The organism is Allobosea sp. (genome assembly GCF_017308015.1).
Classification (GTDB): domain Bacteria; phylum Pseudomonadota; class Alphaproteobacteria; order Rhizobiales; family Beijerinckiaceae; genus Allobosea.
On record NZ_JAFKFW010000037.1, the window covers coordinates 1 to 40,654 of the forward strand.

The following is a 40,654-nucleotide window of genomic DNA, read 5'->3' on the forward strand; positions in this document are numbered from 1 at the left end:
CCGCGAATTCGCGGATGCCGTAGGGATGCTCTACGAGGCCGCGGCCGTGCCCGAAATGTGGCCCGGCACGATCGCACGCCTTGCCGAAATCGCCGGCTGCGCGGGCGGGCTTCTCTTTACCCATGCCGACGGGCACACCAACTGGGTCACCTGCGAGGCCTTCGGGCCCGTTTTCCAACGTTTCATGGAAGAGGGCTGGATGGAGCGAAATGCCCGCATGGCCGGGCTGCTTGCTCATGGCGGCACCGGCTTCGTCAATGACCACGACCTGTTCAGCGACGAGGAACTGTCGCGCACGGCCCTCTACCAGGAGTTCCTGCTACCGCAGGGCTATGGCTGGGGCACGGCGACACATGTGCGCGCGGCTTCCGGCGAGAACATCGTCTTCACGCTCGAGCGCAACTACGACCAAGGTCCGGTCTCACGCCGGGAGATCGAGATTCTCGACGGTATCCGGCCACATCTGGCCCGAGCGACGGTGCTGGCCTCCAAGCTTCGGCTCCAGCGCGCTCAAGCCAGCCTTGATTCCTTCCAGGCGGCTGGCGCGCCGGCCGCCCTGATCGGGCGTGGCACGGCGGTGCTTGCGACGAACCAGCGCTTCGATGCTTTGACGGGGCAGGTCGTGGCGCGCGCGATGGGGCGTATCGCCCTCGCCGACAAGCGGGCCAACGCACAGCTTCAGGACGCTCTGGTCCAGCTCTACCAGGATACCCTGAACGACCGGCGCTCGATCGTCGTACCGCATCTGGAGGACCGCGCGGCTTTCATTCTCCATATCCTGCCGATCCGGCGGCAGGCGCAGGATGTCTTCTCCCGCTCCGAGGCCATCCTCGTGGTCACCACATCGGAACGCCCACTCAATGTCGATGCCGCGATCCTCTGCGAACTCTACGACCTGACCCGCGCCGAAGCTTCCGTCGCCAACAGTTTGCTGGGAGGATTGTCAGTCGGCGAGATCGCCGCATCCCGCGGGGTCGGCCGCGAGACGGTCCGGGGCCAGATCAAGCGCGTCCTGAGCAAGACCGGCGCGCGGTCGCAGGCTGACCTCCTGCGCCGGCTGGCGCCGCTGTCGGCTGTTCCAGCGTAAACCGCCACATCCGCCGCCGCGGATTCGAACTTCGCCCCTGACTATCGTCAGGAAGCGCGCAGCTTGCGAACGATATTCGCCGCGCGCCGGATTGCAGTGATCGCAGCGCCAGTACCGATCAGCCAGAGCGCTCCGACGAGGACCTGATTGTGGCCGCTCCAGAGCGGCTCCGCCAGCGACAGGACAGCCGCAGCCGTGATCACCGCCATGCGGTGCTGCTTGGCCATCGGCCCCGAGAAATCGGCTGGCAATCCGCAATTGCGGCCGAGCTCGCGGGTATAGGCGGTCAGCACAGCGAAGGCCGCAGCAGCCCAGCCCAGGGTCGGCACGCCCGCGCCATAGCCGGCACCGACGAGGATCAGGATATCGGCAACGCGGTCGGGAAACTCGTTCCAAAACGGCCCGTCCGGCGCCTGCTTGCCGCCTTCGATCGCGACCATCCCGTCGAACAGATTGCAGAGCAGCCGGAACTGGCAGAACAGGGCCGCGAGCAGGAGCAAGGCAACGCGGGAGCCGCCTGTAGCCGTGCCCGCCTGCCAGAAGGCGATGCCGGCAGCGGCGGCCATCACCATACTCGCCATCGAGATCTGGTTCGGCGTGACGGAGGCCGTGCTCAACTTGCGCGCGACGGCGCGAGCCCAGCCGGAATCGCGGCTGGCGAGCGGGCGGCGGTTCTCGTCCTGCGCCATGTTCAGGCCTTCCGGATGCGCCAGAGCGAATAATTGTAGAGCGCGGCGTAGCTCGTCGCGACGGTGAGCGGCACGGCGATGGTCTTCAGTATCTCGGGCGTGCCGCCGATCGTGTGCAGGATCGTCAGCAGACTCGCGGAGACGAGGCCGGCGATCACCGGCGGCGCCAGCAAGGCGGCAAGGCCAGAAAAGCGGTCGGCGAGAAATTCGATCGCGCGTTTCAGGACCAGCGTGATCATGGCCGAGATCGCGCCCTGCAGCAGGCCGGCATAAAGCGGCGCCGGCATCGGATGGGTACGGTTGGCGAAGGCCGCCCAGCTCCCCATGGCGATAAAGGCGAAGCCGATATGGACGATACTACTTCGCATCAGGCGCGCGAACGGGCCGCTCATACGGCCGACCAGCCGTAGCGGACGAGATGGAAGAAGATCGGTGCGGAGAACACGACCGAGTCGAGCCGGTCGATGAAGCCGCCATGGCCGGCGATCAGGTTGCCCCAATCCTTGACGCCGCGATCGCGCTTGATCGCGGACATGACGAGCCCTCCGAAGAAGCCCATGAGGACGATGACCAGCGCGAGGAAAGCCGCCTGAAGTGCTGAGAACGGCGTCATCCAGGACAGACCGGCACCGACTGCGGTGGCGCTCAACGCCCCGCCGACGAAGCCCTCGACCGTTTTGGAAGGCGAGAGTTTCGGCGCGATCCTGGTGCGGCCGATGAGCTTGCCCCAGACATATTGCAGGACGTCACTGATCTGCACGACGATGACGAGGAAGGCTATCAGCAGAACGTTGCGGCCCTCGTAGCCGGCGATATCGAGGCTGAGCAGCGCCGGCACATGCGAGGTGGCGAAGACGCAGATCATCATCGCCCATTGCACCTCGGCAACACGGACGAGGAAATGCTCGGTATCGCCGCGTGCCGCCGCGATGATCGGCATCAGCAGGAAGGCGTAGACCGGGATGAAGATCGAATAGAGCCCGTACCACTCGATCCAGATCAGGTAGTACTGAACCGGCAGCACAACGAAAAACGCCGCGGCCAGCGCCCAATGATCGGCCCGGCGTGTATCGGTGAGCGTGATGAATTCGCGGAGCGCCGCGAAGGAACAGAAGCCGAAGAGCAGGGTCACGCCGGTCTTGCCGCCGATCAGCGCCAAGCCCATCAGCACCACCATGACCCACCAGGCCCGGATGCGATCGTTGAGGTTCTCGACCACGGCATTGGAACCATCGGGCGAGAGCTTGCGCTGCAGGACGAAGCCGATGGTGGAGGCGACGACGAGGACGCCGAGGATGCCGGCGAGTACGGCGACCAGATCGGGATGCGGCATCGTCATGTCGCGTTCGCCTTCGGGGACAGGGCGAGCAAGGCCGCTTCGGCTCTCGCCAGGAAATCCTGCTTGGTTTCGCCCTCGGAAAGACGAAGCGGCGCGCCGAAGGTCACGGTGCAGATCAGTGGGATCGGCACGAACTCGCCCTTGGGCATGACCCGGTTGAGATTGTCGATCCAGGCCGGCACGAGCGCCACGTTCGGCCGCGCCTGGGCCAGATGGAACAGGCCGCTCTTGAACGGCAGCAGCCGCGCCTCGGTGGTGTTGCGCGTGCCCTCGGGGAAGACGATCAGCGAGGAGCCGGCATCGAGCGCCTCGGTCATCTGCGCGATCGGATCGCTGGTGCGGCTCTCGCGATCGCGGTCGATCAGGACGGCATTGAAGACGTCGCGGCCGATGAAACGGCGCAAGGCACCCTTCAGCCAGTAATCGCTCCCGGCAACCGGACGGGTCGTGAAACGCAGCCGCCGCGGCAGCACGGTCCAGATCAGGACGAAATCGCCGTGGCTGGCATGGTTGGCGAAATAGATACGCTGCTCGTCGGACGGCTCGACACCAGCCCAACGCCCGCGAACGGCCGTGATGAAGCGGGCGAAGAAGAGAATGAGCGCGCTCGCCAGACTTGCCGCCGCCCTGCGCATCCCCGTCGATCCCGCCCTCAATTCGACTTTCCTGAGGAGGTAGCGCCTGTTTCCGATCCTGTCGATATCCCCAGCAAGCCAGGGCAAGGCAGCCATTTCGGCAAAGGGACAACCTTTCCCGGACTCAATGCCCGTAGGGATCGGGTGCCGTGCCGTCCTCGGGATCGGCCTCGCGCGGGTCGAAAGCTGCCGACCATGCGCTCAATCGCTCCTTGTCGCTGCCTTCGAAAGCCGCCTGCCTGAGATATACGCGCAATGCCTGCCGCTCGAAACGGCTGCGGGGCGGCTCGAAAGTGTCGGGAGCGAACCCGGCCGCGATAGCCTGTTTGGCTTTTCGCTTAAGGGCAACCTGCGCGGGCTCGCCGAAGCGCTCGAGAAGTGTTTGGAACCCTTGGAAGGCCTCCCTGTCGAAGGCGTGCGGCCGGCCCAACCCGTCCTTGAGCGGGTGCGCCGGTACGAGATGAGCGCAGGGCACGAAGCCCTCCGGCACCGGCTCGGTCGCGGCATGGGTGCGGCCACTGCGCAGGAGTTGGGGCAGCACATGGGTATGCGGGCCTTCGGGGCTGCGGCCATCGGCCGGGGGGATGGGCTGATAGACCTCGCAGCGGCCGAAGCGGGCGAGGAAGACCCGATGCGGGCCGGCCGCGACGATCGCGCCCATGGCGCGATTGCCGGGCTCGAACAGGGAGCGCCCGGCCTCCCCCCGCAATGCCGCGATCAGGGCGGGATCGGCGGTGCGGATGCAGATATCGGCCTGAAGTGTGCCCAACCCCATGTCGAACAGGATGCCCGCCGCATCCTGCGGGCGCAGCGCCCCCGCGTCCGGGCCGAGCTCGGTCAGGACGGTGCGCCGGTTCATCGCGCAGGCCTGCTCGGGCAGGCAGAGCGCGACGCGGTGGTTCCAGCCGCTGCCGACAGCGCTTTCCGATGCATGCAGGCGAACACCGTCGAGCCGCTCGAAACCGATACCACCGCGCGCCGTCGTCACCGAAAGCCGACCGGGTTCGTCCACGATCTCGAACGGCTCGCCCGCGTCGCGCATGAATTCCGCGATGGCGCCGAAGGTGCCGAGATTCCACTGGCTGCCGGCGTCGAGCAGATGATCCCGCAGGAGGCAGAGCACCGTATCGGTTCCGGTCATGAAGTAGTCTTTTCGTTCTCGAGGGTGCGCCAGGGCAGGAGGAAGGGCTCACCGGCATGGGCACCGCGCAGGGCATGGATGCCGAAGACCTGCGCGAGCCTGGCATCGTCCAGGACTGCGGCGGGAGGACCCTCGGCTATCCCCCGACCGTGATCGAGCAGCAGGAGACGGTCGCAGAAGCGGGCGGCCAAGCTGAGATCGTGCAGCACGACGACCACGCCGGTACCTTCACGGCTGATCCGGCGCAGCAGTTGCAGCGTATCGAGCTGATGCTGCGGATCGAGCCCCGCCAGCGGCTCATCCGCGAGGAGATAGGGCGCCTCGACCGCGAGCGCTCGCGCCAGCAGCACGCGACGTCGCTCGCCGCCCGACAGTGTACCGACAGCGCGGCAGGCGAAGCCGGAGACGTCGCAGAGTGCCAATGCCCGCGCGACCGCCTGCCGGTCGGCATCGCCGGCTTCGGCGAAGGGGCGGCGATGCGGCAAGCGGCCGAGCCCGACCAGGGCCTCGACAGAGAGAGCCACCGGCGCCTCCCCGCCCTGGGCCAGAAAGGCGATGCGGCGCGCAAGCGTGGTTCGACCGAGCTCTCGTGCGGTGGCGCCTTCATAGTCGACGCTGCCACCGTCCGCCGGCTGCAGCGCCGTCAGGACACGCAACAAGGTCGTCTTGCCCGCTCCGTTGGGGCCGATCAGGCCGAGCAACTCGCTCGGCCGAACCTGGGCATCGACCTCTTGCAGGATCGGCCTGCCGCCGAGCGAAACCGTGACGCCGGAAGCCGTGATTGCCATCACACGGCCTCCCGGCGCAGACGCTGGACCAGAGCGAAGAGGAAGGGCGCGCCGATCAGCGCGGTGACCACGCCGAGCTTGAGCTCAGGTCGCACCGGCACGAGCCGGACGCCGATATCGGCCGCAAGCACCAGAATGGCGCCACCGAAACCGCTGGCGATCAGCAAGCGACCCGGTCGATGCCCGACCAGCGGGCGCAGCAGATGCGGCACGACGAGCCCGACGAAGCCGATCGCGCCGGTCACCGCGACCGCGCTGCCGACGGCCAGCGCCGCGCCGCCGATCAGGCGCGCCCTGAGCCAGCCGAGATCGAAGCCGAGGCTCGCCGCCGTATCCTCGCCGAGGCCGAGCGCATCGAGCGCCGGCGCCGTCGAGGCCAGCAAGGCCCAGCCGAGCAGCATCAACGGCAGCGCGAGGGCGACATGGTTCATGCTGCGGTCGGCCAGCGAGCCCATCAGCCAGAACACGATCTCCAGCGCCGCGTAAGGGTTGGGTGCGAGGTTGAGCGCGAGCGCGGTCGCCGCTCCCGCGAAGCTGTTGAGCGCCACGCCTGCGAGAATCAGGGTGGTCGTGCTCGCACCGCGGCCGAGCAGGATGAAGAGGATCACGGTCGCCACAAGCGCGCCCGCGATCCCGCCGAGCGGCAAGACCAACGCGAGGCTGGCGGAGAGCCCGCTATAGAAGGCGAGAACGGCCCCGAAGGCGGCGGCGCTGGAAATGCCGATCACGCCCGGCTCGGCCAACGGGTTGCGCAGCAGCCCCTGCATCGCGGCACCCGCCATGCCGAGGCTGAAACCGACAAGCACGCCGAGCAGGGCACGCGGCAGGCGCAGTTCGTAAAAGACCAGTGCCGGCAGACTTTTCTGTCCTGCGAGGAGGTCCGTCACCGCCTCGCCAAGCGGCAAGGGCGCATAGCCCACGGCCATGGAGACAATGGTGAGGGCCAAAACGGCCAGGGCGAGCAGGCCCAGCAGCGGTGCCGGCCTCATGCCGGGTGAAGCGTTCGGCGTCATCGCTTCTCATCCACGGCGCGCACCAGCAATTCGATCGCATCGAGCACGCTCGGACCGGCGCAGGTCCAGAGCCGCGACGGCAGGGCGACGAGCTTCAGGCGGTCGCCGAGCCGCTCGATCACGGGATGTTGCAGGATCTCATGCGCGAGCGACGGGGGGCCGTCCGGCGTCTCGTTCAGGATCAGGACTTCGGCACGGCCGAGCACCACGGTTTCGAGCGCGATCTGGCCATAACTCTCGACGCCAAGCTCGGCCGCGATGTTGACGAGGCCGGCGCGGGTCAGGATCTCGTCGACGAGCGAGCCCCGGCCGACCGTGAAGCCGCTGGGCCGCAGCACGATCGCCCGCAATGGTGGCTCGACCCGCCGCGCCGCCAGCGCCTGCAGGCGCTGCTCGATCCCGTCGACCAGGGCCTCGCCGCGCGCGGGCTCGCCGAGCAGCTTCGCCATCTCCCCGATCTGCGCCTTCATCTCCGCGAGGTTGCGGGGAACGCCAAATTCCCGGACGTCAACGCCGACGCGCCCGAGCAGCGACACCGTCGCGCGCGTCGTATAGGCCCCGGCGACGACGAGGTCGGGCCTGAAGCCCATCACCTCCTCGGCGAGGCCGTGATTGGCCGGGATGTGACGCGCGGCCTCGGCCATATTGGCGTTGCGCGGGTCCTGCGACAGCCAGGTCACCGAGGCGATGCGCGAAGGATCGGCCAGGCGCAGGACCAGCTCATCGGTGCACATGTTGAGCGAGACGATGCGCATCGGCCGCTCCCCCGTGGACGCAGCCGATGCCACCGCGCCCGAGAGCGCGATGGAGAGCAGGCACGCGCCGCTCAGGCGCCGCAGGACGCGGGGCAGGTTCATCCGCCGAAGGCCACCTTGATGCCGCCGAAAGCGCCGAGGCCCGGCACGAGGAAGCCGACCGGATTCTCCCAGCGCTTGTCGAAGAGGTTATCGACCCGCCCGAACACCGTCACCTTGTCGGTCGCCTTGTACTCGGCGGCGAGATTGACCAGCGTCGCCCCCTTCGCGTTCATGCGGCGCACTGAAAAGTCGCGATTGCCGTCAACCCAGGATCCGACATGGATCAACGTCGCCGACAGGCTGAGCCTGTCGATCGGCGTCCAGGTCGCGGTCACGCTCGCCTTGTGGCGCGGCCGGCGCAGCAGTTCCTGCCGCGCGATCTCGTCTTTGGCGAGGGTGAAGGTATAGTCTCCGCGGATGCGGAACTGCGGCGAGATTTCCAACGCCGCGAAGGCCTCCACGCCCCTGGTCCGCGCCTTGCCGACATTGGCGTAGGAATCGCCCTTCGCATTGGTGACGATCAGGTTGTCGATATCGTTCTGGAACCAGGTCGCGCCAACCAGCAGGCGCTTGTCGAACAGAGGCTGCTCCAGACCGACATCCCACCCGCGGCTCTGCTCGGGCTTGAGGTCCGGATTGCCGTGGAAATTGAAGCCGGGGCGATAATCGACGAACAGCTCGTTCAGGGTCGGGGCCTTGAAGCCGGTACCATAGCTCGCCTTCAGCTTGGTCTCCGTGCCCGGCAGGATCATCGCCGGCGCGACGCGCCAGGTCGTGTGCCCGCCATAGCTGTCGTCGACGTCATGGCGGATATTCGCCGCCAGGAAGTAGCGATCCTGGATATTGCCCTGGTACTCGATATAGCCTGCCTTATTGCCGTTGGAGGCGACGAGGCTCGTCGTGTCCAGCCGCTCGCGCTCGTATTGCAGACCCATGATGACGTTATGGCCCTTGGCGACCTCGAGATTGCCGCGCCAATCCAGCTTGGTACGCTCGCCGAGATACTCGGTCGGACGCCCCAGGATACCAATGATCGAAGGCGTCCGCGACGACCGGTCCTGGTTGGAATAGGAGACGCCGAAGGTGTTGACGAAACGGCCGCCGAGCGGGTCCCAGACGATCTCGCCGCGCGTAAAGGCCTGGGCATAGTTCTGGCTGGAGCGATAGGCCGTCGGGCGGCTCGGGAAGCCGGCATCATAGGCCGACAGGAACTTGCCGTCAGTATAGCGGCCGACCCAGTTGAGGCTCAGCGTATCGGAGAGCGCGACGCCGATCCGGCTGGAATAGGTATAGGAATCATAGGCGTTGGGCCGCACCCGCACGCCCCGCGGAATCAGGCCTGGCGGAACTGAATCGGTCGAGTCCGAGCGGGTATGGGCGACATTGAAGGCGTAGTTGAAGCGATCGTCGCCGCCGCTGAAGCCGACCGACTGATTGAAGGTGCCTTGCGAGCCGGCCTCGACGCGGGCCGTCACCTTCGGCGGGCCTTCGCCGCGCTTCGTGATGATCGAGATCACGCCGCCGATCGCATTGGCGCCGTAGAGGCCGCTCTGGGGTCCGCGCAGCACTTCGATGCGCTCGATATCGTCGGTCATCATCGAACCGAAATCGAAGGCGCGGTTCGGCGTCGAGGCATCGTTGGCCTCGATGCCGTCGATGAGCACCTTGACGTGGTTGGAATTGGTGCCGCGCATGAAGACCGAGGTCAGGCCGCCCGGCCCGCCGATCTGGACGATATTGAGTCCCGGCACGGCGGCGAGCGCCTGCGGCAGGGTGCGGCGCTGCTGCTGCTCGATCTCCTTCGCCGTGATCACGGTGACGGAGCTCGCGATCTCGCGCGCCGGGGTCGGCGTGCCCGTGGCGCTGACGACGATCTCGTCGAGCGCAACGGTGGCGGGTCCGTTCTGGGCAAAGGTCGGAGCAGTGGCGCCAGCAATGGCGAGACAGGAGGCGGATAGCAGCAGACGGCTGCGGCCAGCGGCCGGGAGGAAGACGTTCACGATGGAGACCTCGGGCGTTGACGTCAGTGGCACGTCACCGCGAACGCGATCTCCCATCAGCCGCGCGAGAGGCGGCGAACGGTCGAATCAGCGATCGGCGCACCCCGGCCGAACGTGTCCGCGTGTGACCACGGCTGACGGCAGGTCTCCTGGCTCGCGGGTCGGTGCCTTTCGCCGCCTTCCCAGGTCCGAGGCCCCAGTGGCGTCTGGCGAAAGGCTCGCCGCTTACAGTTGCGGGGGCAGCCACGGCATGGGGTGGCTGGCCACCCGCACCGCGTTCCCTTTTGATCCCGTGAGGGAACCGTCGCGCTCAGGCTTATGAGGAGATCGGGCCGGCGTCAAATGAAGGCTCGCCGTCCCGCTGTGCGCGAGGAAACCTGATGCCGCTTTCCGTCACGATGTAGCGCATCGGGATGTCGAAGCCGTGCGGACGAATCGTCGCCATCTCCGCCATCTCGTAGCCGACACCGATCGCGATGGTGTCTGGCGGCAGGGCCGCGAGCGTGCGGTCGAAGAAGCCGCCGCCATAGCCGAGCCGATAGCCGGAGGCATCGAAACCGACCAGGGGCGCGATCACGATCCGCGGGAAGACCGGGGCACCCGCAGCGGGCGCGGGAATGTTCCAGACCCCGCGCTCCAGCCGCTCGCCCTTGCGCCAAAGCCGGAACAAGAGCGGCTTGCCGCGCTCGACCACGACGGGCAAGGCGACGAGGCCACGGCGCTCGCGCAGATCGCGGAACCAGTCGCGCAGGTCCGGCTCGCCCCGAAACGGCCAGTATCCGCTGACGAGGATGCCAGCCGGATCGCCGATCAGCCCGTCCAGATGCCCGATGATCCGGCGCGCGAGCGCGTTCCGGGCGCGCGCAGGCATCGTCAGGCGGGCGGCGATCAAGCGCGAACGCTCCGCGCGCCGCCACTCCGTCAGGCTGGGCTCGATCTTCACCGGCACGGAAGCGAGGGAGGATGGCGCGAGGCCGGAATAAGCGGGATCGACCTCGTGCAGCAGGCAGGGCGGGGATGCATAGTCGTTCAGATCGTCATCGCCGCCGCTCATCAACTTTCGGCCTCCGTCGCCACGACGCGCCAGTCGTCCCCGGGGCCTGCGAGGCGGCGCGCAAAGGTCCAGACGTCAGAACTGCGACGCATAGCCGAGGCCCCGTGGGTCAGCAGGCCGATCGAATCCTGCGCGAATTCGAAATAGGCTCCGGTGAAGCGGATCGCGATCTCCATCTGCTCCGCCTCGATCCGGGCCTCGACGATCTCCGAGGGCTCGATCCAGGCGAAGGCGGTCTCGACCCGCTGACCGCGGATCTCGCGTATGTCGATCGCGGCGCGAAAAATCTCGAAGACCTCCGGCGAAACCAGCCCGCACAGGGTTTCGCGGTCACCCGCGTCGAAGGCCGCCACCACCGTCTCATAAGCCGCCAGCCGTTCCTGCAGAAAGGCCTCGACGGTCACTGCGCTTTCGCGCCGGAGGATGTCGTCGACCCGTCCGGCCAGAGCAGGCGGCATCAGCTTCACTCCCGTTACCGGCATTCTCTTGGCCGGCAGGGCTTCCCCCGCGGCATCGCCGGCGGCATCGGTCTTCCCGGCTTGCTCAAGCGCGCCCAGACGCTCCAGGCACCAGTAGAGATTCCAATACATGCAAGCGAGCCAGATCAGCGAGATCAGCCCTGCTCCGTCGGCATCCTGAGGCATTCCGACCTCCGTGGAACAGCGGCGACGGTTGCCCGAAAGCCGCCCGCGATCCCGGTCGACGCGCCAGATGCGGACAAACAGATCAACGGTTCCGCACGGGTCATGACGGCGCCCGGCCGTGAGACCATTGTGCCCAGTCAGAATATGCAATCAAACGAATTTAACTGGTGATTGAGCGCAGTAAAAATGCACTATCCGGGCAAGGAGACCATGCATGGATACCGAGCTCGCCCGCACCTTCCTGGAGATCGTCCGGACGCGCAGCTTCGTGCGCGCCGCCGAGCAGCTTCATGTCAGCCAGACGACCGTCAGCGCCCGCATCAGGGCGCTCGAGGATCGGCTCGGCCGGCCGCTGTTCATTCGCAACAAGAAGGGTGCGGCGCTGACGCCCGCCGGCGAGCAGTTCCTGCGCTATGCGCCGAGCTTCCTCCAGCTCTGGCAAAGAGCCCGGCATCAGGTCGCGGTGCCGCCCGGTCGGCGGGCCGTGCTGGCGATTGGCGGCGAGCTCAGCCTCTGGCATCCCTGGCTGATCGAATGGCTGCACTGGATGCGGCAGGCCGCGCCGGACGTGGCGCTGCGCGTCGAGGTCGGCGTGCCGGAAAGCCTGACCGGCCAGGTTTCGAGCGGCGCTCTCGATGTCGCGGTAATGTACCAGCCGGAATATCGGCCCGGCGCACGCGTCGAATTGCTGCTGGAGGAAAAGCTGGTCCTCGTCACGACGACGCCGCCCGGAAGTGCCGCGAACGAGCGTCAGGCCTATGTCTATGTCGATTGGGGGCATGATTTCGCGCAGCATCACGAACTCAGCTTCCCCGACGACGGCAATCCAGGCCTTTATGTCAATCTCGGCCCTCTCGCCCTGGACTACGTGCTCGCAGCCGGCGGCTCCGGCTATTTCCGCCAGCGCATCGTCGCGCCGCATATCGCTGCCGGCCGGTTGTACCCGGTGCCCGGCGCGCCGAGCTTCTTCTATCCGGTCTATGCAGTCTGCTCGGCCCAGGCCGATGACGAGCTGGTCGCTCTCGCGCTCAAGGGCCTGCGCGTCATCGCTGCCGCGGACAAGGATGAAAAGGCACCCTGAACCTCGGTACCCATCGCTCCCGGAAATGCTTTATGCTGCCGGGATCAGAAGCAGATAGGCACCCGCTCGATGCTGGCCGACACACTGCCCCCCGCGAGCGTGGGCGTCACCGTCAAACTCTACGACGATCTTTCCTCGGCCATCGTCTCCGGGGAGATCGCCCCCGGCGCCAAGCTGAGCGAGCCGGCGATCGCCCGCCGCTTCGGCGTCAGCCGCGCGCCGGTGCGCGAGGCGATCCGGCGGCTGCAGGAGCGCGGGCTCATCACCTATGTCGCCAATCAGGGCGCGCGCGTCGCCGAGCCGAGTGCAGCCGAATTCCTCGCGCTGCTCGACGTGCGCGAGGCCACCGAAGGCATGGCCGCCCGCCTCGCGGCAGAAAGCATGAGCGACGACGAGATCGCGGCGCTGGAGGCCCTGGTCACCGGGCATCGCGGCGAGATCGAGCGCAACCCGATGGGCGCCTATCTCCAGGACGAGCCCGAAGCGGATTTTCATCGACGGATCGCCAAGGGCAGCGGCAACCCGATCTTGGCCGAACTGCTCTGCGAGCAGTTCTATCCGCGGCTGCGCCTGTGCCGGCGCTTGCATTCCACCGTCCCGGGCCGCGGCCGCGAGGCCTGGCGCGAGCATATGCGGATCACCGAGGCGATCAGCCACCGCGACGGCGAACTGGCCGAGATCCTGATGCGGCGCCATATCCGTGCCGCGCGCATGGCGCTTCAGGCGGCGCTCGCCGCGAGCGAAGCCAGCAAGCCGGGCAAGCGCCGGGTCGCAACGAAGCGCTAGCCTTCTCAGCCGGCGGAAGTCGCGGGCTCGCCTTCGGCACGGTCGCGGCGGCGCAGGCGCGCGATCGCAGGCGGCACCACGAGCACCAGCGCCGCGATCGTCAGCAGCGTCGCCGCGATCGGCGTCCCGACCAGGACGCTCCAGTCGTTCTGGCTGACCGCGAGCGCGCGCCGGAGCTGGATTTCCGCCTGCGGGCCGAGGATCAGGCCGATCAGGGCCGGCGCGATCGGAAAATCATGGACGCGCGCGACATAGCCGACGAGGCCGACGCCGAACATCAGCGCCAGATCCATCCAGGAGGTCGACAGGCCCCAGACGCCGACCATCGCGAAGACGACGATGCCGCCATAGATGTAGTGCCGGGGGATCAGCAGGAGCCTGACCCAGATTCCGACCAGCGGCAGGTTGAGGATCAGCAGGATGACGTTGCCGATATAGAGCGAGGCGATCAGGCCCCAGAGCAGGTCAGGATTGGTCGCGAAGAGCAGCGGGCCGGGCTGGAGCCCGTAGTTCTGGAAGGCGGCGAGCAGCACGGCCGCAGTGGCCGTCGAGGGCAGGCCGAGCGTCAGGAGCGGCACGAGGATGCCGGCGGCAGCCGCGTTGTTGGCGGCCTCGGGCCCGGCGACGCCCTCGATCGCGCCCTGCCCGAACTCCTCGGGATGCGGGGTCAGGCGGCGCTCCAGCGCATAGGAGAGGAAGGTCGGGATTTCCGTTCCGCCAGCCGGCAGGGCGCCGATCGGAAAGCCGATCACGCTGCCCCGCAGCCAGGGTTTCCAGGATCGCTTCCAGTCCTGCTTCGTCATCCAGCTTCCGCCGGAGAGCGGATTCACGGCGGCGGGCGCGACGCTGTGCCGGCTCGCGACATAGAGCGTCTCGCCGATCGCGAAGAGCGAGACCAGCACGACCGTGAAGGAGATGCCGTCGAGCAGTTCGAGCGTGCCGAAGACCATGCGGGTCTGACCGGTCTGGGTGTCGATGCCGATCGTGCCGAGCGCCAGACCGAAGAACAGAGCGGCGAAGCCGCGCACCATCGAGCGCCCCATCACCACAGCGACCGAAGTGAAGGACAATATCATCAGCGCGAAGTAGTCCTCCGGGCCGAAGACGAAGGCGAGTTCGGCGATGGCCGGGGCGAGGAAGGTGAGCGCCAGCGTGCCGATCGTACCGGCGACGAAGGAGCCGATCGCGGCGGTCGCCAGCGCCGCGGCGCCGCGGCCGCGGCGGGCCATGCGGTTGCCTTCGAGCGCCGTCATGACCGAACCGCTCTCGCCCGGCGTGTTCAGCAGGATCGAGGTGGTCGAGCCGCCATAGAGCGCGCCGTAGAGGATGCCGGCGAACATGATGAAGGCCGAGGCCGGATTGACCTGCGCCGTCACCGGAAGAAGCAGCGCGATGGTCAGGGCCGGGCCGATGCCCGGCAGGACGCCGACCGCCGTGCCGAGCCCGCAGCCGACGAAAGCCCAGAACAGATTCATCGGCTGCAAGGCAACCGCGAACCCGCCGATCAACTGGTTCAGGATGTCCATCGTTCAACCCAATAGCGGGAAGAAGGGGCCCAGGCTGATGCCGAGGCGGGAAAAGCCGAGCCAGGCGAGGCTGGCGATCAGCGCGCCAATCCCGAGATCGAGCATGGTTCGGCGCGAGCCGAAAGCATGCGTCACCAGCGTGAAGGCGAGCATCGCGCTGAACGGAAAGCCGAGCCAGCAGATCGTCAGCAGCGGCACGCCGACACCGGCCAGCGCCATCAGGAAAGCCGGGCGCGAGAACGACGCCTCCTCCTCCTCATCCTCAGCGGAGGATGCCAATTGCCCTTTCAACGCCTGCACGATCAGCAGGAAGCCGAGCAGGACGAGGACGAGCCCGACGGCAAGCACGATCGCAGCCGGGCCGAGACCGACATAATTGGTGGTCGACGCAATCCCGCGCGCGCCGTTGAGCCAGAGCGCGCCCATGATCAGGATCGCGAGCCCCAGCCACCAGGGCCGTCGACCGCCGGCTGCGACGGAATCGTTCTTCATCGACGACATGGCCTTGCCCTGCCCTTTTCGCGACGGATCACGAGCGACGCGCCCATGCGCGCCGCCCGGCATCGACGAAGGCTATTTCAGGATGCCGACTTCCTTGAGCGCGCTGGTCCAGTTCACCTCCTCGCTCTTGAGGAAGTCGTTGAAGGCGTCGCCCGGCAGATAGGCATCCTCCCAGCCTTGCGTCTTCAGCGTCTCCTTCCACTCCTTGGTAGCGTGGAGCTTGGCGAAACGGTCGAGCCAGGTCTTCCTAGCGGCGTCGCTCATGCCGGGCGCGCCGACGAAGCCGCGCCAGTTGCCGACCTCGACCGGGATGCCGGCCTCCTTCAGCGTCGGGGCGTTGAGGCCCTCGACCCGCGTCGGGCCGGAAGTCGCGATGATGCGGATGCGGCCGGATTCGGCGAAAGCGCGGAACTCCGAGGCGCCGGAGATCGCCGCCTTGATCTTGCCGCCGCCAAGCGCGGCCAGAATCTCGCCGCCGGAGAAGGCGACGAAGTTGATCTTGCCGACGGGCGCGCCAGCATGCTTGGCGAGCAGCGCCAGCATGACATGGTCGGCGCCGCCGGCCGAGCCGCCGCCGACGGAGAGCGCGCCGGGATCGGCCTTGAGCGCGGCGATGAAGTCCTGGGGCGTCTTGATCGGCGAGTTCGCCGGCACGGCGATGGCGTTGTACTCGTTGGTCAGGCGCAGCAGCGGCGTCGTGTCCTTGAGCGAGACCGGCGTCTGGTTGGTGATGACACCGCCGACCATGATGACGCCGGTGACCAGCAGGGCGTTGTCGTCGCCCTTGGCGGTACGGACGAATTCGGCGAGGCCGATCGTGCCGGCGGCACCGCCCTTGTTGGTGAAGGAAGCCCCGTCGGTGAAGACCTTGGACTGGGCGAAGGCCGCCATGGTGTGACGCCCTGCCCCGTCCCAGCCACCACCGGGATTGGCCGGGATCATGACCTTCGCCGGCTCGGCCAGGGCCGCGCCGGTGCCGAGTCCCAGGGCCAGAACGCCGGCCATCGTCAAACTCTTCAGCATCTTTCATCTCCTCCCGTTGTCGTTATGCCGCCTGTTTCGGCTGGTCGCTTCTTGCCGCGTCATCCGCGGTTCGGGCGCCGGGTCGCTCCGGCGCCCCGCTGTCCTCATGCGCTGCGCTCGCGCTGCGGCATGCCTTCCGGCGTGATCGTCGCGACGATCGAGGCATCGAGCGCCTCGTAACCGGCGAGCCCGATCGTCTTGTAGAGCTCGGCCCGCGTCTGCATCTGGTCGACCATGGCATGGGTGCCGCCGTCGCGGGCGAGCGCCGCATAGAGCTTCTCCTGCGCCTTGTTGGCGACGCGCAGCGAAGAGACCGGCCAGATCACCATGCGATAGCCCATCGCCTCGAACTCGGAAGCCGTGAAGAAGGGCGTGCGGCCGAACTCGGTCATGTTGGCGAGCAGCGGCACACCGGGAACGCGGCGGGCGAACTCGCGGAACATCTCGGCCGTGGTCAACGCTTCCGGGAAGATCGCATCGGCGCCGGCCTCGAGATAGAGCTTGGCGCGCTCGACCGCGCCATCGATGCCCTCGCTCGCGGCGGCATCGGTGCGGGCGATCACGTAGAGATGCCGGCGGGCCTTCGCGGCAGCGGCAACCTTGGCCGCCATGTCATGGGCGTGGGCGAGCTTCTTGTCGTTGAGATGGCCGCATTTCTTCGGCAGCAGCTGGTCCTCGATATGGACGGCGCCCGCACCGGCCTCCTCGAAGACGCGCACCATATGCATGACGTTGAGCGCCTCGCCATAACCGGTATCGCCATCGACGAGCAGCGGCAGGCCAGAGGCCCGCGCGATCTGGCGGATAAAGAAGGCGACCTCATCGACGGTGATGATGCCGAGATCGGGGATGCCCATCGACGCCGTCATCGCCGCGCCCGACAGATAGAGGCCCTCGAAGCCGGCCATCCTGGCCTGAATCGCGGCCATGCCGTTATGGGCGCCGGGCAGGCGGGCGATGCCGCCGCGCTCGACCAGCGTCCGGAAACGCTGGCCGGCCGGCTCGGACGGAAGCTCAGAGGCGACGAGATAGGGCATGGGCACTCAGTTGCAGTAGAGATCGACGTAGTCGTTGACCGGCATCGCCTCGAGCCGGGCCTGATCCAGCGAGACGTCGAGGATCTGGCGCTGGCGCTTCTCGACGAAGCGGCGGCCAAGATTGGTGCGGAACTTGGCTTCCAGCAGCGGAATGCCGTCGGCCCGGCGGCGCTTGTGGCCGATCGGGTATTCGACGACGAGCTCGGGCAGCACCGTGCCGTCCTTGAGCGTCACCGTCATGCCGTTGGCGATCGAGCGCTTCTCGGGATCGTGGTAGTCCCTGGTGAAGGCCGGGTCCTCGACGCATTCGATCTTGTCGCGGAGCGCATCGATGCGCGGATCGGCGGCAACATCATCCTCGTAGTCGGCGGCGGTGAGGCGACCGAAGATGAAGGGCACGGCGACCATGTACTGGATGGTGTGGTCGCGATCGGCCGGATTATGCAGCGGGCCGCGCTTGTCGATGATGCGGATGCAGGCCTCATGCGTCCTGATCCTGATCGAGGCGATGTCGTCGCTGCTGCGGCCCATCGCCTTGAGCCGATCGTGCAGCGTCATCGCCGCTTCCACCGCAGTCTGCGAGTGGAACTCGGCCGGGTAGGAAATCTTGAACAGCACGTGCTCCATCACATAGGAGCCGTAGGGGCGCTGGAACTTGAAACTCTGGCCGCGGAACGAGGCGTCGTAGAAGCCCCAGGTCTTCGCGGTGAGCGCTGACGGATACCCCATCTCGCCGGTGCGGGCGATCAGGGCGAGCCTGACGGCGCGGCTGGTGGCATCGCCCGCCGCCCAGCTCTTGCGCGAGCCGGCATTGGGAGCGTGTCGATAGGTGCGCAACGCCTGACCGTCGACGAAGGCGAGCGAAAGCGCGTTCACGATCTCGTCGCGGTCGAGTCCGAGCATGCCGGCGACCACCGCGGTCGAGGCGACCTTGACCAGGATGACATGGTCGATGCCGACCTTATTGAAAGCGTTCTCCAGTGCGAGGCAGCCCTGGATCTCATGCGCCTTGATCATCGCGGTGAGCACATCGCGCATCGTCAATGGCGCCTTCCCGGCAGCGACGGCGGTCCGCGACAGCCAGTCGGCGACGGCAAGGATGCCGCCGAGATTGTCGGACGGATGGCCCCATTCGGCGGCGAGCCAGCAATCGTTGAAGTCGAGCCAGCGGATCATGGTGCCGAAATTCAAGGCCGCCTGGATCGGATCGAGTTGATAGGGCGTGCCCGGCACGCGAGCGCCGTTCGGCACGACCGTGCCCGGCACCACGGGGCCGAGCAGCTTGGTGCAGGCGGGATATTCGAGCGCCTCCATCCCGCAGCCCATCGTGTCGATCAGGCAGTTGCGGGCGGTTTCGTAAGCGAGCGCGCTGTCGACGCGGTAATTCAGCACGTAGTCGGCGATATCGACCAGCACACCGTCCGGAGCCGGACGCTCATTGTTGTTGGACATCGCCATTTTAGGCCGTTCCTCGCATCGATCGCTCGCCTTTTCGTGTCGACCAGCATTTATTGTCGACATAAATTGCATCCATACGGCGATTTGACAAGCAGTTCGGGGTCGTTAATCTAAAAGTTGTCGACAATCAAACCGGGAGAGCCAAGAGCCCGGGCAGGCGACGCAAGCCCGCCGCCCACAGGTGGGACCAACAAGACTTTCGGAGGAACGCCATGAGGACAACGATCGCCACCTGCTGCGCGCTGCTGCTCTCGGCAACCGTCCACGCACAGGACTTCCAGCCGCAGAACCCGGAATGCATCGCACCCGCCGCGCCCGGCGGCGGCTTCGACCTGACCTGCCGGCTCACCAGCCGCATGCTGAACGAGACGGGGCTGGTCGGCCCGTCGATCCGCACCACCAACATGCCCGGCGGCATCGGCGCCGTCGCCTATAACAATATCCAGGCGCAGCGCGCCGCCGATGCCAATGTCATCGTCGCCGTTTCGACCGGCTCCTGGGTCAATCTCGCCCAGGGCAAGTTCGGCCGCTTCAGCGAATCCGACGTGCGCTGGCTCGGCGCTATCGGCGCCGATTACGGCGTGCTTGCCGTGCGCAAGGACAGCCGCTTCAAGACCCTCGCCGATGTCGTCGAGGCCCTGAAGAAGGACCCGACCTCGGTGAAGGTCGGCGCCGGCGGCACCGTCGGCAGCCAGGACTGGATGAAGCCGGCACTGGTGCTGAAGGCGGCGGGCGTCGACCCCCGCAAGATGCGCTATCTCGCCTATGAGGGCGGCGGCGAGGCGATCGGCGCACTGCTCGGCGGCCATATCGACCTCTTCCCCGGCGATGCCTCCGAGGTGCGCGGCCAGCTCGAGGCCGGAGAAATCCGCCTGCTCGCGACGTTTTCGGACAAGCGGCTGCCCGGCGCCTTCGCACAGGTGCCGACCGCCAAGGAACAGGGCTACGACGTGCAATGGCCGATCGTGCGCGGCTTCTATACGCCGCCAAAGGCTTCCGAGGCGTCTTACACCTACTGGACGGGGGTGCTGACCAAGCTCAATGCCGATCCGCGCTGGCAGAAGGCGCGCGGCGAGCAGGGCCTGTTCGAATTCAACATGGTCGGCGCGGAATTCGACGCCTTCGCCAAGAAGCGGACGGCCGATTTCCGGACGCTGGCGGCCGAGGTTGGCCTCGCCAAGTAAGGGCTGAAGCCCTTCGCCCCAGCAGCGGGACGGGAGAAGATCATGGTCGATCGCCTGGTCGGGTTGATCTGTGCGCTGCTCGGTGCGGGCGCGATCTGGCATGCGCAGACCCTGCATGTGCCCTTCGCGGCCGATCCGGTCGGGCCGCGCGTGTTTCCGACGATCACCGGTGGCGTGCTGATCCTGGGCGGGTGCATCCTGATGCTGCGCCCGGGACCGGTCGCGATGGAATTCGGGACCTGGCCGCGTGCTCTCGCGGTACTCGTCGCCAGCCTGATCTACCCGCTGCTCCTGCTGCCGATCGGCTTCATCGCGGCCACGGCCATGCTCTGCTTCGTGGCCGCGCTGGCCTTCCACGCCCGGCCACTGCCTGCAGCCGTCTCGGCGGTCGGCACAGCCATCGTCTTCTTCGTACTGCTCGACAAGATGCTCGACCTGCCGCTGCCGCGCGGGCCTCTGGGAATCTGAGATGGACGCATTCGCTGCCCTCCTCACCGGCTTCCAGGTCGCACTGACCCCGCTCAACCTCGCTGTGGCCTTCGCCGGCGTGGCACTCGGCACCGCCATCGGCGCGTTGCCGGGCATCGGCCCGATCAATGCGGTCGCCCTGCTGCTGCCGCTCTGCTTTGCGCTGAAACTGCCGCCCGAGACGGCGCTGATCCTGCTCGCCGGGCTGTATTACGGCAGCGGCTATGGCGGCCGCATCTCCTCGATCCTGCTCAACATCCCCGGCGACCCCGGGCTGGTGATGACCACGCTCGACGGCTATCCGCTCGCCAAATCCGGACGCGGAGCAGCCGCGCTGGCGATCAGCGGCATCGGCAGCTTCGTCGGCGGCACCAGCGCCGTCATCCTGATGACTTTCCTCGCCGTGCCGCTGACAAGGCTCGCGCTCTCCTTCGGTCCGGCCGATTATGTCGCGCTGATGGTGCTCTCGTTTGCGCTGCTCGGCACGATGAGCGAGGGCAAGGCGGTGAAGACCTGGATCGCGGTGGCGCTCGGTCTCCTGCTCGCCATGGTCGGCATCGATGGCGGCACCGGCGTCGAGCGCTTCACTTTCGGTTCGCTGGAACTGCTGGGTGGCATCGACTTCACCAGCCTGACGATCGGGCTCTTCGCCGTCGCCGAGATCCTCTTCCTGGCAGAAGGCATGATCAGCGGCGTGGTCTCCCGCACCGGCAGCGGCGCCCGGCTGACCTTCCGCGAAATCATCTACTGCATCCCGGCGATGCTGCGCGCGACAGGGCTTGGCTTCTTCCTCGGTGTATTGCCCGGCACCGGTGCCTCCGTCGCTTCGGCGATGGCCTACACCGCCGAGAAACGCATCTCGGACAAGGGTACGTTCGGGAAGGGCGATATGCGAGGCCTCGCCGCGCCAGAAACTGCCGACAACGCAGCGCAGACCGGCTCGATGGTGCCGATGCTGGCGCTCGGCATTCCCGGCTCCGGCACGACCGCCGTGATGCTCGGCGCCTTCATGATGTATTCGATCACGCCCGGCCCGCTGCTGTTCACGCAGCGCCCGGAGGTCGCCTGGGGCCTGATCGCCTCGATGTATATCGGCAACCTGATGCTGCTGGTGCTCAACCTGCCGCTGGTCGGACTGTTTGCGCGACTGCTGCTGGTACCGGCCTGGATTCTCTATCCCGGCATCCTCGCCCTGTCCTATGCGGGTGTCTACGCCGTATCGAACTCCGCCTTCGAGCTGATCATCACCACCGGCATAGGTGTCCTCGCCTATATCCTGCGCAAGGTCGGCATCCCGCTGATCCCGCTGATGCTGGCCTTCGTGCTCGCCCGGCTGCTGGAAGACAATTTTCGCCGGGCGCTGTCCTTGTCGGATGGCGGCTACGAGATTCTGTTCTCGACGCCGACCAGCATCGTGCTCTGGCTGCTGGCCATCGTCGCGATCGGCCTGCCATTGATCCGCAAGCCGAAGCTTCATCCAGCCGTGATCGGTGAGGCCGGATAGCCGGGCGCCCGAGCAGCGCCCGGAATCATGGTCAGATCGCGCGGGTGATGCCGCCGTCGACGCGCAGGTTCTGGCCGGTGATATAGGCCGCGTCCTTCGAGGCGAGGAAAGCGATCGTGCCGGCGATCTCGGCGCTGGTGCCGTAGCGCCGCATCGGCACGCCCTGCCGCCGCTCTTCCGTCGCCGGCAGGCTGTCGATCCAGCCCGGCAGGACGTTGTTCATGCGAATATTGTCGGCCGCATAGGCGTCGGCGAATATCTTGGTGAAGGAGGCAAGCCCCGCCCGGAACACCGCCGAAGTCGGGAACATCGCGCTCGGCTCGAAGGCCCAGGCGGTCGAGATGTTGATGATCGCGCCGGCTTTCTGCTTCTGCATGATCGGCGTCACCAGCCGCGTCGGGCGGATGGCGTTGAGCAGATAGGTGTCCATGCCGCGGTGCCAGTCTTCGTCGGTGATGTCGAGGATCGGCGCGCGCGGCCCGTGACCGGCGCTGTTGACGAGCACGTCGATACGGCCCCAGCGTTCCATCGCGAGATCCACCAGGCGCTTCAGGTCCTCGTTCGACTGGTTCGAGCCGGTGACGCCGACGCCGCCGAGTTCGGCAGCCAGCGCCTCGCCCTTGCCGGAGGAGGAGAGAATGCCGACTGCAAAGCCGTCCTGCGCCAGGCGCTTCGCCGCCGCCGCCCCCATGCCGCTGCCGCCCGCGGTGACCAGTGCCACTTTTTCTGCCGCCATTTCATCCTCCTGCTTCGGCCGGTTCCAACCTGAGACGTTCCTAGCATTCGGATCGGGGTGCGACGAAGCGGCCTCCTGCCGCTCAGCGAAAGAAATTTGCACCGGGCCCGCACGATTGCAGCGCTTCTTTCGGCCCATCTGCACTATCCCTTCGACACCCCGTGACGCGAGGCCGCTCCGATGCCCAAGCTCGATCTCGACGCCCTGCAATCCGAGATGACCGCATGGCGGCGTCATCTGCACACACATCCCGAATTCGGCTTCGAAGAGAAGCAGACGGCAGCCTTCGTCGCCGGGAAACTGCGCGAATTCGGCCTGGACGATGTCGTCGAGAACATCGGCGGCACCGGGGTCGTCGGCACGCTCAGGCGCGGTAGCGGCAACCGCGCCATCGCCTTGCGCGCCGATATGGATGCGCTGCGGATCACCGAGCAAGGCGAACACCCCTATCGCTCGCAAAAGCCCGGCGTGATGCATGCCTGCGGCCATGACGGCCATACCAGCATGCTGCTCGGGGCAGCCAAGCTGCTCGCGGAGGAAGGCGGCTTCGACGGCACCGTGCGCTTCCTCTTCCAGCCGGCCGAGGAATGGGGACGCGGGGCGCTCGCCATGCTCGACGACAGACTGATGGAGCGCTTCCCCTTCGACGAGATCTACGGCCTGCACAACATGCCGGGCCTCGCCATCGGGCAATTCCAGACGCGCGCCGGGTCGTTTATGTCGGCCGAGGACAATTTCGAGATCGTCCTGAACGGCGTCGGCGGACATGCCGCCAAGCCCCATGCCGGCCACGAGGTCCTCGTCGCCGCCTGCGCGCTCGTGATGCAGCTCCAGACCATCGTATCGCGCCGCCTGAGCCCGGCCGATATCGCCGTGCTCTCCGTCACCGAACTGCTGACGGACGGCACCCGCAACGTGCTGCCGGGAACGGCGCGCATCCTCGGGGACGCCCGCAGCTTCCGCCCCGAGGTCAGCGCCGAGATCGAGCGCCAGATGGGCATCATCGCGCGCGGCACCGCCGAGAGCTACAACCTGACCTGCGAGATGATCTACACGCGCGAATTCGTGCCGCTGGTGAATGACGCCGCGCTCTCGCTGGAGGCGCTCGCCGCCGCGCGGGCCGTGCTGAGCGATGACAACGTCGCGATCGCGAAAGAGCCGATGACGGGTTCGGAGGATTTCGCCCGCTTCCTGGAGCATGTCCCCGGCTGCTTCGCCTATGTCGGCAATGGCGAAGGCTCGGCGCCGCTGCACAACCCATCCTATGACTTCGATGATCGCGGCCTGATTCATGGCGCGCGTTTCCACGCCGCAATCGTCCGGCACAGGCTGCACGCCCGCTGAGCTTCAGACCCGCAAGAGACCAATCTTTCCCGCTGCCGCGTTTCCGGGGGAGGGTCTTGCAAACATCCCCTGATCTATGGAGCCAAACCCTACGCCGGCCGGCGTAGACATGAGCCTCATCCCGTCCAACCGACGTCGAACGGACTCATGTTTCAACACTCAGGCGCGCTTGCTCATGCGCGCTTCCCCCCCGGCACGCGGCCCGCAGCGCGCTCTTGCCGTTATCCTCCCAGATGCCGTGTCACACATCGCCTTCGACCCGGGTTGCGTCGGTCACGAAGCGGCTGGTCTCGAGGCTGCACGCCGCGCCGAAGCCTTGCCTGGAAGCCGCCCATGGCGCGCAGTTTAGCACGACGCCGGCAAAGCTCATTGACGCAGCGCAAATTCGCTGCTTCATTCGCATAAAGCATCAAGCAATGGAGTTGATGCATGAAAGGGATTGCCATGGCCCAGCCCGCCACCCCTGAGGCGTCTCCCTGGCTCGCCGCCGCCACCTCGGCCGCCGCAAGCTCGCGCAGCACGATTTTCGAGATGAGCCAGCAGGCCGAAAGCGCGGTGATCGACCCGCGCGATCCTGGCGGTTTTCCCTCCGCCTGGCGCCGCGCCGTCGCCGCCCGGATCGCGACCCTGAACGCCTTGCCGGAGCTGGCCACCCACTATCTCTCCGACGTGGCCGACGCGACGCTACGCGGCCTCGCCGATCCCGCCTACGCCGGACGCGATGACCGCGAGCGCGGCGTCATCACCTTCATGGATCGGGTCGCAACCCAGCCGCGCGACGTGCAGGCCGAGGAGATCGAGGCGCTCAAGGCGGCCGGCGTCGCCGAGGCTGACATCGTGCGGCTCTGCGAACTCAACGCCTTCATGAGCTATCAGTGCCGCGTCCTCGCCGGGCTCGCGGCTCTCAAGGGAGCCTCAGCATGAGCCGCGTCGTGCATCGCTTCACCCGCAACGTGCCGGAATGGCAGCCGCGGATCACCCCGGTGGATCTCTCCAAGGCGAACCCCGAGCAGCTCGACGCGCTGAAGGTCACGCCTTCCAACACCAAGGTCTCGGACTACGTGCTGGTACTGGCACATGACCCGGAAACACTGGCCGTGCGCTCGCCGCTGTTCAACGGCATCATGTACGATCCCGGCGGGTTGAGCCGGGCCGAGCGCGAACTCGGGGCGATCGGCGCCTCGATCGTCAACCGCTGCATCTTCTGCGCCGCCGTGCATGCCGCCCGTCACGCGCAGCTCAGCAAGGACACCGCCGTCACCGACGAATTGTTCGCCAATGGCGAGAAAGCCAAGCTCGGCCCGCGCGACCAGGCGATCTTCGATTATTCCGTCAAGCTCTCGCAATCGCCGCCGACCGTCACCGAGGCCGACACCGCCCGCCTGCGCGAGGCCGGGCTGAACGAGGCCGAGATCGTCGATCTCATTCTGTCCACGGCCCTGTTCGGCTGGGCCAACCGGCTGATGCACATCCTCGGCGATCCGGTTCGCAAAGACGGGTGAGATGAGCCGCCTCAAGATACTCGAGGCCTATCTGCAGGTCGCCTCGCTCGGCAGCGTCACGGCGGCAGCGAAGCATCTGGGCGTGTCCCAGCCTTCGGTCAGCCGCATGATCCAGGAGCTGGAGCGCGACCTCGGCCAGCCACTCTTCGAGCGTGTCGGCCAGCGGCTGGTGCTCACGCAGAAGGGCATGGTGCTGCGCGACGATGTCGAGCGGGCATTGGCCGGCTTCGTGAATCTGTGGGAACGCGCCCGCGAGGTGATCGGCGAGGCGGAGCCGCCCATCCGGATATCGGCCGTGTCCTCGCTCGCCTTCGGCCTGCTCACCGATGCCTGGAACGGGGCCGATGCACCCCGGCTCGCGATCGAGGTCGAGAACCCCGATCGCGTGCAGAACGCGGTGATCTCCGGCAACGCCCAGCTCGGCGCCACCAGCGCGCCCCTGCTGCATCGCGACCTCGCGCTCGAATGGCTGGGCACCGCGCCTTGCGTGCTCGCCGTGCCGGAGACCGATCCGCTCGCACAGAGCGAGGGGCCGATCGACCTCCAGGCCCTTTCCGGGCGGGACCTCGTCGGCATGTCCCTGCGCCGGGGTGTCCCGGCGCGCATCCGCGCAGCACTCAACGCGGCCGGCGTCGATGTCCGCGTCCGAATCCGCACGACCTCGACCATGAACGTATTGTCCTTCATCCGCGCCGGCGCCGGCATCGCCATCGTCGAGCCCCTGACGCTGACCGGCAACCCGACGCCCGGTATCCGCATTCTGCCGCTGGCGACGCCGATCCCCTATTGCTTCGGCGTCGTCACCGCGCGCGGCGTCACCATCTCCGACAAGGCCCGCGACCTGATCGCCGCGCTCAAGGCGACGGCCCAGAAGCGGCTCGCCGATTTCACCCTGATTCCACCCGAAGAGCACCAGACGCTCCTCGCCTCGCTGACCAAACAGGAGACGCGGCTGTGACGACGAACCAGGCCGGGTCGCCGGAAGGGCTGGCGGCGCTGAACCGGCGCGTCATCCGCGAACTCGAACTGCTGACCCTGCCGGCCGCGCCCTGGGTGCCGGAGCGGAGCGTGAACGGCGAACCGGTGCTCGACGTCGCGATCATCGGGGCCGGCATGGCCGGGCTCGCTGCGGCCGCGGCCTTCCGCAATATCGGCCTGCGCGCCGTCAATTTCGACCGGCGCCCACAGGGCTTCGAAGGGCCCTGGGCGACGACGGCGCGGATGGAGACGCTGCGCTCGCCCAAAACGCTGACCGGGCCGGCGCTCGGCATCCCCTCGCTGACCTTCCGCGCCTGGTACGAGGCACAGTTCGGCGCGGCCGACTGGGAGGCGCTCGACAAGATCCCGCGCCTGATGTGGATGGACTATCTGCGCTGGTTCCGCGAGGTTCTCGCTCTCGATGTCCGCAACGGCCATGAGATCGCGATGATCCATCCCGGCCCCGAGCATGCGACGCTGGAAATCGACGCCGCCGGCAGGCGCCAGCGCGTCCTCGCCCGCCATGTCGTGCTCGCAACCGGGCGCGACGGGCTCGGCGGCCCGGCCGTGCCGGAAATCGCGGAGAGCCTGCCGCGCGAGCGCTGGGCGCATTCCTCGGATGAGAACGACTATACGCAACTCCGTGGCAAGCGCGTCGCGGTGATCGGCGCCGGCGCCTCGGCGATGGACAGCGCCGGCACGGCGCTCGAAGCGGGCGCGGCCAGTGTCGACCTGCTGATCCGCCGCCGCGACATTCCCCGCATCAACCGCGGCAAGGGCATGGGCCATCCCGGCTCGACCGCCGGCTACCGCCATCTGCCCGATGCCTGGAAATGGCGGATCAACAGTTACATCGCTCGCGAGCAGGTGCCGCCGCCGCGCGCCAGCGTGCTGCGCGTCTCACGCCATCCCAACGCCTTCTTCCGGCAAGGAACCGCGCTGATCTCGGCCCGGATGGACGGCGACGAGATCGTGGTCGAGACCAGCGTGGGTATGATGCGCTTCGACTTCATGATCTTCTCGACCGGGTTCAAGGTCGACTGGGGCAGCAGGCCCTTCCTCAAGGAGATCGCGGCCAGCGCCCGCAACTGGGTCGATCGCGGCGTGCCCGAGGATGCCGAACCCAGCCTCGGCGCCATGCCCGATCTCGGGCCTGCCTTCGAGTTCCAGCCGAAGGTCCCCGGCACCTGCCCCGGGCTCGAGCGCATCCACTGCTTCTGCTATCCGGCGATGATGTCGCACGGCACAGTCTCCGGCGACATCCCCGCGATCAGCGACGGCGCAGAGCGGCTGTCACAGGCCATCGCCTCCAGCCTTTTCCGCGAGGATATCGAGGTTCACTTCCAGCGCGGCCAGGATTATGCCGAGCCGGAAATCTTCGGCGACGAGTGGGTCCCGATCCTGCCCGAACCCGCGAAGGTGCCAGTCTGATGCTCGGGTGGCTGCTCCAGCGCGTCGCGCAGGCGCTGCTCGTGATCTTCGCGATGTCCCTCGTGGTCTTCCTCGGGCTGCATGCCGTCGGCAACCCCGCCGACCTGCTGCTGGCGCCGGACGCGACGCAGATCGACCGGGCGGAACTCGTGGCCAGGCTCGGCCTCGACCGGCCGCTCTGGGAACAGTATCTGAACTTCGCGGGCAGCGCCCTGCAGGGCGATCTCGGCCGCAGCTTCGTCTACAACGTGCCCGCCGTGACGCTGATCCTGCAGCGCCTGCCGGCGACGCTGGAACTTGCTTTCGCCGCGATGGTCTTCGCGATCATCATCGGCGTGCCGCTTGGGCTCTATGCGGGGCTCCATCCCGAGCGCCTGCTGTCGAAACTGATCCAGACCGGGAGCATCCTCGGTTTCTCGCTGCCGACGTTCTGGGTCGGGCTGCTGCTGATCATGACCTTCAGCGTCTCGCTGGGCTGGCTGCCGGCGAGCGGACGCGGTGAGACAGTGCGCGTCTTCGGCGTCGAGTGGTCGTTCCTGACGCTGAACGGCTGGCGCCACCTGCTGCTGCCGGCGATCAACCTGTCGCTGTTCAAGGTCTCGCTGGTGATCCGGCTGACGCGGGCCGGTGTGCGCGAGGTGCTGCCGCTCGACTATGTCCGCTTCGCGCGGGCCAAGGGCCTGCGCCGCGGCCGGATCGTGATGATGCATATCCTGCGCAACATCATGATCCCGCTGGTCACCGTGCTCGGGCTCGAACTCGGCTCGACCATCGCCTTTGCGGTGGTGACCGAGAGCATCTTCGCCTGGCCGGGCTCGGGCAAGCTCATCCTCGACAGCATCAACGCGCTCGATCGGCCGGTGGTGATGGCTTACCTGCTGGTGGTGGTGACGCTCTTCGTCATCATCAACCTCATCGTCGACATTCTCTACCGCGTGCTCGACCCGCGCGTCCGCGAGGAGGCCTCGGCATGACCACGGTTCCCGCCGCCGCTTCGGCCCGCCGCCCGTCGAGCAGCGCGCTCCGCCGCTTCCTGCGCGCCCCTTCCGCGTGGATAGGACTCGGCCTGATGATCCTGCTCGTGATCGGAGCCGTATTCGCACCGCAGATCGCGCCGCAAAACCCGTTCGATCTCGCCGCCATCGACGTGCTCGACGCCCGGATGACGCCGGGTTCGGTCTCGTCGGGCGGAGACATCACCTATCTGCTCGGCACCGACGGGCAGGGGCGCGACCTGTTCTCGGCGATCCTCTACGGCCTCAGGACGAGCCTCACCGTCGGCGTCGGCTCGGCCGCGCTCGCCGGAATCATCGGCATCCTGCTCGGGCTGATCGCGGCCTGGAGCGGCGGCTTCGTCGACGCGCTGATCATGCGGCTCGTCGATCTCATCATGTCGCTACCCTCGATCCTGGTCGCACTTCTGATGCTGGCGCTGCTCGGCAAGGGCATCGGCAATGTCGTGCTGACGCTGGTCCTGCTGGAATGGGCCTATTACGCCCGCACGGCCCGCGCTCAGGCCCTGGTCGAGCGCAAGCGTGATTATTTCGAAGCCGCACGAGGCCTGGGCCTGCCGATCTCGCGCATCCTGTTGCGCCATGTCCTGCCCAATTGTCTGCCGCCGCTCCTGGTCATCGCCGCCCTGCAGGTCGCGCGAGCCATCACGCTGGAAGCGACCCTCTCCTTCCTCGGCCTCGGCGTCCCGGTCACGCAGCCCTCGCTCGGCCTGCTCATCGCCAACGGCTTCCAGTTCATGCTGTCCGGCGAATATTGGATCAGCTTCTTTCCCGGCCTGACGCTGCTGACAGCCATCGTCGCGATCAATCTCGTCGGCGATCGCCTGCGCGAAGTGCTCGACCCGAGGGCGCTGAAATGACCGCGCCGCTGCTCGAAGTCCGCAACCTGCGCACCCGCTTCCGCACCGATCGCGGCGATCTCGATGCCGTGCGCGACGTCTCATTCAGCTTGCGGGCCGGCGAGACGCTCGGCCTCGTCGGCGAGAGCGGCTCCGGCAAATCGGTCACCGGCTTCTCGATCATGGGATTGATCGACCCGCCCGGCCAGGTCGTCGGCGGCGAGATCCTGTTCCGGGGGCAGGATCTGACCAGACTCGACGAGGAGACAATGCGCTCCTTGCGCGGCAACCGCATCGCCATGGTCTTCCAGGACCCGATGATGACGCTGAACCCGGTGCTCCGGATCAGCACCCAGATGATCGAGACAATCCGGGCGCATGAGACGATCGACGACGTCGCGGCGCGCGCCCGGGCGCGGGACCTGCTCGGCGCCATGGGCATCCCGAGCCCGGAAGCCCGGCTCGACGCCTTTCCGCACCAGCTCTCCGGCGGCATGCGCCAGCGCGTCGCCATCGCCATTGCGCTGATCAACAAGCCCGACCTGATCATCGCGGACGAGCCGACCACCGCGCTCGACGTCTCCATCCAGGCACAGATTCTGGCCGAGGTGCAGCAACTGACGCGCGAGAGCGGCACCGCCCTGCTCTGGATCACGCACGACCTCTCGGTGATCGCAGGCATCGCCGACGAGATCGCGGTGATGTATGCCGGCCGCATCGTCGAGCAGGGCAGCGTCGACGCCGTGCTCGACCAGCCGAGCCACCCCTATACGGCCGGGCTGATCGGCAGCCTGCCAGGCGCGAGCGCGCCGGGCTCGATGCTGGTCCAGATTCCCGGCACGACACCCGACATGGTCGACCCGCCGCAAGGCTGTGCCTTCGGGCCGCGCTGCTCGCGCCGCGACGACATCTGCACCAGCCAACCCGCCTTCACGGTGGGCGCGCACCGCTTGCGCTGCTTCCATCCCCTGTCCGGCCTCGCCTCGGCCGCCGAGCTGCCGGCATGACGAAGACCTCCACCCCTGCCGCTCCGGCGCTGGAGACGCGCAAGCTGACCCGGCATTTCGGCCGCCCGGCCGGGCTTGCCGTCAAGCTGCACCTGGCGAAGCGCCAGCCAATCATCCGGGCGCTCGACGGCATCGACCTGACCATCCCGACCGGCGAGTTCGTCGGGCTTGTCGGCGAATCCGGCAGCGGCAAGTCGACGCTGGGCCGCATCGCCGCCGGCCTGCTGCCACCCAGCACCGGCGAAGTCGAAGTATTCGGGCGCACGCCCCAGGGCGACCGCTCGGTGCATCGCGACGTGCAACTGATCTTCCAGGATCCGCAGGCGAGCCTCAATCCGCGCATCCGCGTGGCCGAGGCGATCGGCGAGGCGCCGCTGGTCCATGGCATCGCCTCGCGCGCCGAGATCGACGACTATGTCTGCGCGCAGATGCGCCGGGCCGGGCTCGACCCCGCCTATCGCCAGCGCTTCCCGCACCAGTTTTCCGGCGGCCAGCGCCAACGCATCTCGATCGCGCGGGCGCTGGCGCTGCAGCCACGCTTCCTGGTCTGCGACGAATCCGTGGCGTCGCTCGACGTCTCGATCCAGGCGCAGATCCTCAACCTGTTCATGCAGCTCCGGCGCGAGCTCGACCTCACCTATCTCTTCATCAGCCACGACCTGCGCGTCGTCCAGCACATCGCCGACCGCGTCGTGATCATGTATCTCGGCCGCATCGTCGAGGATGCGCCGGCGGCCCGGTTCTTCGCCCATCCCAACCACCCCTATACGCAGGGCCTGCTGGCGGAGATTCCCGACCTGAAGCAGCGCAGGCGCGTCTATGCCCCGGTGAAGGGCGAAATCCCGAGCCCGGCCGCACCGCCGCCAGGCTGCCACTTCCACCCTCGCTGTCCGGCCGCCTTCGACCGCTGCCGGATCGAGCGCCCGGTCCTGCGCACGATCGCGCCGGGCCATCGTTCCGCCTGCCACCTCAACGACGCCTCCGCGGTTCCAGCCCGCGCGCAAACAGGAGAGATCGCATGACGACCAAACTGAGCACGTTCGCCCTCTCGGCTGCACTGAGCCTCGCGGCAGGCGCGGCCAGCGCAGAAGACCTGCGCATCGGCTTCGGCGATCCGGTCTCGGCAATCGACCCGCAGCTCAACAACCATGCCGGCGACCACTCGGTCTCGCAGCATTTCTGGTCGCGCCTCGTCGCGCAGAAGACCGAGGGCGGCGTGGTGCCCGACATCGCGGCATCCTGGAAGAACCTCTCGCCCAATACCTGGGAGTTCAAGCTGCGCGAGAACGCGGTCTGGACCGACGGCAAGCCGGTCACGGCCGAGGACGTCGCCTTCTCCTATGAGCGCGCCCAGGCCGTGCCAGGCTCCGTCGCCAGCTTCAAGGGCTTCCTGCGCAACGTGGCCAAGGTCGAGATCAAGGACCCGCATACGCTGATCATCACCAGCCGCGCGCCCGATCCGCTGCTGCCGATCAACATCTCCAGCGTCTATGTCGTCAGCAAGCATGTCGGCCAGACCGCCACGACGGACGATTACAACAGCGGCAAGGCGATGGTCACCGACGGCCCCTACGCCTTCGTCAGCTATACGCCCGGCGACCGCATCGAGATGAAGCGCAACGAGCGCTTCTGGGGCCCGAAACCCGAATGGGAGAAGGTCAACTACCGCTATATCGCCAATCCTGCGGCGCGCACCGCCGCCCTGCTCTCGGGCGATGTCGACGTGATCGACAAGGTCTCCTTCTCCGATATCGAGAAGCTGGAGAAGAATCCCAAGGTCAAGGTCTGGTCCTATCCGGGCCTGCGCGCGCTGATCATGCAGCCGAGCTTCAACCCGAACCCGTCGAAATTCCTCACCGACAAGGCCGGCAAGCCGCTCGACAAGAACCCGCTGCTCGACGTGCGCGTCCGCCAGGCACTCAACATCGCGATCAACCGCGAGGCGATCGCCGACCGAGTCGCGCGTGGCGGCGTCACGGTCGCGACGCAGTGGATGCCGGCCGGCAGTTTCGGCTACGATCCCGACCGCTCCAAGATCGACGTCGACCCCAACAAGGCCAAGGCCCTGCTGACCGAGGCCGGCTATCCCAACGGCTTCAAGCTGACCATGCATGTGCCAGGCGAACGCTACCCGCTGGCGCCCGAGACCGCGCAGGCGATCGCCCAGTTCTGGACCCGCATCGGCGTCGAGACGCAGGTCGAGGTCGTGCCCTTCTCGGTCTATTCCGGCGCGGCCAACAAGAACGAATATGCGATGAGCATGATCGGCTGGGGCAACGGCACCGGCGAGGGCACCTATGCGATGACCGCGATCCTCGCGACCGTCGATCCGGCCAAGGGTCTGGGCGCCTCGAACTGGGGCCGCTACAGCAACCCGAAGCTGGACGAGGCCCTCGCCAAGGCCGGCGCCGAGTTCGACGACGCCAGGCGCGAGGCGATCATCAAGGACGCGGTCAAGGTCGTGATGGACGATGTCGGGATCATGCCGCTGTACCACTACAAGAACATCTGGGCGAGCCGCCCGGACCTGAAGGTCGTGCCCTGGCACAGCGACCGCACGGTCGCGATGCAGGTCAGCAAGGCCAAGTAAGGACACTGCCATGCCCGCCGCCTTCTCGATCAGCCCTGCCGTCGATCTGATCGACGTGCCCCGTCGGATCGCCCTCGCCGGGCTGCCGGCGGGCGCGGAGGTGACCATCGCCGCGGAGACCCCGCGCGACGGCCATGTCTGGCGGGCTGAGGCTGTGTTCGCGGCGGGAGCAGACGGCAGCATCGACCTCGAACGCGATGCTCCCTTGCTGGGCGACTACGCGGGCGTCGCGGGAATGGGGCTGATCTGGGCGCAGACCGGTCAAGGCGAGCTGTTCCCGGCCGACCTGTCCCACCCGCTCGAAACAACGCTCACCGCCCGCATTGGCGGTGAGCACGCCGCTACCGGGCACTTCAGCCAGATCCTGATGGCGAAGGGCGTGACGCGGCACCCCGTCGCCGAAGACGGGGTGATCGGAACGCTGTTCCTGCCGGCCGATGCCGGCCCGCATCCCGCGATCATGATCCTCAACGGCTCGGGCGGCGGCATCAACGAGCCGCGCGCGGCACTCTGGGCTTCACACGGCGTGGCCGCGTTGGCGCTTGGCTATTTCGGCGCGCCCGGCCTGCCGAAATACATTTCGAACACGCCACTGGAATATTTCGCCCGTGGACTCGACTGGCTGCGGGCCAGGGTTCGCCCGCTGAACGATTTCATCGCCGTGGCCGGACAGTCACGCGGCGGCGAGCTCGCGCTGCTGCTCGGCGCCACCTTCCCAGACAAGGTCTCGGCGGTGCTGGGCTATGTGCCGAGCGCCTTCGTCCATAGTGGCCAGGCCGCAGCCGACCCGGCTCCGGGGCTCGGCCGCGACGGTCCCGGCTGGACGCTGGATGGCAACCCACTCGTCCATCAATGGCAGGACAACGCCACGGCGAGCTGGAAGCCTTACGATGAAGCGACCGACACGCGCCGCAATGCCGATGCGATGCTGACTGCACTCGGCGACCCCGCCGCCATGGCCCGCGCCCGTATCCCGGTCGAGCGGATCGCGGGGCCGGTCCTGCTGCTGTCCGGTGGCGACGACGGCGCCTGGCCTTCCGATCTCTATTCGCTGATCGTGCAGTCGAGCCTGCTCGCGGCCGGGCATCCGCACGAGGTTCTCTGGAAGAACTGGCCGGCGGCCGGGCATTCGATCCTGTTCCCGCATACACCGGCAACCCGCATCGCCCATCGACACCCGGTCAGCGGCATTGCCACGACGATGGGCGGCACGCCTGCCGCGAATGCCGGGGCCAATGTCGGCGCCTGGGAGACGGCGCTTGCCTTCGTCAGGCGCCATGGCGGGCAGGCAGGCTGAAGCGGCGGCAATCCGATCGGGCGGGGAAGTCCGGCGATCGGCTGGCCGACCGCCTGTTGTGTGCGGAAGAATTTTCGCGTCATGGTCGCGCTGACTTCGCGCCGGCGACACGCTATTGCTGTGCCGGCTTAACATACCTCGGCTCACCGGATCGCGAATGGTTTCTGTAGCGCTGAAGACGGTTTCGAAGACCTGGGGCGGCACCCCCGCCGTCGATGCCATCAGCTTTACCGTCGAGGGCGGCAAACTCGTCGCGCTGCTCGGCCCGTCCGGCTGCGGAAAGTCGACGACACTGCGGCTGATCGCCGGGCTGGAGGAGACCAGCAGCGGCACGATCGAGATCGGCGGGCGCGACGTCACCCATGCCTCGCCATCGCAACGCGGCATCGCCATGGTGTTTCAGAACTATGCGCTGTTCCCGCATCTGAGCGTGGCCGAGAACATCCTGTTCGGGCTCAAGGTCCGCAAGGTCTCGCGCGCCGAGCGCGACGAGCGCCTCGCCCGCGCCGCTTCGATCCTCGGCCTCTCCGCCCTGCTCGAACGCAAGCCCTCGCAGCTCTCCGGCGGCCAGCAGCAGCGCGTTGCGCTCGGCCGCGCCATCGTCGCGGAAGCCCCCGTCTGCCTGATGGACGAGCCGCTCTCCAATCTCGACGCCCAGTTGCGCGTCGAGATGCGCCGCGAGATCCGCGAATTGCAGCAGCGGCTCGGCATGACCATGGTCTATGTCACGCATGATCAGGTCGAGGCGATGACCATGGCCGATCAGGTTGTGCTGATGCGCAACGGCCGGATCGAGCAGGATGCCCCGCCGGACGTGCTCTACGAGAACCCGGCGACGATCTTCGCGGCCCGCTTCGTCGGCACGCCGCCGATGAACGTGGTGCCGCTCGCGACCGTGCACGCGCGCGGCGGCACGCTGATCCCGCCACCGGACATCGACCCGGCCGCTCTCGCCGTCGGAATCCGTCCGGAAATGGTCGAGATCACCGAACGCGGCGTCGCCGCCGATGTCGTCGCCGTCGAATATCTCGGCTCCGACACGCTGCTCGAAACCCGCATCGACGGCCATTCCTTCATCGTCAAGCGCCCCGGCAAGGTGCGAGCCACAGGCGGCGAACAGATCTACATCACGTTGTCACAATCGGCGCTGCACTGGTTCGACCAAGCGTCGGAACGGAAGGTGGTTCGCAACTGAACCTGCCAGAGCGTCGGACGTGCGGACCATCCCAACAAGGGAGAGAGGACATTATGGACAGGCGTGAATTTCTCGGCGGCACGGCCGCCCTTGCGGGCGCGACCGCCCTGCCCGGCATCGCCCGCGCGCAGAGCGCAACCGAGCTCTCCTTCTTCTACCCCGTCGCCGTCGGCGGGCCGATCACCAAGCTGATCGACGCCTATGCCGCCGGCTTCGAGAAGGATAACCCTTCCGTCAAGCTGAAGCCGATCTATGCCGGCACCTATCAGGAAACCATCGTCAAGGCGCTCACCGCCCACAAGAGCGGCACGCCGCCGGCACTCTCGGTGCTGCTCTCGACCGACATGTTCACGCTGATCGACGAAGAGGCGATCGTGCCCTTCGACGATTTCATCAAGACCGACGAGGACAAGAAGTGGCTCGCCAGCTTCTATCCCGGCTTCATGGAGAACAGCCAGACCGGCGGCAAGACCTGGGGTATCCCGTTCCAGCGCTCCACGGTGGTGCTCTACTGGAACAAGGACCTGTTCAAGGAAGCCGGCCTCGACCCCGAGAAGCCGCCGAAGACCTGGGCCGAGCAGGTCGAGTTCGCGCAGAAGCTGACCAAGCGCGACGCCGCCGGCAACACCACGCAATGGGGTATCCAGATCCCCTCCTCCGGCTTCCCCTACTGGCTCTTCCAGGGTCTCACGACGCAGGCCGGCGCGATCCTCGCCAACAGCGCCGGCGACAAGACCGACTATGCCAATCCGGGCGTGGTCGAGGCGTTGCAGTACTGGGTGGACCTGTCGCAGAAGCACAAGGTTCATCCGCCCGGTATCGTCGAATGGGGCACCACGCCGCGCGACTTCTTCGAGAAGAAGGTCGCGATGATGTGGACCACCACAGGCAACCTGACCAATGTCCGCGCCAACGCCAAGTTCCCCTTTGGGGTCGCGGTGCTGCCGGCCGGCAAGAAGCCGGGCAGCCCGACCGGCGGTGGCAACTTCTACCTCTCCAAGAAGGCGACCAGGGCCGAGCAGGAAGCCGCCTTCAAGTTCGTGCGCTGGATCACCACGCCCGAACGCGCGGCGCAGTGGAGCGCCGAGACCGGCTATGTCGGCGTGACGCCGGCCGCTTACGAGACAGAGGCGATGAAGAAATATGTCGCCGACTTCCCGCAGGCGATCGTCGCACGCGACCAGCTTTCGAGCGCGGTGGCCGAGCTTTCGACCCACGAGAACCAGCGCGTCACCAAGGCGCTGAACGACGGGTTGCAGGCAGCGCTGACCGGCACCAAGGCGCCGCAGAAGGCGATGGAGGACGCGCAGGCAGAGGCCGAGCGCATCCTCAAGGCCTATCGCTGATCCTGCCCAGATGACGAACCGCGCGACCGCGACGATCCATGGCTGGCTGCTCCTGCTGCCGGCCATGGCTTGCCTGGCCCTGTTCACGCACTGGCCCGCGGTCGCGAGCTTCATCGAGAGCTTCTACTCGACCCCGAAGGCGCGCCGCCCGGCGCGCTTCATCGGGCTCGAGAACTACCAGCAGATGCTTGCCGACCCGATCTTCTGGAAGGCGATGAGCAACAATCTCTGGTTCGCGCTCGGCACCATCCCGACCTCGATCGCGCTGGCGCTGCTGATGGCAGTCTGGGTCAATGACAGGATCGCGGGCCGCACACTCGTCCGCATGGCCTATTTCACCCCGACGATCCTGCCGATGATCGCGGTCGCCAATATCTGGCTGTTCTTCTACACGCCGCAATATGGACTGCTGGAACAGATCACCGGCCTGTTCGGGGCGCGCTCGACGAACTGGCTGGGCTCGCAGGACACCGCGCTCTACGCCATCACCGTCGTCGCGATCTGGAAGGAAGCGGGCTTCTTCATGATCTTCTACCTCGCGGCGCTGCAGGCGATCCCGCCCAGCCTCGGCGAGGCCGCGGCGATCGAGGGCGCCTCGCGCTGGACCTACTTCCGGCGCATCCAGTTCCCGCTCCTGATGCCGACGACGCTGTTCGTGCTGATCAACGCCGTGATCAACGCCTTCCGCATGGTCGACCATGTCTTCGTGATGACGCGCGGCGGCCCGGACAATGCGACGACGCTGCTGCTCTTCTACATCTATCAGGTTGGCTTCGGCTTCTGGGACACGGCCTATGCGGCGACGCTGACCTGCGTGCTGCTGGCACTGCTCGCGCTCGTCGCCTTCGTCCAGTACGGCTGGCTCGAACGCAGGACGCATTATCAATGAGCGCCCCGACGCAACCCGCTCCGGCCGCGACGCGCAGCGACCCTTACGCGCCGAAGGGCCTGTCGCTGACGCTGGAATCGACCGGCGCGATCCTGCTTGCGCTGCTCTGGGTACTGCCGCTCGCCTATGCCGTCTGGGCGGCATTTCACCCGGCCGAATACACCACGCGCTTCGTGCTGACCGCGCCATTGACGCTCGACAATTTCACGCGCGCCTGGGCGGCGGCGCCCTTCGCGCGCTATTTCCTCAACACCTTCATCCTGGTCACCCTGATCCTTGTCTTCCAGATCGTGCTGGGGACTCTCGCGGCCTATGCGCTGGCCCGGCAGGATTTCTGGGGCCGCGACGTCGCCTTCGTGCTGATCCTGGCGCAGCTCATGATCATGCCGGACGCGCTGATCGTCGAGAACTACCGCACGCTCGCCAAGCTCAACCTGATCGACACGATCCCGGCCATCGCCCTGCCCTATATCGCTTCGGCCTTCGGCATCTTCCTGCTACGGCAGACCTTCAAGACCGTGCCGAAGGAGCTGGACGACGCCGCCCGTGTCGAGGGCGCAAGCCCGCTGCAGGTGCTCATGCGGGTCTATGTGCCGCTGGCGAAGCCGACCTATGTCGCCTATGGCCTCGTCTCGGTCAGCTATCACTGGAACAACTTCCTCTGGCCGCTGCTCGTCACGAACTCGGTGGAGTCGCGCCCGTTGACCGTCGGCCTCCAGGTCTTCTCCTCGGCCGACCAGGGCATCGACTGGGCCGTGATCTGCGCGGCGACGCTGATGACCTCGGCACCGCTGCTCGTCGGCTTCCTGCTGTTCCAGCGCCAGTTCGTGCAGAGCTTCATGCGCGCCGGCATCAAGTAACGGCGCTCCGATGAAGCTGATCACCTGGAACATCCAGTGGGCCCGCGGCGTCGACGACAAGGTCGACCCGCACCGCATCATCCATCATGCCCGGCAGATGGCGGATTTCGACGTGCTCTGCCTGCAGGAAGTCGCGGCCAATTTCCCCGATCTCGACGGCAATGACCGTACCGACCAGTTCGCGCTGTTCAGCGGATTGCTGCCCGGTTTCACCGCGATCGAGGCTGTTGGCGTCGATGTTTCGGACGGGGCAGGCGGCCGCAAGCGCTTCGGCAATCTCGTCCTGTCGCGCTTGCCGGTGGCGCAGGCACTGCGTCACACCCTGCCCTGGGAGGCGGCGGCGACACGCAACATGCCGCGCGTGCTGGTCGAGGCGATGGTCCAGACGCCCTTCGGTCCGGTCCGGGTGATGACGACCCACCTGGAATATTCCTCGCCCGTCCTCCGCGCCGCGCAGGTCGAAGGCATCCGGCAGATCCACCGCACGGCTGCGGCGCGGCAGGCGACGCCACGCCAGCCCGGCCCCCACACCTATGCGCCAACGCCAAACGCGGCGAGTGCGATCCTGACCGGCGATTTCAACATGCGCCCCGATGATGCCGGGATGGCGCAACTGCTCGCACCGTTCGCGGGCGACGTGCCGCCGCTGGTCGATCTCTGGGCAGTGTTGAAGGACAAAGAGCCGCATCCGCCCTCCGCCTTCATCTGCGACCAGACCTATGGCCCGCCCGGCTGCCTTGACTATGTGCTGGCGACACCGGACCTCGCAGAGCGGGCGCGCTCCATCACCTACGACATCGAGACGCGGGCTTCGGACCACCAGCCGATCCTGGTGGAGTTCGATCTGGGATGATCTTCACCCGGCAGGATCACGAGCGGCTCGACGCCATTCTTCGCGAGACGGCGAGGCGCGAGGTGATGCCGCGTTTCCGCCGATTGGCGGATGGCGATATCTGGGTCAAGCAGAGCCCGGTCGATGTCGTTACGGAAGCCGACGAGGCCGCAGAGCGCGTCATCTGCGCCGAATTGGCCAAGGCCTTTCCGGGCGCGGCGCTGATCGGCGAAGAGGCGGTGACGCAGGACCCATCCCTCCTCTCGAAGCTTACCGAGGCGGAGCTCGCCTTCGTCATCGACCCGATCGACGGCACGCTGAACTATGCCAGCGACCTATCGCTCTTCGCCGTGATGGCCGCTGCCATCGTTCGGGGCGAGGTCGTCGCCGCCGTGATTCATGAACCGACGGCCGAGGACAGCGCCATGGCCCTGCGCGGAGAAGGCGCGTGGATGCGTTATACAGACGACACCAGCCGCGACCTGCGCGTCGCCCCGGCTGTCGCGACCGGGCAGATGAACGGCATGGCTGGCTGGCAGTATTTTCCCGAGCCACTGCGTAGCACGCTTCCCGGTCGCTTCCCGGCCTTCCTCGAAGTCGGCTCATTGCGTTGCTGCGGACACGAATACCGGCTGGCCGCGGCAGGGCGCCTGCAATTCCTGCTCTACGGCGTGCTCAATCCCTGGGACCATGCGCCGGGCGTATTGCTCTACAGCGAGGCTGGCGGCCATGCGCGCCTGCTCAATGGCCGGCCCTATGCGCCGACAGAGCGCCCCGCCGGCCTGCTCTGCGCGCCCGACGAGGCGAGCTGGCGGGAGATCAGGTCGATCCTGCTGGACTGAACGGCAACTGCCGCTCAGTCATCCTCATCGCGCTGGCGCGAGCCGTCCGCGAGGATCTCGCGTTTTCCGGCGTGGTTTGCTGGTCCTACGATGCCCTCGTTCTCCATGCGCTCCATGATGGATGCGGCGCGGTTGTAGCCGATCTGGAGGCGGCGCTGGATGTAGGAGGTCGAAGCCTTCTTGTCGCGCAGCACGACC

At 67.1% G+C, this 40,654-nt stretch carries 41 protein-coding genes and 1 riboswitch; of the genes, 23 read left to right on the forward strand and 18 right to left on the reverse strand.

Translation table 11 applies throughout. From position 1 onward, the window contains the following. On the forward strand, positions 1-1,087 hold a 1,087-nt coding region (locus tag J0I42_RS22375), incomplete at its 5' end, for a helix-turn-helix transcriptional regulator (RefSeq protein WP_291658208.1). Positions 1,088-1,134: 47 nt separating this feature from the next. On the opposite strand, the gene J0I42_RS22380 is transcribed toward J0I42_RS22375, so the two are convergent. The 11 genes from J0I42_RS22380 to J0I42_RS22430 form a co-directional block, all read right to left on the reverse strand. After that, positions 1,135-1,776, reverse strand: coding sequence for a CDP-alcohol phosphatidyltransferase family protein (locus tag J0I42_RS22380; protein WP_291658210.1), 642 nt, complete (start codon positions 1,774-1,776; stop codon positions 1,135-1,137). Between the two features lie 2 nt (positions 1,777-1,778). Continuing rightward, positions 1,779-2,168: a hypothetical protein gene (locus J0I42_RS22385; protein WP_291658211.1), complete on the reverse strand. Its 390-nt coding sequence runs from the start codon at positions 2,166-2,168 to the stop codon at positions 1,779-1,781. Beyond that, on the reverse strand, positions 2,165-3,115 hold the full coding sequence (locus tag J0I42_RS22390) for a phosphatidate cytidylyltransferase (RefSeq protein ID WP_291658213.1): 951 nt from the start codon (positions 3,113-3,115) through the stop codon (positions 2,165-2,167). The genes J0I42_RS22385 and J0I42_RS22390 overlap by 4 nt, the downstream gene beginning before the upstream one ends. After that, entirely contained in the window at positions 3,112-3,750 is a 639-nt protein-coding gene (locus J0I42_RS22395; protein WP_291658214.1) for a lysophospholipid acyltransferase family protein, read from the reverse strand. The genes J0I42_RS22390 and J0I42_RS22395 overlap by 4 nt, the downstream gene beginning before the upstream one ends. Before the next feature lie 124 nt (positions 3,751-3,874). Beyond that, complete coding sequence (locus tag J0I42_RS22400; protein ID WP_291658216.1) at positions 3,875-4,891, reverse strand: DUF6925 family protein; 1,017 nt, start codon at positions 4,889-4,891, stop codon at positions 3,875-3,877. After that, positions 4,888-5,679: an ABC transporter ATP-binding protein gene (locus J0I42_RS22405; protein WP_291658217.1), complete on the reverse strand. Its 792-nt coding sequence runs from the start codon at positions 5,677-5,679 to the stop codon at positions 4,888-4,890. Before J0I42_RS22405 ends, J0I42_RS22400 begins: the two co-directional genes overlap by 4 nt. Continuing rightward, complete coding sequence (locus tag J0I42_RS22410; protein WP_291658218.1) at positions 5,679-6,692, reverse strand: FecCD family ABC transporter permease; 1,014 nt, start codon at positions 6,690-6,692, stop codon at positions 5,679-5,681. Before J0I42_RS22410 ends, J0I42_RS22405 begins: the two co-directional genes overlap by 1 nt. Further along, the gene (locus J0I42_RS22415; RefSeq protein WP_291658220.1) at positions 6,689-7,549 is read right to left on the reverse strand and encodes an ABC transporter substrate-binding protein; all 861 of its coding nucleotides are present in this window, start codon (positions 7,547-7,549) and stop codon (positions 6,689-6,691) included. Before J0I42_RS22415 ends, J0I42_RS22410 begins: the two co-directional genes overlap by 4 nt. Next, positions 7,546-9,489, reverse strand: coding sequence for a TonB-dependent receptor plug domain-containing protein (locus tag J0I42_RS22420; protein WP_291658222.1), 1,944 nt, complete (start codon positions 9,487-9,489; stop codon positions 7,546-7,548). Before J0I42_RS22420 ends, J0I42_RS22415 begins: the two co-directional genes overlap by 4 nt. A gap of 122 nt (positions 9,490-9,611) precedes the next feature. After that, a riboswitch (cobalamin riboswitch) is annotated at positions 9,612-9,810 on the reverse strand. Beyond that, on the reverse strand, positions 9,806-10,543 hold the full coding sequence (locus tag J0I42_RS22425) for a 5-formyltetrahydrofolate cyclo-ligase (RefSeq protein ID WP_291658223.1): 738 nt from the start codon (positions 10,541-10,543) through the stop codon (positions 9,806-9,808). (Overlaps the previous riboswitch by 5 nt.) Then, complete coding sequence (locus J0I42_RS22430; protein WP_291658224.1) at positions 10,543-11,187, reverse strand: Tim44 domain-containing protein; 645 nt, start codon at positions 11,185-11,187, stop codon at positions 10,543-10,545. Before J0I42_RS22430 ends, J0I42_RS22425 begins: the two co-directional genes overlap by 1 nt. Before the next feature lie 214 nt (positions 11,188-11,401). On the opposite strand from J0I42_RS22430, the gene J0I42_RS22435 reads away from it, so the two are divergent. After that, on the forward strand, positions 11,402-12,268 hold the full coding sequence (locus J0I42_RS22435) for a LysR family transcriptional regulator (protein ID WP_291658225.1): 867 nt from the start codon (positions 11,402-11,404) through the stop codon (positions 12,266-12,268). A 69-nt stretch (positions 12,269-12,337) separates the two neighbouring features. Next, entirely contained in the window at positions 12,338-13,054 is a 717-nt protein-coding gene (locus tag J0I42_RS22440; protein ID WP_291658226.1) for a GntR family transcriptional regulator, read from the forward strand. Positions 13,055-13,059: 5 nt separating this feature from the next. Here J0I42_RS22440 and J0I42_RS22445 read toward each other — a convergent pair whose 3' ends face one another. From J0I42_RS22445 to J0I42_RS22465, 5 genes are all read right to left on the reverse strand, one after another. After that, entirely contained in the window at positions 13,060-14,580 is a 1,521-nt protein-coding gene (locus J0I42_RS22445) for a tripartite tricarboxylate transporter permease (RefSeq protein WP_291658227.1), read from the reverse strand. A 3-nt stretch (positions 14,581-14,583) separates the two neighbouring features. Further along, on the reverse strand, positions 14,584-15,072 hold the full coding sequence (locus tag J0I42_RS22450; RefSeq protein ID WP_291658228.1) for a tripartite tricarboxylate transporter TctB family protein: 489 nt from the start codon (positions 15,070-15,072) through the stop codon (positions 14,584-14,586). An 81-nt stretch (positions 15,073-15,153) separates the two neighbouring features. Beyond that, the gene (locus tag J0I42_RS22455; RefSeq protein WP_291658229.1) at positions 15,154-16,104 is read right to left on the reverse strand and encodes a Bug family tripartite tricarboxylate transporter substrate binding protein; all 951 of its coding nucleotides are present in this window, start codon (positions 16,102-16,104) and stop codon (positions 15,154-15,156) included. Positions 16,105-16,208: 104 nt separating this feature from the next. Further along, a complete protein-coding gene (gene prpB, locus J0I42_RS22460) occupies positions 16,209-17,141 on the reverse strand; it encodes a methylisocitrate lyase (RefSeq protein WP_291658230.1) in 933 nt (310 codons plus the stop codon). Between the two features lie 6 nt (positions 17,142-17,147). Beyond that, positions 17,148-18,599, reverse strand: a complete 1,452-nt coding sequence (locus tag J0I42_RS22465; RefSeq protein WP_291658231.1) for a bifunctional 2-methylcitrate dehydratase/aconitate hydratase — start codon at positions 18,597-18,599, stop codon at positions 17,148-17,150. Positions 18,600-18,811: 212 nt separating this feature from the next. Here J0I42_RS22465 and J0I42_RS22470 point away from each other — a divergent pair, with 212 nt between their 5' ends. The 3 genes from J0I42_RS22470 to J0I42_RS22480 are packed head-to-tail and all read left to right on the forward strand — an operon-like array spanning position 18,812 to position 21,755. Continuing rightward, complete coding sequence (locus J0I42_RS22470; protein WP_291658232.1) at positions 18,812-19,783, forward strand: Bug family tripartite tricarboxylate transporter substrate binding protein; 972 nt, start codon at positions 18,812-18,814, stop codon at positions 19,781-19,783. Between the two features lie 42 nt (positions 19,784-19,825). Beyond that, positions 19,826-20,251: a tripartite tricarboxylate transporter TctB family protein gene (locus J0I42_RS22475; RefSeq protein WP_291658233.1), complete on the forward strand. Its 426-nt coding sequence runs from the start codon at positions 19,826-19,828 to the stop codon at positions 20,249-20,251. A 1-nt stretch (position 20,252) separates the two neighbouring features. After that, on the forward strand, positions 20,253-21,755 hold the full coding sequence (locus J0I42_RS22480) for a tripartite tricarboxylate transporter permease (RefSeq protein WP_291658235.1): 1,503 nt from the start codon (positions 20,253-20,255) through the stop codon (positions 21,753-21,755). A 31-nt stretch (positions 21,756-21,786) separates the two neighbouring features. Here the strand turns inward: J0I42_RS22480 and J0I42_RS22485 are convergent, their stop codons facing one another. Beyond that, positions 21,787-22,491, reverse strand: a complete 705-nt coding sequence (locus J0I42_RS22485; protein ID WP_291658237.1) for an SDR family oxidoreductase — start codon at positions 22,489-22,491, stop codon at positions 21,787-21,789. A 180-nt stretch (positions 22,492-22,671) separates the two neighbouring features. Here J0I42_RS22485 and J0I42_RS22490 point away from each other — a divergent pair, with 180 nt between their 5' ends. The 17 genes from J0I42_RS22490 to J0I42_RS22570 all read left to right on the forward strand — a co-directional run bounded on the left by J0I42_RS22490 (position 22,672) and on the right by J0I42_RS22570 (position 40,456). Further along, complete coding sequence (locus tag J0I42_RS22490; protein ID WP_291658239.1) at positions 22,672-23,835, forward strand: M20 aminoacylase family protein; 1,164 nt, start codon at positions 22,672-22,674, stop codon at positions 23,833-23,835. Between the two features lie 429 nt (positions 23,836-24,264). Beyond that, the gene (locus tag J0I42_RS22495) at positions 24,265-24,759 is read left to right on the forward strand and encodes a hypothetical protein (RefSeq protein WP_291658240.1); all 495 of its coding nucleotides are present in this window, start codon (positions 24,265-24,267) and stop codon (positions 24,757-24,759) included. After that, positions 24,756-25,337 carry a peroxidase-related enzyme gene (locus tag J0I42_RS22500; RefSeq protein ID WP_291658241.1) on the forward strand — a complete coding sequence of 194 codons (582 nt, stop codon included), beginning with the start codon at positions 24,756-24,758 and terminating at the stop codon, positions 25,335-25,337. Before J0I42_RS22495 ends, J0I42_RS22500 begins: the two co-directional genes overlap by 4 nt. Before the next feature lies 1 nt (position 25,338). Then, positions 25,339-26,295: a LysR family transcriptional regulator gene (locus J0I42_RS22505; protein WP_291658243.1), complete on the forward strand. Its 957-nt coding sequence runs from the start codon at positions 25,339-25,341 to the stop codon at positions 26,293-26,295. Further along, complete coding sequence (locus tag J0I42_RS22510) at positions 26,292-27,746, forward strand: flavin-containing monooxygenase (RefSeq protein WP_291658245.1); 1,455 nt, start codon at positions 26,292-26,294, stop codon at positions 27,744-27,746. The genes J0I42_RS22505 and J0I42_RS22510 overlap by 4 nt, the downstream gene beginning before the upstream one ends. Further along, positions 27,746-28,720: an ABC transporter permease gene (locus tag J0I42_RS22515; RefSeq protein ID WP_291658247.1), complete on the forward strand. Its 975-nt coding sequence runs from the start codon at positions 27,746-27,748 to the stop codon at positions 28,718-28,720. The genes J0I42_RS22510 and J0I42_RS22515 overlap by 1 nt, the downstream gene beginning before the upstream one ends. Next, a complete protein-coding gene (locus tag J0I42_RS22520) occupies positions 28,717-29,619 on the forward strand; it encodes an ABC transporter permease (protein WP_291658249.1) in 903 nt (300 codons plus the stop codon). The genes J0I42_RS22515 and J0I42_RS22520 overlap by 4 nt, the downstream gene beginning before the upstream one ends. Next, positions 29,616-30,605: an ABC transporter ATP-binding protein gene (locus J0I42_RS22525; protein ID WP_291658250.1), complete on the forward strand. Its 990-nt coding sequence runs from the start codon at positions 29,616-29,618 to the stop codon at positions 30,603-30,605. Before J0I42_RS22520 ends, J0I42_RS22525 begins: the two co-directional genes overlap by 4 nt. Continuing rightward, positions 30,602-31,627 (forward strand): ABC transporter ATP-binding protein, encoded by a 1,026-nt coding sequence (locus tag J0I42_RS22530; protein WP_291658251.1) that lies wholly within the window; start codon positions 30,602-30,604, stop codon positions 31,625-31,627. Before J0I42_RS22525 ends, J0I42_RS22530 begins: the two co-directional genes overlap by 4 nt. Then, entirely contained in the window at positions 31,624-33,195 is a 1,572-nt protein-coding gene (locus tag J0I42_RS22535) for an ABC transporter substrate-binding protein (RefSeq protein WP_291658252.1), read from the forward strand. The genes J0I42_RS22530 and J0I42_RS22535 overlap by 4 nt, the downstream gene beginning before the upstream one ends. 10 nt (positions 33,196-33,205) lie before the next feature. After that, the gene (locus tag J0I42_RS22540; RefSeq protein WP_291658254.1) at positions 33,206-34,492 is read left to right on the forward strand and encodes an acyl-CoA thioester hydrolase/BAAT C-terminal domain-containing protein; all 1,287 of its coding nucleotides are present in this window, start codon (positions 33,206-33,208) and stop codon (positions 34,490-34,492) included. Positions 34,493-34,649: 157 nt separating this feature from the next. After that, positions 34,650-35,687 (forward strand): ABC transporter ATP-binding protein, encoded by a 1,038-nt coding sequence (locus J0I42_RS22545; RefSeq protein WP_291658256.1) that lies wholly within the window; start codon positions 34,650-34,652, stop codon positions 35,685-35,687. A gap of 53 nt (positions 35,688-35,740) precedes the next feature. Further along, positions 35,741-37,033, forward strand: coding sequence for an ABC transporter substrate-binding protein (locus J0I42_RS22550; protein ID WP_291658257.1), 1,293 nt, complete (start codon positions 35,741-35,743; stop codon positions 37,031-37,033). A 10-nt stretch (positions 37,034-37,043) separates the two neighbouring features. After that, positions 37,044-37,922, forward strand: coding sequence for a carbohydrate ABC transporter permease (locus J0I42_RS22555; RefSeq protein ID WP_291658258.1), 879 nt, complete (start codon positions 37,044-37,046; stop codon positions 37,920-37,922). Continuing rightward, positions 37,919-38,782 carry a carbohydrate ABC transporter permease gene (locus J0I42_RS22560; protein WP_291658260.1) on the forward strand — a complete coding sequence of 288 codons (864 nt, stop codon included), beginning with the start codon at positions 37,919-37,921 and terminating at the stop codon, positions 38,780-38,782. Before J0I42_RS22555 ends, J0I42_RS22560 begins: the two co-directional genes overlap by 4 nt. A gap of 10 nt (positions 38,783-38,792) precedes the next feature. Beyond that, positions 38,793-39,635 (forward strand): endonuclease/exonuclease/phosphatase family protein, encoded by an 843-nt coding sequence (locus tag J0I42_RS22565; protein ID WP_291658262.1) that lies wholly within the window; start codon positions 38,793-38,795, stop codon positions 39,633-39,635. Continuing rightward, complete coding sequence (locus J0I42_RS22570; protein WP_291658264.1) at positions 39,632-40,456, forward strand: inositol monophosphatase family protein; 825 nt, start codon at positions 39,632-39,634, stop codon at positions 40,454-40,456. The genes J0I42_RS22565 and J0I42_RS22570 overlap by 4 nt, the downstream gene beginning before the upstream one ends. 14 nt (positions 40,457-40,470) lie before the next feature. Here the strand turns inward: J0I42_RS22570 and J0I42_RS22575 are convergent. Continuing rightward, the coding region (locus tag J0I42_RS22575; protein ID WP_291658266.1) for a DNA translocase FtsK at positions 40,471-40,654 on the reverse strand (184 nt) is incomplete at its 5' end.

Coding starts and splice junctions, on each gene's coding strand:
- J0I42_RS22410 (WP_291658218.1), bottom strand. CDS start 6,692: ATGACGCCGAACGCTTCACCCGGCATGAGGCCGGCACCGCTGCTGGGC.
- J0I42_RS22385 (WP_291658211.1), bottom strand. CDS start 2,168: ATGAGCGGCCCGTTCGCGCGCCTGATGCGAAGTAGTATCGTCCATATC.
- prpB (WP_291658230.1), bottom strand. CDS start 17,141: ATGCCCTATCTCGTCGCCTCTGAGCTTCCGTCCGAGCCGGCCGGCCAG.
- J0I42_RS22430 (WP_291658224.1), bottom strand. CDS start 11,187: ATGCCTCAGGATGCCGACGGAGCAGGGCTGATCTCGCTGATCTGGCTC.
- J0I42_RS22485 (WP_291658237.1), bottom strand. CDS start 22,491: ATGGCGGCAGAAAAAGTGGCACTGGTCACCGCGGGCGGCAGCGGCATG.
- J0I42_RS22380 (WP_291658210.1), bottom strand. CDS start 1,776: ATGGCGCAGGACGAGAACCGCCGCCCGCTCGCCAGCCGCGATTCCGGC.
- J0I42_RS22495 (WP_291658240.1), top strand. CDS start 24,265: ATGAAAGGGATTGCCATGGCCCAGCCCGCCACCCCTGAGGCGTCTCCC.
- J0I42_RS22465 (WP_291658231.1), bottom strand. CDS start 18,599: ATGGCGATGTCCAACAACAATGAGCGTCCGGCTCCGGACGGTGTGCTG.
- J0I42_RS22545 (WP_291658256.1), top strand. CDS start 34,650: ATGGTTTCTGTAGCGCTGAAGACGGTTTCGAAGACCTGGGGCGGCACC.
- J0I42_RS22395 (WP_291658214.1), bottom strand. CDS start 3,750: ATGCGCAGGGCGGCGGCAAGTCTGGCGAGCGCGCTCATTCTCTTCTTC.
- J0I42_RS22555 (WP_291658258.1), top strand. CDS start 37,044: ATGACGAACCGCGCGACCGCGACGATCCATGGCTGGCTGCTCCTGCTG.
- J0I42_RS22415 (WP_291658220.1), bottom strand. CDS start 7,549: ATGAACCTGCCCCGCGTCCTGCGGCGCCTGAGCGGCGCGTGCCTGCTC.
- J0I42_RS22500 (WP_291658241.1), top strand. CDS start 24,756: ATGAGCCGCGTCGTGCATCGCTTCACCCGCAACGTGCCGGAATGGCAG.
- J0I42_RS22535 (WP_291658252.1), top strand. CDS start 31,624: ATGACGACCAAACTGAGCACGTTCGCCCTCTCGGCTGCACTGAGCCTC.
- J0I42_RS22455 (WP_291658229.1), bottom strand. CDS start 16,104: ATGCTGAAGAGTTTGACGATGGCCGGCGTTCTGGCCCTGGGACTCGGC.
- J0I42_RS22450 (WP_291658228.1), bottom strand. CDS start 15,072: ATGAAGAACGATTCCGTCGCAGCCGGCGGTCGACGGCCCTGGTGGCTG.
- J0I42_RS22550 (WP_291658257.1), top strand. CDS start 35,741: ATGGACAGGCGTGAATTTCTCGGCGGCACGGCCGCCCTTGCGGGCGCG.
- J0I42_RS22540 (WP_291658254.1), top strand. CDS start 33,206: ATGCCCGCCGCCTTCTCGATCAGCCCTGCCGTCGATCTGATCGACGTG.
- J0I42_RS22390 (WP_291658213.1), bottom strand. CDS start 3,115: ATGACGATGCCGCATCCCGATCTGGTCGCCGTACTCGCCGGCATCCTC.
- J0I42_RS22520 (WP_291658249.1), top strand. CDS start 28,717: ATGACCACGGTTCCCGCCGCCGCTTCGGCCCGCCGCCCGTCGAGCAGC.
- J0I42_RS22470 (WP_291658232.1), top strand. CDS start 18,812: ATGAGGACAACGATCGCCACCTGCTGCGCGCTGCTGCTCTCGGCAACC.
- J0I42_RS22445 (WP_291658227.1), bottom strand. CDS start 14,580: ATGGACATCCTGAACCAGTTGATCGGCGGGTTCGCGGTTGCCTTGCAG.
- J0I42_RS22490 (WP_291658239.1), top strand. CDS start 22,672: ATGCCCAAGCTCGATCTCGACGCCCTGCAATCCGAGATGACCGCATGG.
- J0I42_RS22400 (WP_291658216.1), bottom strand. CDS start 4,891: ATGACCGGAACCGATACGGTGCTCTGCCTCCTGCGGGATCATCTGCTC.
- J0I42_RS22530 (WP_291658251.1), top strand. CDS start 30,602: ATGACGAAGACCTCCACCCCTGCCGCTCCGGCGCTGGAGACGCGCAAG.
- J0I42_RS22480 (WP_291658235.1), top strand. CDS start 20,253: ATGGACGCATTCGCTGCCCTCCTCACCGGCTTCCAGGTCGCACTGACC.
- J0I42_RS22505 (WP_291658243.1), top strand. CDS start 25,339: ATGAGCCGCCTCAAGATACTCGAGGCCTATCTGCAGGTCGCCTCGCTC.
- J0I42_RS22425 (WP_291658223.1), bottom strand. CDS start 10,543: ATGAGCGGCGGCGATGACGATCTGAACGACTATGCATCCCCGCCCTGC.
- J0I42_RS22435 (WP_291658225.1), top strand. CDS start 11,402: ATGGATACCGAGCTCGCCCGCACCTTCCTGGAGATCGTCCGGACGCGC.
- J0I42_RS22515 (WP_291658247.1), top strand. CDS start 27,746: ATGCTCGGGTGGCTGCTCCAGCGCGTCGCGCAGGCGCTGCTCGTGATC.
- J0I42_RS22405 (WP_291658217.1), bottom strand. CDS start 5,679: ATGGCAATCACGGCTTCCGGCGTCACGGTTTCGCTCGGCGGCAGGCCG.
- J0I42_RS22565 (WP_291658262.1), top strand. CDS start 38,793: ATGAAGCTGATCACCTGGAACATCCAGTGGGCCCGCGGCGTCGACGAC.
- J0I42_RS22525 (WP_291658250.1), top strand. CDS start 29,616: ATGACCGCGCCGCTGCTCGAAGTCCGCAACCTGCGCACCCGCTTCCGC.
- J0I42_RS22440 (WP_291658226.1), top strand. CDS start 12,338: ATGCTGGCCGACACACTGCCCCCCGCGAGCGTGGGCGTCACCGTCAAA.
- J0I42_RS22475 (WP_291658233.1), top strand. CDS start 19,826: ATGGTCGATCGCCTGGTCGGGTTGATCTGTGCGCTGCTCGGTGCGGGC.
- J0I42_RS22560 (WP_291658260.1), top strand. CDS start 37,919: ATGAGCGCCCCGACGCAACCCGCTCCGGCCGCGACGCGCAGCGACCCT.
- J0I42_RS22570 (WP_291658264.1), top strand. CDS start 39,632: ATGATCTTCACCCGGCAGGATCACGAGCGGCTCGACGCCATTCTTCGC.